Annotated in this window: 41 protein-coding genes (2 of these 41 cut by a window edge); 27 read left to right on the top strand and 14 right to left on the bottom strand. The window is 34.4% G+C overall.

All coding sequences use genetic code 11. The features are described from left to right. The 6 genes from DPN68_RS07090 to DPN68_RS07065 form a co-directional block, all read right to left on the bottom strand. Positions 1-999 carry the beginning of a glycoside hydrolase family 20 protein gene (locus tag DPN68_RS07090; protein ID WP_113988957.1) on the bottom strand. The gene continues 1,275 nt to the left of window position 1, outside the view, so 999 of the gene's 2,274 nt are visible here — the first part of the coding sequence; its start codon is at positions 997-999; the stop codon falls past the left edge of the window. Between the two features lie 78 nt (positions 1,000-1,077). Next, the gene (locus DPN68_RS07085) at positions 1,078-3,657 is read right to left on the bottom strand and encodes a sodium-translocating pyrophosphatase (RefSeq protein WP_113988956.1); all 2,580 of its coding nucleotides are present in this window, start codon (positions 3,655-3,657) and stop codon (positions 1,078-1,080) included. 110 nt (positions 3,658-3,767) lie between these two features. Next, positions 3,768-4,298 carry an inorganic diphosphatase gene (locus DPN68_RS07080; protein ID WP_113988955.1) on the bottom strand — a complete coding sequence of 177 codons (531 nt, stop codon included), beginning with the start codon at positions 4,296-4,298 and terminating at the stop codon, positions 3,768-3,770. Between the two features lie 83 nt (positions 4,299-4,381). Next, positions 4,382-6,862, bottom strand: a complete 2,481-nt coding sequence (locus DPN68_RS07075) for a DUF5686 and carboxypeptidase-like regulatory domain-containing protein (RefSeq protein ID WP_113989003.1) — start codon at positions 6,860-6,862, stop codon at positions 4,382-4,384. Positions 6,863-6,934: 72 nt separating this feature from the next. Continuing rightward, positions 6,935-7,912, bottom strand: a complete 978-nt coding sequence (locus DPN68_RS07070; RefSeq protein ID WP_113988954.1) for a pyruvate dehydrogenase complex E1 component subunit beta — start codon at positions 7,910-7,912, stop codon at positions 6,935-6,937. 196 nt (positions 7,913-8,108) lie between these two features. After that, on the bottom strand, positions 8,109-8,693 hold the full coding sequence (locus tag DPN68_RS07065) for a GldM family protein (protein WP_157958500.1): 585 nt from the start codon (positions 8,691-8,693) through the stop codon (positions 8,109-8,111). 332 nt (positions 8,694-9,025) lie between these two features. On the opposite strand from DPN68_RS07065, the gene DPN68_RS07060 reads away from it, so the two are divergent. The 7 genes from DPN68_RS07060 (at position 9,026) to DPN68_RS07030 (ending at position 15,383) form a co-directional block, all read left to right on the top strand. Then, the gene (locus DPN68_RS07060; RefSeq protein WP_113988952.1) at positions 9,026-9,772 is read left to right on the top strand and encodes an electron transfer flavoprotein subunit beta/FixA family protein; all 747 of its coding nucleotides are present in this window, start codon (positions 9,026-9,028) and stop codon (positions 9,770-9,772) included. Positions 9,773-9,861: 89 nt separating this feature from the next. Further along, entirely contained in the window at positions 9,862-10,830 is a 969-nt protein-coding gene (locus tag DPN68_RS07055; RefSeq protein ID WP_113988951.1) for an electron transfer flavoprotein subunit alpha/FixB family protein, read from the top strand. Positions 10,831-11,029: 199 nt separating this feature from the next. Further along, positions 11,030-11,656: a bifunctional nuclease family protein gene (locus tag DPN68_RS07050; RefSeq protein ID WP_113988950.1), complete on the top strand. Its 627-nt coding sequence runs from the start codon at positions 11,030-11,032 to the stop codon at positions 11,654-11,656. A gap of 29 nt (positions 11,657-11,685) precedes the next feature. Next, positions 11,686-13,350 (top strand): NupC/NupG family nucleoside CNT transporter, encoded by a 1,665-nt coding sequence (locus DPN68_RS07045; RefSeq protein ID WP_113988949.1) that lies wholly within the window; start codon positions 11,686-11,688, stop codon positions 13,348-13,350. Positions 13,351-13,390: 40 nt separating this feature from the next. Beyond that, the gene (locus DPN68_RS07040) at positions 13,391-14,215 is read left to right on the top strand and encodes a thymidylate synthase (RefSeq protein WP_113988948.1); all 825 of its coding nucleotides are present in this window, start codon (positions 13,391-13,393) and stop codon (positions 14,213-14,215) included. 9 nt (positions 14,216-14,224) lie between these two features. Continuing rightward, a complete protein-coding gene (locus DPN68_RS07035) occupies positions 14,225-14,677 on the top strand; it encodes an energy transducer TonB (RefSeq protein ID WP_113988947.1) in 453 nt (150 codons plus the stop codon). 58 nt (positions 14,678-14,735) lie between these two features. Continuing rightward, positions 14,736-15,383, top strand: coding sequence for a spermidine synthase (locus DPN68_RS07030; protein WP_113988946.1), 648 nt, complete (start codon positions 14,736-14,738; stop codon positions 15,381-15,383). Positions 15,384-15,511: 128 nt separating this feature from the next. Here DPN68_RS07030 and DPN68_RS07025 read toward each other — a convergent pair whose 3' ends face one another. From DPN68_RS07025 to DPN68_RS07015, 3 genes are all read right to left on the bottom strand, one after another. Then, complete coding sequence (locus DPN68_RS07025) at positions 15,512-20,722, bottom strand: GEVED domain-containing protein (protein WP_113988945.1); 5,211 nt, start codon at positions 20,720-20,722, stop codon at positions 15,512-15,514. Positions 20,723-20,900: 178 nt separating this feature from the next. Next, positions 20,901-25,943 carry a GEVED domain-containing protein gene (locus DPN68_RS07020; protein ID WP_113988944.1) on the bottom strand — a complete coding sequence of 1,681 codons (5,043 nt, stop codon included), beginning with the start codon at positions 25,941-25,943 and terminating at the stop codon, positions 20,901-20,903. Between the two features lie 477 nt (positions 25,944-26,420). Further along, complete coding sequence (locus DPN68_RS07015; RefSeq protein ID WP_113988943.1) at positions 26,421-28,484, bottom strand: hypothetical protein; 2,064 nt, start codon at positions 28,482-28,484, stop codon at positions 26,421-26,423. A 499-nt stretch (positions 28,485-28,983) separates the two neighbouring features. Between DPN68_RS07015 and DPN68_RS07010 the strand changes: the two genes are divergently transcribed. The 5 genes from DPN68_RS07010 (at position 28,984) to porT (ending at position 34,464) form a co-directional block, all read left to right on the top strand. Next, positions 28,984-30,810 (top strand): T9SS type A sorting domain-containing protein, encoded by a 1,827-nt coding sequence (locus tag DPN68_RS07010; RefSeq protein WP_113988942.1) that lies wholly within the window; start codon positions 28,984-28,986, stop codon positions 30,808-30,810. 375 nt (positions 30,811-31,185) lie between these two features. Continuing rightward, the gene (locus tag DPN68_RS07005) at positions 31,186-32,151 is read left to right on the top strand and encodes a T9SS type A sorting domain-containing protein (RefSeq protein WP_113988941.1); all 966 of its coding nucleotides are present in this window, start codon (positions 31,186-31,188) and stop codon (positions 32,149-32,151) included. 187 nt (positions 32,152-32,338) lie between these two features. Further along, positions 32,339-32,830 (top strand): dihydrofolate reductase, encoded by a 492-nt coding sequence (locus DPN68_RS07000; RefSeq protein WP_113988940.1) that lies wholly within the window; start codon positions 32,339-32,341, stop codon positions 32,828-32,830. Positions 32,831-33,038: 208 nt separating this feature from the next. After that, the gene (gene ubiE, locus DPN68_RS06995; RefSeq protein WP_113988939.1) at positions 33,039-33,770 is read left to right on the top strand and encodes a bifunctional demethylmenaquinone methyltransferase/2-methoxy-6-polyprenyl-1,4-benzoquinol methylase UbiE; all 732 of its coding nucleotides are present in this window, start codon (positions 33,039-33,041) and stop codon (positions 33,768-33,770) included. 1 nt (position 33,771) lies between these two features. Further along, positions 33,772-34,464: a type IX secretion/gliding motility protein PorT/SprT gene (gene porT, locus DPN68_RS06990; protein WP_113988938.1), complete on the top strand. Its 693-nt coding sequence runs from the start codon at positions 33,772-33,774 to the stop codon at positions 34,462-34,464. Here porT and DPN68_RS06985 read toward each other — a convergent pair. Continuing rightward, positions 34,461-35,189: a TrmH family RNA methyltransferase gene (locus tag DPN68_RS06985; protein WP_113988937.1), complete on the bottom strand. Its 729-nt coding sequence runs from the start codon at positions 35,187-35,189 to the stop codon at positions 34,461-34,463. The two genes, porT and DPN68_RS06985, sit on opposite strands and share 4 nt — an antisense overlap. A 35-nt stretch (positions 35,190-35,224) precedes the next feature. Between DPN68_RS06985 and tamL the strand changes: the two genes are divergently transcribed. From tamL to accD, 3 genes are all read left to right on the top strand, one after another. Beyond that, the gene (gene tamL, locus DPN68_RS06980) at positions 35,225-37,783 is read left to right on the top strand and encodes a translocation and assembly module lipoprotein TamL (protein WP_113988936.1); all 2,559 of its coding nucleotides are present in this window, start codon (positions 35,225-35,227) and stop codon (positions 37,781-37,783) included. 50 nt (positions 37,784-37,833) lie between these two features. Further along, the gene (fbaA, locus tag DPN68_RS06975) at positions 37,834-38,901 is read left to right on the top strand and encodes a class II fructose-bisphosphate aldolase (protein ID WP_113988935.1); all 1,068 of its coding nucleotides are present in this window, start codon (positions 37,834-37,836) and stop codon (positions 38,899-38,901) included. A gap of 80 nt (positions 38,902-38,981) precedes the next feature. Further along, positions 38,982-39,836, top strand: a complete 855-nt coding sequence (gene accD / locus DPN68_RS06970) for an acetyl-CoA carboxylase, carboxyltransferase subunit beta (protein WP_113988934.1) — start codon at positions 38,982-38,984, stop codon at positions 39,834-39,836. 39 nt (positions 39,837-39,875) lie between these two features. On the opposite strand, the gene DPN68_RS06965 is transcribed toward accD, so the two are convergent. Both DPN68_RS06965 and DPN68_RS06960 read right to left on the bottom strand, forming a co-directional pair. Further along, the gene (locus DPN68_RS06965; RefSeq protein ID WP_113988933.1) at positions 39,876-42,281 is read right to left on the bottom strand and encodes a TonB-dependent receptor; all 2,406 of its coding nucleotides are present in this window, start codon (positions 42,279-42,281) and stop codon (positions 39,876-39,878) included. 55 nt (positions 42,282-42,336) lie between these two features. Then, on the bottom strand, positions 42,337-43,587 hold the full coding sequence (locus DPN68_RS06960) for an ABC transporter permease (protein WP_113988932.1): 1,251 nt from the start codon (positions 43,585-43,587) through the stop codon (positions 42,337-42,339). A gap of 186 nt (positions 43,588-43,773) precedes the next feature. Here DPN68_RS06960 and purH point away from each other — a divergent pair, with 186 nt between their 5' ends. Genes purH through rodA form a run of 6 tightly spaced genes read left to right on the top strand, consistent with a single transcriptional unit; the run spans position 43,774 to position 50,887 of the window. After that, the gene (gene purH, locus DPN68_RS06955; protein WP_113989002.1) at positions 43,774-45,300 is read left to right on the top strand and encodes a bifunctional phosphoribosylaminoimidazolecarboxamide formyltransferase/IMP cyclohydrolase; all 1,527 of its coding nucleotides are present in this window, start codon (positions 43,774-43,776) and stop codon (positions 45,298-45,300) included. A 55-nt stretch (positions 45,301-45,355) separates the two neighbouring features. Further along, positions 45,356-46,384, top strand: a complete 1,029-nt coding sequence (locus tag DPN68_RS06950) for a rod shape-determining protein (RefSeq protein WP_113988931.1) — start codon at positions 45,356-45,358, stop codon at positions 46,382-46,384. A 10-nt stretch (positions 46,385-46,394) separates the two neighbouring features. Next, positions 46,395-47,216: a rod shape-determining protein MreC gene (mreC, locus tag DPN68_RS06945; protein ID WP_113988930.1), complete on the top strand. Its 822-nt coding sequence runs from the start codon at positions 46,395-46,397 to the stop codon at positions 47,214-47,216. A 1-nt stretch (position 47,217) separates the two neighbouring features. Continuing rightward, entirely contained in the window at positions 47,218-47,721 is a 504-nt protein-coding gene (locus DPN68_RS06940; RefSeq protein ID WP_113988929.1) for a rod shape-determining protein MreD, read from the top strand. Continuing rightward, positions 47,718-49,631, top strand: a complete 1,914-nt coding sequence (gene mrdA, locus DPN68_RS06935) for a penicillin-binding protein 2 (RefSeq protein WP_113988928.1) — start codon at positions 47,718-47,720, stop codon at positions 49,629-49,631. The genes DPN68_RS06940 and mrdA overlap by 4 nt, the downstream gene beginning before the upstream one ends. Beyond that, complete coding sequence (gene rodA, locus DPN68_RS06930) at positions 49,631-50,887, top strand: rod shape-determining protein RodA (RefSeq protein WP_113988927.1); 1,257 nt, start codon at positions 49,631-49,633, stop codon at positions 50,885-50,887. Before mrdA ends, rodA begins: the two co-directional genes overlap by 1 nt. Here rodA and DPN68_RS06925 read toward each other — a convergent pair whose 3' ends face one another. Continuing rightward, entirely contained in the window at positions 50,888-51,694 is an 807-nt protein-coding gene (locus tag DPN68_RS06925; protein WP_113988926.1) for a DNA/RNA non-specific endonuclease, read from the bottom strand. A 49-nt stretch (positions 51,695-51,743) separates the two neighbouring features. On the opposite strand from DPN68_RS06925, the gene DPN68_RS06920 reads away from it, so the two are divergent. Next, positions 51,744-52,277: a hypothetical protein gene (locus DPN68_RS06920; RefSeq protein ID WP_113988925.1), complete on the top strand. Its 534-nt coding sequence runs from the start codon at positions 51,744-51,746 to the stop codon at positions 52,275-52,277. Positions 52,278-52,319: 42 nt separating this feature from the next. Here DPN68_RS06920 and DPN68_RS06915 read toward each other — a convergent pair whose 3' ends face one another. Further along, complete coding sequence (locus DPN68_RS06915; RefSeq protein ID WP_113988924.1) at positions 52,320-54,476, bottom strand: carboxy terminal-processing peptidase; 2,157 nt, start codon at positions 54,474-54,476, stop codon at positions 52,320-52,322. 145 nt (positions 54,477-54,621) lie between these two features. Here DPN68_RS06915 and surE point away from each other — a divergent pair, with 145 nt between their 5' ends. The 5 genes in view from surE to DPN68_RS06890 are tightly spaced (at most 37 nt apart) and all read left to right on the top strand, a layout consistent with a single transcriptional unit that may run on beyond the window. Continuing rightward, complete coding sequence (surE, locus tag DPN68_RS06910) at positions 54,622-55,386, top strand: 5'/3'-nucleotidase SurE (protein WP_113988923.1); 765 nt, start codon at positions 54,622-54,624, stop codon at positions 55,384-55,386. A 1-nt stretch (position 55,387) separates the two neighbouring features. Further along, positions 55,388-55,660 carry a hypothetical protein gene (locus DPN68_RS06905; RefSeq protein WP_113988922.1) on the top strand — a complete coding sequence of 91 codons (273 nt, stop codon included), beginning with the start codon at positions 55,388-55,390 and terminating at the stop codon, positions 55,658-55,660. A gap of 2 nt (positions 55,661-55,662) precedes the next feature. Continuing rightward, on the top strand, positions 55,663-56,775 hold the full coding sequence (gene lpxB, locus DPN68_RS06900; RefSeq protein WP_113988921.1) for a lipid-A-disaccharide synthase: 1,113 nt from the start codon (positions 55,663-55,665) through the stop codon (positions 56,773-56,775). A gap of 29 nt (positions 56,776-56,804) precedes the next feature. Beyond that, on the top strand, positions 56,805-57,326 hold the full coding sequence (locus tag DPN68_RS06895) for a C40 family peptidase (protein WP_113988920.1): 522 nt from the start codon (positions 56,805-56,807) through the stop codon (positions 57,324-57,326). A 37-nt stretch (positions 57,327-57,363) separates the two neighbouring features. Next, a protein-coding gene (locus tag DPN68_RS06890; RefSeq protein ID WP_113988919.1) for a ComEC/Rec2 family competence protein crosses the window boundary here: on the top strand, positions 57,364-57,671 show its 5' end (the start). Its footprint extends 1,705 nt past the window's final position; 308 of the gene's 2,013 nt are visible here — the first part of the coding sequence; its start codon is at positions 57,364-57,366; its stop codon lies beyond the right edge, outside the window.

The following is a 57,671-nucleotide window of genomic DNA, read 5'->3' as shown; positions in this document are numbered from 1 at the left end:
ACTTTTCCAACGCACTTTTGGACATTCATCACCACCAATATGAATGTATTCGGAAGGAAATAAAGTGATAACTTCTGCCAAAATATTTTCTAAAAAAGTAAAAGTTTCATCTTTTGGGCAAAAGACATCATCAAAAACACCCCAAGATTTTCCCACTTCAAAAGGTCCGCCTGTACAAGAAAATTCGGGATACGAAGCTAAAGCTGCTAAAGCGTGACCTGGCATTTCAATTTCGGGAACAACGGTGATATGTCGTTCTTTGGCGTAGGCTACAATTTCTTTGATTTCTTCTTGGGTGTAAAATCCGCCATAGCGAATATCGTCAAAAGTTTGGTCGGTATAATGTCCAGTCATGGAGCCGTTTCGCCATGCGCCGACTTCCGTTAATTTGGGATATTTTTTGATTTCGATGCGCCAACCTTGGTCATCAGTTAAATGCCAATGAAAGGTATTCATTTTGTACATCGCTAAATAATCAATATATTTTTTAATAAAATCCTTTGGAAAGAAATGACGAGAGACGTCTAAATGCATACCGCGCCATTGGAATTTTGGAATATCATCCATCATCAGATTATCCAATTTAATTTCTGTGGCATTGGTAGTAAATGGGATTAATTGGAGTAAGGTTTGGATGCCATAAAACAATCCTTGATTGGTTGAAGCATAAATAGCTATTCTGTCGCCAAGAATATTTAATTGATAAGCTTCTTTATTCGGAAATTGAGACTCTGGTTCCAAAATCAAATGAATTCGTGAACCAATTCTGTGCGCGTTTTTAATTGTGAGTTCCAATCCTGTTTGTTGTTTAATACTTTCTTTTAAAAATTTTACTTCAAAAGAATTAGTATTATTCGCAACAATAACTGTTTTTGGATTTAGTGAAAACTTATTGTTAATAGCGCTTGTTTTAACTGGTTTTGGGATAACATTAATTGGATTTTGTCCGAATGTTAAACAAACTGAAAAAGCAAGAAGAAAAAATAGGTTACATTTCATTGCAATAGATTTGACAGTGTTAAATATACAAAAAAACCTCACGAATTGTGAGGTTTTTTAGATATGCTAATTTAAAGATTATTTTCCAAGCGCTGCTATTTTAGCATCAACTTCTAAATCATCTCCTTCAAAAACTCTTTCTTCAGTAACTTCTTTACCATCTACCATTTTAGTTAAAGTAACCGTTGCTTTTACTTTTCCGTTCGCATCTTTTACTTTTTGTACATCCATGTTGATGATTTCTTCATGATGATTGTGTTTGCAATCTGGTCCGTGAACGTGCTCTTCTTTTCCAATGAATTTTCCATTTTCATCATACATTGCCATGCATTTTGCTTTACATTCTTCAGAACAACCATTGTCTTCACACATTTTGGCACATTCTTCTTTAGTCATATCGGCACATTTAGACAAATCGCATTTTGCTGAATCACAACAAACCATTTCAGTTTTTGAACAGCAAGCACTATGTCCGGTTGTTGCACCATGTCCTCCTAAGATTGGAGCAATTACTAAACCAATCAAACACGTTAATTTGATTAATATATTCATTGAAGGTCCAGAAGTGTCTTTAAATGGATCTCCAACAGTATCACCAGTTACTGCTGCTTTGTGTGCATCAGAACCTTTGTATGTCATTTCACCATTAATCATAACTCCAGCTTCGAAAGATTTTTTAGCGTTATCCCAAGCACCACCAGCGTTGTTTTGGAACACTGCCCAAAGTACACCTGAAACGGTAACTCCAGCCATATAACCACCTAACATTTCAGCAATCAATTGGTTGTTATCAGCGTAAACTAATTTACCTAATAATACAATTGCAATTGGGAAACCAATGGTTAAAATTCCTGGTAACATCATTTCGCGTAAAGCGGCTTTTGTAGAAATTTCAACGCATTTTCCGTATTCTGGTTTGCCTGTTCCTTCCATAATTCCTGGAATTTCTTTGAACTGACGACGTACTTCATATACCATATCCATTGCAGCTTTACCTACTGAATTCATTGCTAAAGCAGAGAAAACTACCGGAATCATACCTCCAACGAATAACATTGCTAATACTGGTGCTTTGAAAATATTAATTCCATCAATTCCTGTAAAAGTAACATAAGCAGCAAATAATGCTAATGAAGTTAATGCTGCAGAAGCGATTGCGAAACCTTTTCCAGTTGCCGCTGTTGTGTTTCCTACAGAATCTAAAATATCTGTACGAGTACGAACTTCTTTTGGTAATTCACTCATTTCAGCGATTCCACCAGCGTTATCAGAAATTGGTCCGAATGCGTCGATTGCTAATTGCATTGCAGTTGTAGCCATCATTGCAGAAGCAGCAAGAGCAACACCATAGAAACCTGCAAAAGCATAAGAAGCCCAAATTGCAGCAGCAAACAATAAAACCGTTGGGAAAGTAGAAATCATTCCTGTTGCTAAACCAGCGATTACGTTAGTTCCAGCCCCAGTTGATGATTTTTGTACTATTGCCATCACTGGTTTTGTACCTAATCCTGTATAATATTCTGTTACAGATGAAATAGCTCCACCAACAAATAAACCAACAATAGTTGCATAGAAAACACGCATTGAAGAAATCTCTTTAGCTCCTTCGCCATAGAAATTCATTGTCATTACTTCAGGCAACATATATTGCACTAAGAAATAACATGAAATAAGTGTTAAAATAATAGAAACCCAGTTTCCTTTGTTTAATGCACTTTGAACTTGTGCTTCTTTAGCATCGTCACTTGAAATTTTCACTAACATAGTTCCAATAATAGAAAATAAAATTCCAAAACCAGCGATTGCCATTGGTAATAAAATTGGTCCAATTCCACCAAAAGCGTCATTGATTTGACCGCCCATATCTTTAATTACGTAATTTCCTAAAACCATCGCTGCTAAAACAGTTGCCACATACGAACCGAATAAATCGGCACCCATACCTGCAACGTCTCCAACGTTATCTCCTACATTATCTGCAATTGTAGCTGGATTTCTCGGATCATCTTCTGGAATACCAGCTTCAACTTTTCCAACTAAATCTGCACCTACGTCAGCTGCTTTGGTATAAATACCTCCACCTACACGAGCAAATAATGCAATAGATTCAGCTCCAAGAGAGAATCCTGCTAAAGTTTCAAGAACAATAGTCATGTCTTCTGTAGAAGTCCATTGACCGTGCATGAAAAATCTAAAAAATATGATGAAAAAACCTGTCAATCCTAAAACGGCTAAACCAGCAACTCCTAATCCCATAACGGTTCCACCGCCAAAAGAAACTTTTAATGCTTGAGGTAAACTCGTACGAGCCGCTTGTGTTGTACGAACATTAGTTTTCGTTGCGATTTTCATACCAATATTTCCCGCATAAGCTGAAAATATAGCTCCAAAAATAAACGCAATTACAATTAACCAGTGAGTGGTTGGTACAAAAAACGAAATAGCTGCTAACACTACACTCGCTCCAAGAACAAAGAATGTCAACAATTTGTATTCTGCTTTTAAGAAAGCTAAAGCGCCTTCATAGATGTAATCTGAAATCTCTTTCATTTTTCCATCTCCAGCATCTTGTTTAAGTACCCATGTTCGTTTGACTGCCATAAATACCAGTCCTAACAGTGCCATTGCGATTGGCACGTAGATCATCATTGATTCCATAAATTATTAGTTAGTTTTTATTTGTTAATTCAATTCTGTTACGAACAAAAATAAACAAAAAAGGCAATATTCATAGAAAATATTGCCTTTTTTATATAAAAACTTACAAATTATTTAATACTAAACAATCCTGCAGGTTTATTTTCAATTTCCTCAAAACGTCTGGTGCATTTTGCTAAGATTTCTTTTGCTTCGTTTACATCGCCCCAACCTTCTACGTCAACTTTTTTGTTTTCTAAATCTTTGTACACTTGGAAGAAATGCTCGATTTCTTTGATTAAGTGTGGATTTACATCACTCAAATCATTTAATTTATTCCAAATTGGATCAGAAACAGGAACACAAATTACTTTTTCATCCGGACCTTTATCGTCTGCCATATGGAAAACACCGATTGGTTTTACTTCCATTACACAACCTGGGAATGTTGGTTCATTAATTAAAACTAAAACATCTAATGGATCTCCATCTAATGCTAAAGTTTCAGGAATAAATCCGTAATCTGCTGGATACATCATTGACGAAAATAACATTCTGTCAAAACGCATTCTTTTTAATTCAAAATCGTATTCGTATTTATTTCTACTTCCTCTTGGAATCTCAATCAATACATCAAATGTAGTAATCTTATCTGCTGTCATTTCTTATTTGTTTTTAAAAGCGGGTGCAAAGTTACCACTATAAAACATGAGAAGCAAAAGAGTTTTGCAAAAAAAATATAGGTTTAGAAGTAAAATCCGAAGGAAGCTCTTACAGCAAATTTTCTTGCATCAGGCATATCCAAGTAACTTCCTCTCCAAGCGCAATCGATTCGTAATACTTTAAAAATATTCCCAATTCCAGCATGATATTCCCAATATACATCTTCCGGTGCGATGTAGTTTAATCCAGATGCATTTAGTAATTTGTTTCGGTCTGAAACTCTTCCGTAAACACCTTTTATCCCAACAATTTCACGTAAATTCAATTTTCTTAAATACGGAACTCTTGAGAATAATCTTCCGTTGAAATGATGTTCGAAATGTAACGAAGCATATTCATCGGCAACAAAATCATAATAATTTAATAAGTTGTACGTATTTTCAATTACGAACCAAGATTGGTTTCCTGGAATTACACCCATTAATCCCAATGGCACTTCACCAAATATTTTTCCTGTTTCAAAAGTGGTAAACAACCTTCCAAAACCTCCAACTAATGCAGGTTGACGATAATAAAATTGTAGCTTTTGGTAATTAAAATCACTATCTAATACCCCTTTAAATCCATTACTGTAACTTAAAAATACTCTAGCGTAATTGAAGTCTACATCCATTCGATCTACACCGTAGCCTAAAGTTTTTCGCTTTGGCGTGTATTCAGCTACTAGATTAATTTCGGATTGTTTGACTTCACTTTTTATTTCCGATTGTGTTATATCGGTATAATAATCCAAACTAAATTCACTAGATGCAGACTTTAGTGTTCTGTAAGTGAAATTGGTTTGAAAAGTAAAGTTTTTTAGTGGTTCAATTTCAAAACCCAAAGTAGTTAAGTTAACTGAAGTCAATTGGTTATTTACACCACTTGCAAAAAGTGCTGACGAAGCAAAACTTCTTCCCAAAACATCATTGGAAGTAGTTAAACTTACTCCCATTTGTTCTACATCGCGACGATTTCCTACAGACAAAATTAAACGATTGTTTGGGTTCACCATCCATCGTCCTGAAATACCATATTTGAATTGCTGGTCTCTAAAACCATAAGCTGTGTAACCTTGAATACGCCATTTATCATGTGGTCCAAAGTACGTCCTTCCGCCAATTCTGATGCGTTGCCCTTCTACATCATTATAACCAAAAGTGGAGAAAATGGGTCCAAAATCGACATTGCCTACTTGAATATATCCACTTCCTAATATGGTTGCTAAGTCGTAAATTCGCTTGAACTTGGGTACTGTTTGAAGTGTATCCAACATTTTGTAAATTCCAGCTTCATTTTCATTGAGTTTTTCAAAACGATTTTCTTGCCAAAATTCTTCCGGTTTATTGAAAACGCTGTTGTCGTAAAAATTAACTTCTTGGCGATAAAACTTATCTTCTTTGGGTTCGTTAAACACGTGATTTTTTACAACTGTAGTTCTTTTTCCATAAACGCCTTTAGATTCTTCTTTTTTGGAAAAACTAAAATCCGACATCATGTAATCTCTTTTCAAAAGAAAAACGGAATCGTTCAGGACTTCAAATTCTTGTTCGATATAAATTTCTTTTACCCAGTTGATATTGGCACTTTTACTGGCTTCTAAATTGATTTTTTTAATTGCAAACGTGGTGTCATTTACCCAAAAATCACCTTTGAAAGTCAATTCATTTTTTCGTCTTGGATAGTAAACAATGTTGTAGCACCATTTGTTATCGATAAACATACTATCATTCAACACATAGTTGTAAACATGAATTCCTGTACGTGAAAGCGGACTCACAAAATCTTTATCAAAAAACTTCAGGTAATTGTCGTAAATATTATAATCGGCATATAAATCTTTGATAAATGTATTAACGCCATCTCCATTTCCAAATCCAGAATTTTTATTGGCTTTTAGAATTTCTTTATGTTTCTTTTTAACATTATCACCATAGACTTCACTTACACTTTCATTGATAAAAATAGGTAAAAATGTTTTCCCTGTAATTCTTGAAGTGTCGATGTTGTCAAAAATAAACTCCATTCCTTTGAATACTTTGCTGCTCATAAAAGAACTGTCAATCGTATTCATGTCGAATTCTACTTTTTCATATTTGTCATATTTATATTGATCAAACATGTAAAGTCCGTTTTTTCGCTTTCTTTCCCAAATTTTTCTTAGAATATCTAGAGCCGGATTGTTCTTTTTAGAAGTTTTCCCAGTATAAACTACAACCTCTTTAAGTGTTGTTCCTTGAATTAAAACGATTTTTAAATTGGAATTTAAACCTTTTTTTAATGGAATTTCTTGTGTTTCAAATCCTACGAATGAAATCACAAGTGTACTGTAATCTTGATCGGATTCAAAATAAAAAATACCGTTCTCATTGGTAATTACACCTTCTTTTGAGTTTTTAAAAACTACGTTTGCAAAAGCTATGGGATCTCCAAACTCATCTAACACTTTACCACCAACTTTCGTTTGAGCTGAAGTTAAAAGAGTAATTAAAAAAAATAATATCGCGAATAAAACTTGTTTCATGTATAAAATGGAATCAATAAAAAGCCTCATCAATTCAGTTTTGATGAGGCTTCAAATATAGTGAGTTATATTTTATTTATACATAACTTTTTTTACTGCTTTTATCACATCTTGTGCATTTGGCAACCATTCTTTCAATAACGCTGGAGAATATGGTGCTGGTGTATCCGCAGTTGTGATTCTTTGTACTGGAGCATCTAAGTAATCGAATGCTTTTTCTTGAACCATATACGTAATTTCAGATGCCACACTACCAAAAGGCCAAGCTTCTTCTAAAACCACTAATCGATTCGTTTTCTTCACTGAATTTAATATCGTATCGTAATCTAATGGACGAACCGTTCTTAAATCGATGATTTCACAAGAAATTCCTTCTTTAGCTAATTCATCAGCTGCTAAAAAAGCTTCTTTTAATATTTTTCCGAAAGAAACGATAGTTACATCTGTTCCTTCTCTTTTTACATCGGCAACACCTAAAGGTAAAATGTATTCTCCTTCTGGAACTTCACTTTTATCGCCATACATTTGCTCTGATTCCATGAAAATAACAGGATCATTATCACGAATAGCCGCTTTTAGTAAACCTTTTGCGTCGTAAGCATTTGCAGGAACTACTACTTTAAGACCTGGACAGTTGGCATACCAACTTTCAAAAGCTTGTGAATGCGTCGCTGCTAATTGACCCGCAGAAGCTGTTGGCCCTCTGAAAACAATTGGAATATTGAATTGTCCGCCAGACATTTGACGCATTTTTGCTGCATTGTTGATAATTTGGTCAATTCCTACCAATGAAAAGTTGAAAGTCATGAATTCTACGATTGGACGATTGCCGTTCATAGCAGAACCAACAGCAATTCCAGCGAAACCTAACTCAGCAATTGGTGCATCAATTACACGTTTTGGACCAAATTCGTCTAACATTCCTTTAGAAGCTTTGTAGGCTCCATTATATTCAGCAACTTCTTCACCAATTAAATATATCGTATCATCATGGCGCATTTCTTCGCTCATCGCTTCGCAAATGGCTTCTCTAAACTGTATCGTTCTCATGAATTTTTATTTGAAATCATTAATTTGAAACGCAAAAATATAAAAAATAGCGGGAATAAAATATTTGGTTCTAAATTATTTGTATGATGATGATGTAATTATTCTAATCTACATGATTTGAAAAAAATTTTGAAGTTTAATAATAACTTCAACTTCATTAACAATTTACTATTAAACAGTAATTATTGAAAACAACCTAATTTAGATTATATTTTCTCTTTTCTGTTATGATTGGTTCAACAAAGTATTGTATGTTGTTAATGTAAATTGTAATATTTCTAAAAACAATTATGTCTTCATCTTCCAAGTTTTCAAAGTAATATTTTGCTTTTTCATTAAACCTTTTTCCTTTAAAATATTCGTTAATTAAAATTTTATCCTTTCTAATTATAATTAATTCATATTCCACTTTAGAATTGTCAAAATTTAAATCAACTATTTCAGATTCAACTGAAATCCCTGTTGCCCTTGATAACAACAAACTACCATCTTTATCAATGGGAGCCATTATTTTAGCATTTAAATCAACATCTTTAACATTTAGGTAAATTTTAGACACTCCCTTTTTTTTAGAAGTGAATATTTTGATTTCTAGTAAACCTTTGCTTTTTGGTATAATTGTAAAATTACAATTTTTATTTTCAATAACTTCTCCTTCAACTTCAATAAAGAAATCTTTACATTTTGTATTTTCTAAACTAATATCAACTGCATTTGCAATTCCCGCATACAATTGATTATTTAGTGGTGTAGAAACAACAATTTCTTGTGAAGTAGCCAAAAAAGGAAATATTAGAAAAATGTAAAATTTCATAAATTTATTGATAATACTAGTTAATCATTATGTATACTCCAAATTTACAATTTTAAATATACATTTTGTTTTTTGTTGTTTTAATTTTGACTCTTAATTTATTATTTGCAATTTATTAAACATGTTTAATGATTGTAATATTCACAATTTAAAGCAGCTTTAAAATCTTCAAATTACACATTCTATAAAAAAATCATAAAATTGGCTACTTTTTGATATTTATTATGCGTGCATAGTTTTTTATTTGATAATTTTTAGTAAATTCGTAGCGTTATTATTCACTTATTTAAACAGAAAAAATGAAAATATTAGTTTGCATTAGTCACGTACCTGATACTACATCAAAAATTAATTTCATCAATGGTGATACGGAATTTGATACCAATGGTGTTCAGTTTGTAATCAATCCAAATGATGAATTTGGTTTAACTAGAGCTATTTGGTTTAAAGAACAACAAGGCGCATCAGTTACTGTTGTGAATGTTGGTGGAACTGACGCAGAAGCAACTTTGAGAAAAGCTTTAGCCATTGGTGCTGATGAAGCTATTAGAATCAATGCCAACCCAAGTGACGGAATGTTCGTTGCTACTGAATTAGCAGCAGTTGTAAAAGCTGGAAATTATGACTTAGTAATTGCAGGTAAAGAATCTTTAGATTATAACGGCGGTATGGTTCCTGGAATGTTAGCAGGATTATTAGGTTTCAACTTTGTAAACTCATGCATTGGTTTAGATGTAAATGGAACTGAGGCAAAAGCAATAAGAGAAATCGACGGTGGAAAAGAAACAGTTTCAACTTCTTTGCCATTAGTAATTGGTGGACAAAAAGGTTTGGTAGAAGAAAAAGATTTACGTATTCCAAATATGCGTGGTATTATGATGGCTAGAACGAAAGCTTTGGATGTTAAAGAACCAACAACTACTGAAACAGCATCGAAAGCGGTTAAATTTGAAAAACCAGCTGCAAAATCTGCTGTAAAATTAATCAGTGCGGATAACATTGACGAGTTAATCGATTTATTACACAACGAAGCAAAAGTTATTTAGTTTTCAGTTTTCAGTCACAGTTTTCAGTAAAGAACTAGACTCAAACTATTAACTTTTAAACTTAATTAAACTTTTAAACTTAAAAAATCATGTCTATATTAATATATGCTGAATCAGCAGAAGGAAAATTTAAAAAAGTAGCATTCGAATTAGCTTCTTATGCAAAAAAGGTTGCAGATGCTATGGGAACATCAGTAACTGCAGTTACAATTAATGCAAGCAATGCATCAGAATTAGGAAAATATGGTGTTAGCAAAGTATTGCAAGTTACTAATGAGCAATTGGCTACTTTTAATGCCAAAGGGTATGCATCAGTAATTCAACAAGCAGCTGAAAAAGAAGGAACAAGTTTAGTGGTTCTTTCAAGCACAACTGATAGTTTGTATTTAGCACCACTAGTTGCTGTTAGTTTAAAAGCAGGTTATGCTTCAAATGTAGTTGCTTTACCAGTAAGCACATCACCATTTCAAGTAAAAAGAACGGCTTTCTCAAACAAAGCTTTCAATGTAACCGAACTAACAACAACAGTAAAAGTTATTGGATTAGCTAAAAACTCATATGGATTAAATGAAGACGCAGTTGCAACTTCAGAAGAAGCTTTTGCTCCAGCACTTGACAGCAGTGCTTTTGGTGTAAAAGTAGAAAATGTAGAGAAAGTTACAGGAAAAGTAACTATTGCTGATGCCGAAATCGTAGTTTCTGCAGGTCGTGGAATGAAAGGTCCAGAGAACTGGGGAATGATTGAAGAATTAGCAGCTGTTTTAGGAGCAGCAACTGCTTGTTCTAAACCAGTTTCTGACATTGGATGGAGACCTCACAGCGAGCACGTGGGACAAACAGGAAAACCTGTAGCATCAAACTTATATATTGCAGTAGGAATTTCTGGGGCAATCCAACATATTGCAGGAATTAACTCTTCAAAAGTAAAAGTGGTTATCAATACTGATCCTGAAGCACCTTTCTTTAAAGTGGCTGACTACGGAATTGTAGGCGACGCATTTGATGTGGTTCCAAAATTAATCGAAAAATTAAAAGCTTTTAAAGCTGCAAATGCTTAAAAATTTTAATTACAATAATCAACAAAGCACCTTTTACGAGGTGCTTTTTTTGTGTTTAAACGCAAAATTATTTTAGTGTTCCTTATTTTTAATCAAACTTATAATCAGTTTGTTTATATTTGTAAATTAGTTGAATAATGAACCTCATTTTTACGGAATAATACTATTTTTGTGCCGCTAAAATGACAGTAAAAAACCTATGAGCTTAGTAAAATTAACTATAAAAGGAATTTCCTATAGCCAAACACAAAATGGCGCTTACGCACTAATTTTGAATGAGGTGGATGGCGAACGCAATTTGCCTATCGTAATTGGTGCTTTTGAAGCCCAATCCATTGCTATTGCGTTAGAAAAGGAAATTAAACCACCAAGACCATTAACGCACGATTTGTTCAAAAGTTTTGCTGACCGATTTGATATTGTAGTTAAACAAGTTATTATTCATAAATTGGTAGATGGCGTATTTTTTTCCAGTATCATTTGTGAAAGAGATAAAATTGAGGAAATTGTTGACGCAAGAACTTCCGATGCTATTGCCTTAGCATTACGTTTCAATGCGCCTATTTTTACCTACAAAAACATCTTAGACAAAGCAGGTATTTACTTGAACATGTCAAACACAGAGGAAAACCCAACTGGCAATGACGACGGTGTACTTTCTGAACCAGAAACTTTTGGTAGCGAAAGTGATTCTCCTGTTTCAGGAACTGATTATTCTGGCTTCACATTACAACAGCTTTACGATAAATTAGACGAAGCGGTTCAAAATGAAGACTACGAAAAAGCCGCAAAAATAAGAGACGAAATATCTAAAAAAGAATCGTAACCACAGCTTTTACTTAATTCAAAATCAATATGTTAAAAAAAATTATATATTTTTCAATTGCTTTTCTTTTTGCAATGAACCTAGTGGGTCAAGAAGTGGAATTAGAGAAAAAATGGCAATTGCAATCGTCTCAAACTGACTTTTTAGAACTAAAAGAAGGCACTTACCAATTGAAATTATCATCGGATAGTTTATTCCAAAAAGGGGATTATTTGATTCAAGACAAATATTTATTTTTATTTGAAAACGGTTCAGATTCACCTACCAAACGCTTTTCTATTGAAACCCAAACCGACTCTACATTAACTATAAAAAAAGGAGAAAAGGCCTATTCATTTTTTGCTTCCAATAAAGTTAAAAACAAAGGGAATTCAATTGAGTTAAAACCTAATGAAGGCATAACCCCAATGGGAATTGGAAGAGGCGTTTTAGGAATGGTGTCTTTATTATTAGTTGCTTTTTTATTTAGTGCGAATCGCAAAGGAATCAACTGGAAAACAGTCGCAATTGGATTAGGAGCACAATTAATATTAGCCATTGGAGTTTTGAAAGTTGGTTTTATTAAATCAGCATTTGAACTAATTGGAAAATTGTTTGTTTTAGTTCTAGATTTTACTCGAGCTGGAAGTGAATTTCTATTAGGTGGCATGATGAACGTAGAAAGCTTTGGATTTATTTTCTTGTTCCAAGTTTTACCAACTATTATTTTCTTTTCAGCTTTAACTTCGTTATTATTTTACTTAGGGGTAATTCAAATTATCGTTAAAGGACTAGCCACTTTATTAACAAAAATTCTTCAAATTTCAGGCGCTGAAAGTTTATCAGTAGCTGGAAACATTTTCTTAGGTCAAACAGAAGCGCCATTGATGATTAAAGCGTATTTAGAGAAAATGAATAAAAGTGAAATTCTATTAGTTATGGTTGGTGGAATGGCAACTGTTGCTGGTGGCGTTTTAGCGGCTTACATTGGTTTTTTGGGAGGAAATGATCCTGTTTTACGTTTAGAATTTGCGAAACATTTATTAGCAGCTTCTGTAATGGCAGCACCGGGTGCAATTGTAATTTCAAAAATACTATATCCGCAAACAGAAAAAATTGACACTGCTGTTGAAGTTTCAAAAGAAAAAATTGGTTCAAATATTCTAGATGCCATTGCAACTGGAACCACAGAAGGTTTAAAATTAGCTGCTAACGTAGCTGCCATGTTGTTAGTTTTCATCGCTTTTATTGCTATGATAAACTGGGGACTTGGTATAATTGGTTATTACACTGGATTAAATGAATTAATATCATCTTATACTCCATATACAAAATTCTCCTTAGAAACGATTTTAGGAATTATTTTCTCACCTTTAATGTGGCTCATTGGTGTTGCCAAAGAAGACATGATGTTAATGGGACAATTGTTAGGAATTAAGCTAGCGGCTTCTGAATTTGTTGGTTATATTCAATTGGCAGAGTTGAAAAATATGGCAAATGATATTCATTTTACGTATCAAAAATCTGTAATTATGGCGACTTATATGTTGTGTGGTTTTGCCAATTTCGCTTCCATTGGAATTCAAATTGGAGGCATTGGCTCATTAGCACCCAACCAAAGAAAAACATTATCAGAATTTGGACTAAAAGCGGTAATTGGCGGTAGTTTAGCATCCCTTTTATCAGCGACAATAGCTGGGATGATAATTGGATAATCTAACTTCTAATCTCTAACTTCTAACCTCTCTCTAAAAAATGAAACAATACCACGACTTAGTAAAACACGTATTAGCAAACGGCAACCAAAAAGGCGACCGCACGGGAACTGGAACATTAAGTGTATTTGGGTATCAAATGCGATTTGATTTGAGTAAAGGTTTTCCAATGGTAACTACCAAAAAACTCCATTTAAAATCCATTATTTATGAATTGTTGTGGTTTTTGAATGGCGATACCAATATCAAGTATTTACAAGAAAACGGTGTTAAAATTTGGGACGAATGGGCGGATGAAAATGGCGATTTAGGTCCGGTTTACGGTCACCAATGGCGCAACTGGAATAGCGAAGAAATTGACCAAATTACCGAATTAATCGAAACACTGAAAACCAATCCAAACAGCAGAAGAATGTTAGTTTCCGCTTGGAATCCTAGCGTTTTGCCTGATACTTCAGTTTCATTTGCTGAAAATGTAGCCAATGGAAAAGCCGCTTTACCTCCGTGTCATGCCTTTTTTCAGTTTTATGTTGCCGATGGCAAATTAAGTTGCCAATTGTACCAAAGAAGCGCTGATATTTTCTTAGGCGTTCCTTTTAATATTGCTTCTTATGCTTTGTTTACCATGATGATTGCACAAGTTTGTGATTTACAAGTAGGCGAATTCATCCATACTTTTGGTGATGCTCACATCTATAACAACCACATCGAACAACTAGAATTACAATTAACCCGCGACTGTCGTCCGTTACCAAAAATGAAATTGAACCCAGAAATCAAGAATATTTTTGATTTCACATTTGACGATTTCACTTTGGAAGGTTACGATCCACATCCACATATTAAAGGAATTGTTGCAGTTTAAAAATTAGTTATGAAAAAAATTATCTTCTTTTTAGTTTTATTAATTCAATCAAACGCTTTTTGTCAGAATGAAAAAAGTGAAACTGAAGAACAAAAGAACACTTCGGAATTATCATTTACAGAAATCGAAACCATTCCAGCATTTAATGGTTGCGATAACAAAAATAAAAATGAAGCAATCAAAAGCTGTTTCAATCAAAAAATTGCTGAACATATAGCAAAACACTTTAAATATCCAAATAAAGCAATTAGAAAAGAAATTCAAGGCAAAGTTTTGGTTTCATTTGTTATATCAAAAACTGGAGAAATTACCAATGTAAAAGCAGCAAACAAAACGCATCCTATTTTAGAAGCTGAGGCCATTCGTATTATTAAATTATTACCAAGAATGACACCTGGAAAACAAAAAGGTGAACCTGTAAATGTTGCTTATACGATTCCGATAAACTTCAAACTTCAATAATTCTATTCCAAAAATTACTTCAAAACTTAAGTTTGTAATTTATCCAAAAGCCATTCTAATGAAAAAATTATTAAGTTACCTATTACCTATTACAGTTTCAGAAATTGAAACTGAGAAAAATGGAAAAGTTACAGTAACTTATGATTTTGGCAAGAAACTTTTACACAGCCAAAATGCCAATTACTCTTATGGTTCGTTACAAAAAATTCTAGAATTTGGCTTGAACCAAGTTCCTGTTTCATCTTGCAATTCTGTTTTAATTTTAGGATTTGGTGGCGGCAGTGTTGTTCCTTCTTTACGTGAACGTTTTGGATATAAAAAATCGATTGATGCCGTTGATTTTGATGCGAACATAATTGCATTAGCATTGGAAGAATTTGGTTTAAAAAACGACAACCAATTAACCACCATTCACCAAGAAGCATTTGCTTATTTACAAACGTGTACGAAAACATACGATTTAATTGTAGTAGATATTTTTGTAGACCAATTGGTACCAGCTACTTTTTATACAACCGAATTTTGGAACGCGCTTCAATCCCATTTAACTCCAAACGGGCATTTTATTTTCAACGCAAGCATTTTTGGACAAAACGAAGAAGAACTTACTGCATTACATCGTCATTTGAATACCAATTTTGAAGTGAAACGTTTTGATTTAGTAGAAGGAAGTAATACGCTTCTTTCAGGAAAAATAAAGGTATAAGAACAAATTATACTCATTCAAAAAGATCCTTTTATTTATTAACTTTTTCAATTCTTTAATCATAATCAAAACAAAAGACCTTTATTTTAATAAAATAAAGGTCTTTTTTGAGTATTTCAAAAACAGTTCTAGTAAACCACCTTCTTATTTACTTTGGTTCCATTAGTTAATGTGATTTGTACTACTAATGGTGCCTTGTTTTTTTGTACTTCATGAAGCGGCACTTCTAAACTATTTACGTTTTGCTTATTTACCAACAATCTTCCAAGCACATCGAATACAAGAACGGATTGAATTGTATTTTTAGTTGAAACTACGCTTAAATTGGTATTTGACACAACCAATACGGAATTGTCATTTAAGAAATCATTGTTTCCTAAAGTTTCGTTGGTATAACGTAAAACAAAACGATTTTCATTAGTTCCTGCTTCAATTGTAAAGTGATATGGCGCTGCTTTTAAGTCGTGAATTACATTAAGCAACTTATCTTCTAAATAAATATTTTGATCTGTATTCAAAAATCTACCATCAACTAAACTTAGAGCGATTGTGTACATTCCGTCATTTGGAGCTGTAACACCTAATGGAATTTGATCATTGTTATCAAACGGCAAAGTTCTTCCTTGAATTAAAAGCTCTTTGTTCTCAGCAATGGAATACAATTCAAAACTTGCTTTCACTCCTAAAGCAGGTGCATCAAAAGCATTGTCTAAATTGTTACTTGCTCCTGTTGCATAACCAATTAAAGTTTTGGTATTAGTCCCTGTTGGACTTACTAAATCTAACCAAATTCTATGTTTTTCAATTACAGAGTTGTTCTCTGTGTTTTCAGCTGTTCTGTAAAATTGGCTATTATCAAAAGTGTGACTTCTCATCGTATTGTTGAAAATTACACTTTCATTAGTAGCACCCAAATCATTCATTAGTACAAAGAAACCTTGTCCAGCTCCAATCATTCCGTTATAACCTGGAGGAGTACTTCCTAAAGAATTATATGTAATGTAATCAGCTACTGTATAATTCATTTGATAATCTTCGTAAAAAGGGTCAACAATCATGTTGCTTGGTAAAGTACCATGTGTCCATATTTTTACAAAACCTGAAATGTTTGCTGCATTAGCACTCAAGAAAGCGTCTGCATTTAATGCTGAAGGATATGGATTTCCTAATAGATTCCAGTTGTCATCGTTTAAAGTTACCATTGTAGTTGTAGGCCCTACATAAGGAGCTCCAGTATAAGTGCTTCGTTGAATAGGTGTATTGATAACTCCGTTATTTGGAGTTCCTACAAAAGTAGCCGTGTAATTTTGATGAGTGGCTGTATAAGCATCAGGTCCTCTAACGATATATCCTTTTCCTAAAGCCATAATTTCATTTCCACCAACCCATTTTCCAAAGTCACTTGCATAAGTTCCATTGGCTACAGTTGGCGCCCATTTGTAAATGTATCCAGCATTAGTTCCAGGTGAAATTGCGCTTGAAGAGAAACTTGCTACAGGAGAAGACCAATATACATAATCTAACTTACGAATACTAGCTGTTCTATCCATGTGCATGATTCCTTGATTGGCGTTGTTGTTAATTTGAATCAAACTAGCGCTATTATTTAGTTGTAAGTCACCACCAGCATTGATATTAATCCAATCGGTTATAGTTACAGCGTTATTAGATTCAACTGTTAACAAAGCATTGTTTTGTATAGTTAAATTCAATCCTAAACCGTTATAGTTACCACCACTAACAATAGGGTCATTAGTAACATCTGGGATTACAACACAATCAGAAGCTAGAGGAACACCTGTTGGAGTCCAGTTGTTAGCCACATCCCAATCCGTGTTTACAGAACCATTCCATACTTTTGCTCCGTTTACGGTAACTATAGTTTGGTCAATTTCAGTAATCGTTCTTCCATCACATAAAGTATATGTTATCTCAGCAGTATATGTTGTTGTAGCTGTTGGGCAAACGTTTAGTACTGGTGTATTTCCTACTACAGGTCCAGTTGTACCAGCACCTTCATACCATGTTAAAGTTGCAATGGATGGTCCAGCAGGAACAAAACGCCAAGCTTCATTAAAGGTTGTCCAGTCTGCATCAAGTGCATTTCGACCAGGGGCTACTACAGCAGCAGTTGCAGTTGCATTTTGAATTCCTACAATAGCATTACCACCATTCCATGTACCATCAACTCTTTTTTCTTGTATATAAACTTCAATTACATTTGAGTTTTCATAAAGAACCATCATGCCTGTATAAAGTAAAGAGTTGTTAGAATACATTGGCACTTCATTCCAAGATGCTACTAATGCTCTACATCCGGAAGGTAATGTAATTAATTCCCATCCTACTTGTCCGCCATATCTTGGGTCAATATCATGATAAACACCATAAATAGTATTAGCAAATAAAGCGCCCGTTGTACTTGGTAAATTATTACTAAATGAATAACCAGTTCCTCCACCAGGTGAGTTTGATGTTAAATCAAAAGTTAACATCCCGTTTGAACCAATTAAACATTGGTTATATGTATTACCAAAGAAGCAAAAATCAAAAGGCAAATTCACAACTGGAGACCAAATGTCATCAAGATTAACACTTACAGGGTTTGCTAACCCATTAAATGGTATAGGTGGATTATATTGTATTGCCTCTACAGTATAATTTGTAGTATCTCCTAAATCTAAAAATGTCGCTTCTAAATCAACACAAGTTGTTGTATCTGTACAATTGAATGGAGCTGGGTCAGCACCATTTAGATTTAATCCGCCTGAAATCACATTTGGACATCCTGTAACAACATCACTTACAGCCATTGTAACAAAAACACCAACATTTGATGTTGCTGATTGTCCGCTATTTGTACAAGTAACAACCAATTGCCAGTTCACATTCCCAGAAGCTGGAGCTACTGCATTATAATTTGCATATGTGCTTGTAGCTGCTCCTGCATTTGTCCATGTTGCACCACCATCGGTACTAAACTGCCATTGGTATAATAAATCTAAAGCCTGAGTATATCCAGTAGCTGAAACGACATAAGGATTTCCTGGCCAATCTGTGTTAGGTGATGTTGAAACTGTTCCGCCAACTGGTGTTCCTGAACATACAGGAAAACATACGCCACTGTAAGTAATAGAAAGCGCAAATCCAGAATATACAATAGAACTATCAGAATCAAAACGAATTGTTAATGTTTGACCTGGAGCACCGGTATAATTAATTGTTCCAGTTCCAGAATAGGTTCCTAATACAGTTCCTCCAGTTCCACTTCCTGAATATATTATGATGTCATCAACGCCTTCAGTTACATAACTTCCTGAAATAGTAATTGTAGCACCTAATCCTGCTTCTAACACTGTAAACCCATCAGCATTATTTGAATAATCTCCTGAAGGACCACCGTTATCATAAAGTGTAATGTTAGTTCCACAAGTTACAGAATTACTACCTGTAGTTGGAATATTTAAGGTGCTTACAACTGTAAACGTACTTGATGTTGAAGTTGCTGTTTGACTACTATTCGTACATGTAACTACAAGTTGCCAAGCAACAGTTGTACCTACAGTTCCTGGTGCAGTAGCATTGAAATTGGAATAAGTACTTGTTGAAGCACCCGCATTAACCCATCCAGCTCCGTTAGTATTGGATTGCCATTGGTAAGTCATTCCAGTGGCTAAGGTCATTCCAGTGGCAGATACGGTATAACTTGAACCTGGTCCGCCATTTACAGGAGAAACAGCTACTGTTCCGCCAGTAGGCGTACCTGAGCAAGCAGGAAAACAAGTTCCGCTATAGGTAACTGATAATGCAAAACCTGTATTAACTACTGAACCATCTGAGTAAAATTGAATTGTCAAAGTTTGCCCGGCTGTTCCTGTATAATTAATTGTTCCAGTTCCTGAGTAAGTGGCTAATATTGTACCTCCAGTTCCAGTTCCGTTATAAATTCTAATGTAGTCTATATTACTACCTTCTGTTGCATAAGACCCCGTAATTGATATTATTCCACCTAATCCTGCTTGTAATACGGTATGTCCGTTTGAATTATTTACATAATTACCTGATGGCCCACCATTATCATATAAAGTAATATTAGTTCCGCAAGTAACCGTGTTACTGCCTGTTTGCGGAACATTCAACGTGCTTGTGGAAGTAAAAGAACTTGTAGCTGAGTTAGCACTTTGTCCACTAGCGGTACAAGTTACTACAAGTCGCCAAGTAACAGTTGAGCCTAATGCTGGTGCTGTTGCGTTATAATTAGCATAAGTGCTAGTTGATGCGCCTTCATTAACCCATCCAGCGCTATTTGTATTAGATTGCCATTGAAAAGTTAAACCTGTTGCTACAGTAAAACCTGTTGCTGAGACTGTATAATTTGAACCCGGATTACCTGTTGTAGGGGAAGTTGTTGTTGTTCCTGCAGTTGGTGCGCCACTACAAGCAGCTGGCACTACAACTTGAATCGTGTAATCTTCAGCTTCTGTATAAGTTGTACTTCCACAAGAAGCAGGGTCTGTATTCGACCAATTAGCAACAACTCGCATTCTATAATTGCCTGGTGCAGCGCCTCCGGGAATAGTAATAGTTCCTGTTGCAGATGCCACATAACCGCCGGAAGCATATGCTTTTTCACCAGCATCTGCAAAATCACCGTCGTTGTTCCAGTCTATCCAGATATTAATTCCATGAGTCCCTGAACTAGTTGTTGCATTAAAGTTAAAACTGCTTCCCGCTACTTGACTTACCGATTGTGCAGTAAAATTACCATAACCACCAGTAGAGTAAGTTGTTGTGTTTGAGATATTTGTTAATCCACCAGTTGTTGAAAAATTATTGATCCAATAGCTGTTTGACGTTGTGCCAATTGTGCAATAGCTAATTGGTGTTGTAGTAACACAAATGCTATTCAGAGTCATGTTGTGATTTGTTGTATTTCCAACAGCTATGTAATAAGTCCCATTTGCAAGATTTGTTGCCGTAATGGTTTCTGTTTGAGCCCCATTTGTAGTGTTTACATCTACACATTGAAGATTAGAAAGAGTAGCGCATGTACCAGAAAACAAACCTAAAACTAAATTTCTAGCTCCTGAATTTGCAGTTATTGTAATGTTTTGTGGACCAGAACTAACAGTAAAGGAGTAGTATACTGCTCTTTGCCAACCTGAACATGTTGGGGGAAATTCCGTTGTTCCATTAACACTTCCCGAACCACAAGAACCATCAATCGTTAGAGGAGTTGCCGTTGCACAAGTTGCGCCTTGCCCAAAAGTTAGTGTTGAAAATAATAAAAAAAGGAAACTTAAAAATAAATGTGTTTTTGTAAAGGGATAAATTTTCATTACACTTAAAATTATGTATAGTTTGTAGTTAGATTGTATTTATCTAACAAATATATTTTTTTTTGTTTAAAAAACAGCATTTTAACTAACAAATGTTAACCTTAACTTAAAATGTTGATAACCTAAATATAAAAAGCCCAGTAAGTACTGGGCTTTTTAATTATTATGTTAATAAGTTTTAGAAAATCACTTTCTGAGTCGTTTGAACTCCGTTTTCTAATTCTACGATAACTACAAGAGCACTTTGTGTTTTAGCAATTCCGTTTAACGATACATCTGTATTGTTTACGTTGCTTACTGTTCCTAAAGTTCTTCCTAGTACATCATAAACCGTTACCGATTTGATGTTGCTAGATGCAGTTACATTTATCGTATTGTTTGTATATACTTTAACTCCATTGGTAGAGATAAAATCTTCGTTACCTAATGTTTCGTTGTTAAATTTAAGTACAAATCGGTTGTCAAATTTCCCAGTTGTAGTTGTAAAGCTATAAGGAGCTGCTCTTAAATCGTGAACTACACCTATTAATTTATCTTCTAAGTAAATCGTTTGATTTTGATCAGCGAATAAACCGTCTAAGTTTGAAATTGCAATTCTGTGAATTCCTTCTGTCGCAATTGTCATACCTAATGGCACTTCGTCATTTTGATCAAACGGTAATGCTCTACCTTGAATACATAATTTATCTGTATTACTTAAACTGTATAATTCGTAGTTTGCTTTCACATCCATTGCTGGTGCATCAAACAATCTGTCTAACTCATTAGTAGCTTCAGGAGCGTAACCAATTAAAGTCATACTACTTAAACTTGTTGGACTAATTAAGTTCAACCAAATTCTACTCTTATCTAATGTATTCGTAACATTTGAATTTCTATAGAACAAGTCATTTCTATACGCATTACTTCTCATTGTGTTGTTAAAAGTAACATTTTCACTAGTTGAAGCTGAAGTATGATTCATCAATGCAAAGAAACCTTGACCTGCTGCAATACTTCCGTCGAAACCAAATTGAGTTCCACCTAAAGCATTGTATGTAATATAATCGTTAACAGTATAGTTAATCATGAAATCTTCATAGAATGGATCAGCAATTGCTGCACTTGGCAATGTTCCGTGCGTCCATAACTTAATGAATCCAGCCAAATTCGCATTAGCACCTAGGAATGCATCTGCACTAATTGCTGATGGGTAAGGATTTCCTAATAAATTCCAGTTATCATCATTTGCTGTTGCTAATGTTGTTGATAATCCAGTGTTATAATTTGCGCCGTTATAAGTTCCTCTTAAAACTGGCATTGCAATAGTACCATTGTTTGGTGTTCCTACAAAGTTAGCGGTGTAGTTTTGTAATGTAGCTGTATAAGCATCAGGACCTCTAACGATGTATCCTTTACCTCTTACCATAGTTTCATTAGCTGCTACCCAGTTACCGTGATTGTTAATTGTACTAGCTAAAGTTGGTTCCCATTTCCATTTGTAACCAGTTGTAGCAGGAGATACACTATTTAAAGCAAATGCGCTCATTGGTGAAGACCAATATACATAATCTAATCTTCTAATGTTAACATTTCTTCTCATAGTAACAGTTCCTGTATTGGCTACATCTAAATTTTGAATTAAGCTTCCGCTACTTTCAATTGTAAAAGTACCGCCAGCATCAACCGTAACTGCCTCGTCAATAGTTAAATTATTATCAGGTTGTATTTGTAAGAAACCACTAGGTCTAACTGTTAATGTTTTTCCAAAAGCATCATTACCTGTATTGTTAATATTAGCATCAAATGTACCATCGTAGATAAAGATACACGTATTAATATCTGGCACCCCTACTGGCTCCCAGTTATTTGGATTAAACCAATCATCACTAATATTACCAATCCATAATTTGGTGCTATTTGTAATTGTAATAAATTCTGAAATTGGACAGCCGTTACCTAAAGTAGCAGTTGCTGTGAATGACCATGATGGTGAAGCTAACTGCAATGCTGTTGGTCTTACGTAAACCGTAGTAACTGCTTGAGCTACATAAGGTATAGTACAACCTGCATCAATAAACGCGTCAACAGTACCACCAGACCAAGTAAATGTTGTATTTAAAGGTCTTGTTCCGTAAACCTGAACATCATCTAATGCCCAGCCATCAGCCCAAGCAGAACCACCTGCCAAATGGAATCTGAAACGAACCATTACTTGAGGTTGCCCCGCATAAGCACTTAAATCGATTGTTACATTAGCAAATTCTCCTGCAAAACCTTGATTAGATGTGTACCTTGCAATATTCGTCCAAGCACCTCCGCCATTGGTAGAAACGTCTACATCGGCATATTGCTCAGGTTCACCTGGATAATAAGAGAAATAATGTCTGAAACTTAAAAACAAATCTGAAAATGCAGAAGCATCTAAATTAGCTGTTCTTAACTGAGTGTCTTTTGGGTTTGGAGCTGCAAAATCTGAATTGGCAACAGCAAACATATTACCAATTGCTTTTGATGTAATTGCAGGTTTCCAAACAAATCCAGCAGGAACGTATGGTCCTGTTCTGTTAGTCCATTGTGTATCTACACTTGCAGCAACATTTACTCTGTTCAACACTCCAAATCCTCCACCTTCAAAATCTTCGTCTACTAAGTAGTCGATGATAAAGTCACCACCAGCAGAGATTTGTACAATATTATTTTCTCCACAAACATCTGGCACAGAAGGCGTAACCACTACATTAGCTACAGGGTTGATTACTGCAATTATTTCTTGGCGGTACCAAGATTCACAAACGCCATTAAAGGCAGTTACATAATACGTTGTTGTTGCGGCTAAAGCTGGAGTTGTCCAGTTAGTTGTACCTACTGCTGCAGGAGCAGTTCCTATTAATGTTCCACCAAATAGTGAGTCATAAAATCTAAATTCAGTAACACCTACTGTTCCCTCAACACCTAACACTACAGTTCCGTTTCCACAACGTTCGCCATCGTACAAAGCATTTGGTTTAGCAGGACAATCCGCTACTACTGTTAAAGTATAATCTTCTGTTTCTCCTGTAGCTAATGCACCACAAGGGCCAAAAGTTTGAGAAGCCTCAAATGAACGTATTCTAATTCTGTAATTTCCTGGTAAAGTAGCCGGCGGTACTACAAATCCTCCAGCACCTGCAATAGTTTGAATACCACCAGTGGTATATACTAATTCTGGTGCAGCATCTGTAAAAGTACCATCGTTATTCCAGTCTACCCATATTTTAACGAATTGTCTTGAAATAGCTAAGCGGTAATCAATAGCAACACCACCACCTGGGATTTGTGTAACCGGTGTAGTAGCTGTATAATCAGCATAACCCGTACCAGCTCTTCCAGTAGCCAAGTTATTAATATTGGTAATATTACCAACAGTTAACACATCGTCAATGTAACGCGTACTCACACTAGATGAAACCGCACAATAACTAGCTACTAAAGTTGTAGCATTACCTGTTAATGGACTTGTTCCTACATATAAAGGACCTCCTGTACATAAACCGTTAAATGAATATATATAGAAATAATAAGTTGTTAATGTTAATAAGCCAGTCGCATTAAAATTAGTATTTGAATCGTTATCAACAACGGTATAACCTACTTGATACGTACTTCCAATAGCATATGTTGTACCATTTACTGGTGCAGCAGGCGGTACAGGGTTTGTACTCACAATTACTAAATAGCTATCTGCTGCAGGCGATGCCGCAGTAAAAGCTCCAGATATATTGTTCCCTGATGGCACTAAATTTAAAGCCGTTGGTTGCGCTGTTGGTGTTGCACAAACAGGGAAACAAACGCCAGTAAATGTTACATTAATTACGAAACCTGTATTAACGACTGAACCATCAGAGGTGAAACCTACCGTAAGTGTTTGCCCAGGGTTACCTACATAATTAATTGTTCCACCAACACCTGAAAATGTTGCTAAAACCGCACCACCAGTTCCAGCGCCATCATAAATTCTAATTACGTCGAAAGTTGCTTCTGTGCTATATGTTCCTGATAAGGTTATAGTTGCTCCTAAACCAGCATTAATAACCGAGTAATCATTTCTGTTGTTACCGTAGTTTGCATCGCCTGCGTGATCTTTTAATATTGCGTTCTCTCCACAAGGAACATTATTTATTCCTGCTCCTGACACTAAAACTTCGTTAGAGACTAAAACTTCTGCTACTGTTGAAGTAGCGCTTGAGCCGCTATTAGTACATGTAACTATACATTGATAATATGTATTTGCAGTAAGAGTTGCTGTTGTGTAGTTTGCGGTTGTTGCGCCTGTACCACCTGTTACATTTACAAAAGGCCCACTAGCAGATGCCGATTGTTGCCATTGGAAAGTGATACCAGCTTGATTACTAAAACCAGTTAAAGATATGTTAGCGGTATTGTTAAGAATAATAGTTTGAGTTGCAGGTGTAGCTGTACCTGCAGTAGGTGCTCCAGAACAATTTACGAAATAACTAATTCTTACCTGACCATTTGCTCCAACTCCTCCCCCTCTATTTGTACCCCCATCTCTTTCGCCGCCGCCGCCGCCGCCGCCAGGAATAATCCCTGGATTACCCAAAGAATTTACGACAGCCGCTCCTCCAGCGCCAAAAATAGTCAAAACTGTTCCAGAATTTCCTCCAGCTTGTCCTGAAGTATTTCCAACTGTCCCGTTAAGACCGTTTACATTTGTTGTTCCTCCAGAAGAAGTACCTCCTGTCCCTGCCGCTCCCATGTTTCCTGCTCCACCAGTACCTCCATTAGCAATCATATTGATACCAAGAGCTGCTCTAACAAAAGTTGTATTGGTTCCATTACCTCCAGCTCCCGCCGCAGCTGCACCTGCCGTTCCACCTGTTCCAACTGTGTAAGTGAAGATGTCTCCTGGGGTAACTGTAATAACTCTAGTTGTTGCGCCACCGCCACCGCCACCAGAACCACCAGTATTATTTGCACTTGAACCACCACCACCACCACCAGCTCCCCAAACGCCAACAGTAATTTCTGTTACGCCAGCTGGTACGGTAAAAGTTTCTGCACCGCCAGGGGTGTTGTCTGTGAAAATGACCTGCCCAAAAGCATTTGTCATTCCAAACAATCCAAAAAATGCCAATAAGCAAAGGGTTAGGTTGTTTGTCCAGAAATGGTTTGCATTTTTGCTAAAACCTGAGTTTGTTGTTGTAGCATTTGTAAGTTTTTTTAAGTAATTTTTTTGCATAACATTAAAATTTTAATATAAATATTTGGCTTTGTGGGGGAGGTAACATCTTTAATAAAGTGTTACTAACAAATATAATTTTTTAGTTTTTTTATTTTATTTTAACTTTTTATTTTTTTTTTAAACAATTGAAAGTCAATTATTTAACATTTTAATCATCGATGAAAAGTATAAAAAAATCGATGAAATACATATTTTGATTACCTTAAATTAAAGTAAATTCTTACTTAAATTTTCAAAAAACGTCATTTTTAAGGATAACTGTTAAAATTTTGGAACAACTGGGTCGATTTTGGAATAACTGATTTTTGAAAGATACAAATTATTTTTTTATTTATATAACTGCTTCAAATTTAAAATGTTGGGGTTCACTTTTTGGTAAGGAATTTTTGAGTCGTTTTGGTTTTGGTTTATAAACAAAAAACGCCAGTGCTTTACTGACGTTTTTTAAATTAAATTTAAAATGGGAATTATTTTTTAATAAACTGTTTTTTTAGAAATTACTACATTGTTTTCTAATTCTACGATAACTACAAGAGCACTTAGTGTTTTAGCAATTCCGTTTAACGATACATTTGTATTGTTTACGTTTCTTGCCGTTTCTAAAGTTCTTCCTAATACATCATAAACCGTTACCGACTTGATGTTGCTAGAAGCTGTTACATTTATCGTATTATTTGTGTATACTGTAACGCCATTGGTAGTAATAAAATCTTCGTTACCTAATGTTTCATTGTTAAATATAAGCGCAAAACGGTTGTGAAAACGACCCGATACAGAAGTAAACGTATAAGGGGCTTCTTTTAAATTGTGTACAATGCCAAGTTCTAAATCTTTCAAATAGATGGTTTGATTTCCTTCGAATAGACCATCAACAGCTGCTAATCCAAAAGTGTGAATTCCTTCTTGATTGGTAGTGTAGCCCAATGAAATTTCATCGTTATCTGTAAAAGGAAGTGCTTTTCCTTGAATATTATATGATTGAGAACCAATTAAGCTATACATTTCGAAATTGGCTTTATGCTTGCTTTCTGCGTCAAAAATTCTATCAACTCCGTCTGTGGCATCTGTTACATATCCAATAAGTGTGCTGCTAGCTAATTGGTTTGGAGCAACTAAATTTAACCAGATTCGGTGTTTTTCGTCTTCCGTTGTGCTAGTTACTTCATTAGTAGTTCTAAAAAATTGATTATTAGCTACTTGTTCTCCACGCATATCATTAGTAAAGGTAGCTGTGCTTGTTGCTGTTGGTGTAGTGTTAAGCATTTTAACAAAGAAACCTTGTGCTGCGCCAACAACTGATTTAAACGTGTTAATCGAAGAACCGGTTGCGTTAATTTTAATATAATCAGTTGAAGAGTAGTTATAGGTGAAGTTACCATAAAAAGGAGAACTGTTACTTGTACTAATAGGTGTACTGTGTGTCCAAACATGAACATAACCGTCTAACGCTGGGTTTGCTTTTAGAAATTTAACCACATCAATAGCCGAAGGGTATGGATTTCCAATTAAGTTCCAGTTATCATCGTCTTCCGTTACTTTTACATTTCCTGAAAAGTAATTTGGCCCTGTATAGTTTCCTCTTGTTATAGGAGTTGTGATAGTACCATTATTTGGTGTACCAATAAAAGTAGCTGTAAAAAGTTGTGAAGTTGCATTACTAAAATGATTTGGTCCTCTCACGATATATCCTTTTCCTTTGGTCATTATTTCATTAGAAGCATTTGCCCAATTTCCAAATCCATTCAAATTGGTGGCAACAGTTGGTAGCCATTTGTAAATCAATGAAGAGTTAGGAGATACTTGTGATACATTGAAGTTTTCTACTGGCGATGACCAATACACATAGTCCATTTTTGTGATATTAGTATTGCGTTTCATGGTAATGTTGCCAATGTTGGTACTATTATCAATTTGGATTAAACTTGCAGCATTTTCTAAAAGAAAAGAAGCAGAGGCACCAACAGTGACATTTTCTTTAACTTTAATACTATTGTCTTTTGTTACTGTTACTGAAGCGGTATTCGTTACTGAAATCGATTTCGCTACTGCATTAGTTACATCAATAACACAAGGAATGGTATTACTGATAAAAACATCGCAATTAATAGTTGGAACTCCAGTTGGTGTCCAGTTAGCACCATTATTCCAATTTGAGCCTTGAGATCCATTCCAAGTTTTTGTACATGGAGGAACTTGGCAATTGGTGTTTTGTGTCACGTTAAGTGTTGGGTTATTTTGAATAACTCCTCTTATACATAAGGTAGAGTTGTTTGTGCAACTACTAATAGTTCCGCTACCATTTAAATTACCCAAAACAATTAAGTTTACATTTCTTAATTCTAATGTTCTGCCGTTTAAGTTTAAATCACCGTTAATTGTAATAGTGGTAGTATTACCATTACCACAGTTTCCATTTCCAAAACCAACAGCACTTGGAAAAGAAGTATTGTTGTTTAATGAATAACTACCGGTAACGGTGTTTTGTGAAAAAATGTAAAGGGGGAAGAATAAAAGGACTAAAAATGTAATTTTTCTCATAGTATTTAATTCAATTGTTTTAACAAAGCAACAGTTATTCCAAAACAAGATACACTTATTACTTCGATACAAAAGTACTGCTACTCAGTAAAATAACTATGCATGCATAATAAATTTAACTTATGATTAAATAAGCAAATCCATGTATAAAAACATAAAAACTTGATTGTAAGTGACTTATGTTTTTTAACTAATTTACTGTTTATGTATTAACTGTATATGATTTAAGAATTTTTATGAAGTTAAAATTCTAATATACTGATGATAATTCAATAAAATCAACTCATATTATATGTTATTTGTAAAAACAGCATTCTTACAGGTGTTTTATTGGTTTATGTGCAATAAAAAAGGCTTTGTGGTAATTTACATCTTAAAATGCAATAAACTAAGGATAGTTAATTGCTGTTTGCTTTTATTTGTAATTTTTTAACAAAATTTATTTATTGTTAAGTATTTTTTAATATATTTGTTAAATAACCAATAAATCACTAGCACTATGAGTAAAAAATTACACTTTTCATTTCTGGCTATTGGTTGCTTCGTGTTCACACAGGCACAAATGTATGTAAGTCCAAATAGCTTTGTATTGGTAAACGATGAATTTGTTTATGTGTCGGAAGAAGTTAATTTAGATAACGAAAGTAATTTCTTTTTGCGTAACCAATCACAATTGTTACAAGCTACTCCTAGTACAAGTGCCAATGTTGGTTTAGGAAACCTTTCGGTTTACCAAGAAGGAACAGTTAATAATTTCCAATATAATTATTGGTGTTCTCCAGTAGGATTGCCAAATGCAGCAACAGGAAACACCACTTTTGGAATTTCTAGATTAAATAGACCTTCGGGTTTAACTTCAAGTGTTCCCGCAACTATTTTACCTTATGGAAATTTGGATGGAGCAGCTAATCCTTTAGCTATTGCACAACGTTGGATTCATACTTTTACTACTTCAACTGTTTATGCCCAATGGAACTTTGTTGGAGCAGCAAATACCATTGCACCAGGTTTGGGTTTTACCATGAAAGGAACTTCAGGAAGTGATGGCTTAATTGCTGATGCTGCAGACGGAGTTACCAATAACGCAGGAAGCCGTCAACGCTATGACTTTAGAGGAAAACCAAACGATGGAATTATTACCAATTTAGTTTCAACAGATAATTACACGTTAATCGGCAATCCGTATGCAAGTGCTATTGATTTGAATGCGTTTTTATTGGATCCTGAAAATGCAGCTGTGATCAATGGGCAAGCGTATTTTTGGGAGCAAGTGGTGGTGAATTCACATTATATTGATGCGTACAGTGGTGGTTACGGGGTTTACACACCTGGAGGCGGTTATACACCAGCTGCTTTTTGGAACTACGATAACAATGGAGGAAGTGAAACCGATTTAGGTATTTCAGGAACTGTTTTTGAAAGAAGATTCACACCAGTAGGTCAAGGTTTTATGGTGAGAGGAACAGCTAGTGGCAGTGTAGCGATGCGCAATTCTTTTAGAGTTTTCAGAAGAGAAGGTGCTGTAAATCAATCCGAATTTGCTAGAAATGCGAATGCGGAAGAATCATCGGAATATTTCGAAGCAATACCAAATGTAGCTGGAACGGATTACACGCAAGTTAAAAAAGGATTTGCGCCACAATTACGCATTCATGCGATGTACAACAATGGTGGCATTCGCCCAACAACATTAGGATTTGATTCAACAACAACTGATGGTTTTGATTATGGTTTTGACGGTCGTTTACCTTCAAATGAAGCTGCTGAGTTTTATTATATAGTAGAAGGTTCGCCTCATGAATATGTAATAAATATTACGAATTTTGATATAGAGAAAAGAATTCCTGTTGGATTCCGTAACCAAACACAAACCAATTTTAAAATTAAAGTAGTAGATGTATTGTACGGTTTTGATGCCAACCAAAAAGTGTACATTCACGACAAAGAAAATGACATTTATTATGATATTAAAGAGGGTATGTTTGACATGACTTTACCAGCTGGAGACAATAAAACACGTTTCGAAATCACATTCAAAAATTTCAATGATACACTAACTACTCCAGACGATGTTTTAGCTTCGTTACAAGTGTTTCAAAATAACACCAATAGTATGTTAACTATTGTAAATACTTTAAACAAAGACATTATCGCATTAGAAATGTATGATGTAACAGGTAAACGAGTGATTAACAAAACCAAATTAGGAACTGCATCACAAATTGAAGTCGCTACGGCTAGTTTAAGTGATGGCATTTACATCGTAACTTTAAAAACCAATGACGGGCTTTCGTTAGATAAAAAAGTTTCGGTATATAGAAAATAAAAGTTAGATTGGGTAGAGGTCTAATGTATAAAGCCATTCGTTTTTTGAGAGCGGATGGTTTTTTGTTTTGGGTTTGTAGCACAAAGTCTAACAAAGTTTTACACAGCGTTTTTTTGAAGTTACTTTTTAAATTTAAAACACATTGAACTACAAAAATAAAAATTTTACGGTAAAACCGTAAAATTTTTATTTTTTCTTTTTTTTAATTTGTAAAATCAAGGATTAAAACTTTATTAGCTGATTGCTTACTGAACTTTGATTTAAAGTGAGAATTAAACAAAAGTTACAAATTTAACCATTTGCTATCCGAGATGGGGAAAAGAAGCTGAACAGATACCCTATAATAATAGTAGGCGCAAATTTAATTTTTTAAAAATGAAACTAAATTTTTTAACTTTATTACTAATTAGCTTTTCAATTTTTAGTAATGCACAATGCAATACAAGTTGTATTTCAGGCAGTCTGAATATTCCGTTAGGTGCAACAGCAACATTTACATCTAATCAAATTGCGCAATGTTCAAATTGTTATGATTGGGATATAAACAACGACCCATTATCATCTGATAATCAAACAGTAGGAACAATAAAGATAGTAGGCTCTGACATGGGGCAAAGTGTTCAAATTCAAGGTGTTATTGTAGGTCCATTTACTTTAAATTTGACTTATTTTGATGAAAATGGTTGTCATACTTGCTGTTTTAATGGTTATGTTGTAAATGGACCTGTACCTTTACCAAAGGAAAATTGCTTTGGTTTTGACCCAGTATACCCAAGCGACATTAACAGTGAAGGAACCTTAAATTATGGTTACATAGGAGGACCTTACGGAACACCAATTTCCTCAGCAGGGTTAGATTTCACATGGTACTTTAAATTTAAAAATGGGGATTTATTAACGTTCTTTACTCAAAATCCAACTTTTAGAGAATTATGTCCCGATAACCCTGTTAAAAGTTTTGCTTTAAAAGTTTCAAATGGATCACAGACAAAATATTACAGATCAATTCAATCAGGTTATCCGATACCAGGTATTTCTGGATCAAATACTCCTACATGCTTTTTACATCCTGATTGCGAAATGGGTATGGGAGATATTTTCAAGAATATGAAAAACGAGATAAAACTATATCCAAACCCAACTTCAAAATCAATAAATTTTAATGGAGATAATTTGAATAACCCAAAAATTTCTATTTATGACAGTACTGGTAAAGAACTTATTAGTGAAAACAAAAAAAATAACAACATTAACCTTGAAAAGTTATCCCCTGGAATTTACTTTTATGAAATTACAGATGAAGATGGTTTTAAGCAAAACGGAAAAATAATTAAAGAATAAAAAGACAAAAACTCTTGATTACAATTTTAATCAAGAGTTTTTTTTAAAAAAATAATATAAAGTTTTCTAACAAAAACAATAAAGAACAACTAGGCAATTAAAAATTAGATTAACAGAATAAATTGTTATTACATACTCAGAATATTCTTCCAAAATCATTACCTTAGCGCTTCAATTTTATATTGCTATGTTAACGATTATCGCAGCCGCATCAGAAAATAACGCATTAGGAAAAAACAACGATTTAGTTTGGCATTTGCCTAATGATTTCAAGCGTTTTAAAGCTTTAACAACCGGACATCACATTATTATGGGAAGAAAAACTTTTGAAAGTTTCCCAAAACCTTTACCTAATCGCACACACATTATTATCACGCGTCAAAAAGATTATAGTGTCCCTGAAGGTTGTATTGTGGTTTCAAGCTTAGAAAAAGCCATTGCTGCTTGTCCTGAAAACGCAACTAACTTTATCATTGGCGGCGGCGAAATTTACAAACAAGCCTTACCCTTTGCCGATTCCATCGAACTCACTCGCGTACATGCTGTAGTGGATGCCGATACTTTTTTTCCTGCAATTGACGAAAACGAATGGCAACTCACGCACGATGAATTTCATCCAGCAGACGAAAAGCACGAATTCGCTTTTACCTTTTTAACTTATGTTAGAAAAAGACAATAGACTTTAGAGGAAAGATTTTCGGATGTTCGGATTTTTAGAATTACAGCTATTGGAATTTGAATTCAACCACTAAGCACACAAAGAAGGCACAAAGTTCACAAAGATTTTTTCAAATTCATTTTGGTTTTTTTGATTTTTGAAGTTGATTTTTGAACTTGTCCTTGAATTTGAATTTTTATCAGTACTTTTGTGTTCCAAAACTGTTGCCATGTCAAAAAACATCACACCATATAAAGATTCCGAATTGGGTAAAAAAGAACAAGTTGCCCAAATGTTTGATACCATTTCCGAAAATTACGACGGCTTAAACAGAGTAATTTCTTTTGGAACAGATGCCAAATGGAAAAAGAAGATCTTGAAAATGGCAGCAACTAAACAACCCAAATCCATCTTAGACATTGCAACTGGAACAGGAGATTTGGCTATTTTGTTTGCTCAAACTTCGGCTACAGAAATCATTGGTTTAGACATTTCTCAAGGCATGCTAGACATTGGGAAGAAAAAAATAGAAGCTCAAAAACTAGATTCAAAAATTCAAATGGTGTTAGGCGATGGCGAAAACATTCCTTATCCTGACAATTATTTTGATGTTATCACCGTAGCATATGGTGTAAGAAATTTCGAAGATCTTGAAAAAGGTTTACATGAAATCTTAAGAACTTTAAAACCAGGTGGCCAATTTATCATTTTGGAAACTTCTGTACCAACTAAATTTCCTTTCAAACAAGGCTATTATTTGTACACCAATTTTATCATGCCAACCATTGGTAAGTTGTTTTCAAAAGACAAAAAAGCCTATCAATATTTATCTACTTCGGCACAAAATTTTCCATTTGGAGAAGTGTTAAACAATATTTTGAGAAAAATTGGGTTTATAGAAGTACGAGATTTACCGCAAACTTTTGGCGCGGCAACCATTTATATCGCTTCTAAACACTAATATGAAAAAGTTATTTCTTTTATTATTAATTTCGAATTGGGCAACGGCTCAATTTGGTATTTTTGGTAAAGACCCATTAATCAATAAAGAGAATTTTGATAAACAGCGTGTGCATTGGGGTTATTATTTAGGCATGAACAGTGCCGATTTTAAGTTCGATTATTTAGAACCCACGCAAGATATTGAAGTAAGTTCTGGTTTAGGATTTAATGTTGGTCTAATTGGAAATTTACGTTTGACTGATCATATTGATTTTCGTTTTGAACCTGGTTTATTTATTACCCAAAGAAATCTGACCTATCCTTTAATTGAAGACTCAGTAGATCGTTTACGTGAAGTAAAATCAACTTATATTCATTTGCCTTTTTTATTGAAATTTTCTGCACAACGAACAGGAAATATCAAACCATATTTAATTGGTGGTTTATCTACATCGCTAAATTTAGGAAGTAATTCCGATATTCAAGAAGACAATGAAAACGGCCGTTTCAGAATGACAAAATGGACCAGTTTTTATGAAATTGGTTTTGGAATTGACATTTACTTTGAATATTTCAAGTTTTCCCCATCCATTCGTGGTGTTTTCAGTACCAAAGATGAGTTAATTCGCGATAATGACCCTAATAGTCCATGGACTGGAAACATTGGAAGCATGCAAACCCGAGGATTTTTCATCAATTTTGCTTTCCATTAAAAATTTCTTTTAAATTCACTTAGAATGATTGCAGTGGCAGTGGCTACATTTAAACTTTCAGTTTGTTGTAGTTGACCAAATCTTGGAATCGCTAATTTTGAAGTGATACATTGAGCTACCTCATTACTAATACCATTAGCTTCATTTCCCATTATAAGAATAGCGTTAGTCGGTAAATCTTGTTTGTAAATATTTTCCCCATCCATAAAAGTTCCAAAAACCGGTAATGATGTGGTTTTCAAAAACGGAACTAAATCGGTATACAAAACAGCAACTCTTCCAATAGAACCCATCGTAGCTTGTACTACTTTTGGATTATAAATATCCACTGTTTCTGGTGAGCAAACCAACTGCTCCACACCAAACCAATCACACAATCGAATAATTGTTCCTAAGTTTCCAGGGTCACGCACATCGTCAAGTCCTACTATTAAACCTTCTTTCAAAGAAAAATGTTCAGTTGGAATTTTAAAAACCGCTAAACAATTATTTGGCGTTGTTAATGCCGATATTTTTTTTAATTCTGCTGGAGAAATGGTATGAATTTTGTCAGTAGAAACTTTGAAATCAAGTGGTTCTGTAACAAAAAGAGATTGTAATTCGTATTTGGAACGCAACAATTCTTCAATTACTTTTATACCTTCGGCAAGAAATAATTGGTATTGCTTTCTATATTTTTTTTGTTGTAAACTCGTTATAAGCTTAATTTGGTTTTTACTAAGCATAAAAATTGTATTTTTGACTAACTATTAAAGAACCCTTGAAGAAACTTTTATCAAAAATAGCATTAATATTTGTAACTGGAAGTATTATTTACTCTTGTTCGTCAGTAAAAAAAGTTCCTGAAGGCACTCAATTACTTACGAAAAACACACTTTTAGTCAACGAAAAAACCATAAAAGACGAGCGAATTGAGAGTTTGCTTTCTCAAAAACCCAATAGCAAACTTCCGTTGATTGGGTTTCCTTTACGCTTGAGCATGTACAACATGGCAAAAGACAAGCCAGATTCCTTATATTACGCTTGGCTAGAGAGAAAGCCCAATCGCAGAGAAAATTTAGCGAAATTTCTTTCCAATAAACAAGTAGATCGTTTGAGTGAGTCGTTTGTGGTTTCTGGTTTTAGCAATTTTTTAAAACGAACAGGTGAAGCTCCTGTTATTATTGATGATAAAAGAATTCAAAGCTCAAGAAACCGTTTGAAAGCCTATTACACTTTTAATTTGGGGTATTTTGATGTACAAGTAAATACCAAAAGAGATACTGTTGGAAAGAAAAAAGGAAGTGTAACTTATGAAATCATTACTGGAACGCCATCTGTTTATGACACTATTTCGCATAGTATTGAATCAAGCGCTTTAGAACCTTTGTATAAAGCCATTGAACCGCAATCACTAATTAAAAAAGGCAACCGCTTTAACGCTGAGGAATTAAGTAACGAACGCGCTCGAATTACCAATCATTTTAGAAATAATGGAGTCTATCATTTTCAGGTAAATCATGTTAAATACGATATTGATACACTTAACAATGACCATCGTGTAAACGTAAATGTAAACATTGAAAACCGTTATATAAAAGATGGGGACACTTTGAGTAAAACGCCATTCCGAATTTACACCATTAACGAAGTCAACATTTTTACAGTAAACGCTTCCAAAAAAGACATCAACCGAATCCAAGACAGTGTTTCTTATCGGGATTATCAAATTTATAGTGATGGGAAGTTAAATTATAAACCAAAAGCGTTAACCAATGCCGTTTTTATTCAAAAAGGCGATTTATTCAGTGATAAAAACCGAACGTTGACTACGCGCTCTTTGGGAAACTTGACTGTTTTTAACGCTCCAAACATAGAATACACTGAAGACCCTGATGATGAAAATGGATTAATCACTAATATTTATTTAGTCCCAAGAAAAAAATTCAGTTGGACGCCTTCTATAGATTTTACCCATTCCAATATTCAAGATTTTGGTATTACTGGAAGCATGTCTGTAGCCTGGCGAAATGTGTTTAAAGGAGCTGAAATTTTGCAATTTGGAGCTCGAGGAAACATAGGTTCTTCACGAGACATGGCAAATCCAAACAACGTATTTTTTAATATTGCTGAATACGGAGGTGATATAAGATTGACTTTTCCTCGAATTGTATTTCCTCTAGATACTCGAAGAATTATTAAAAAAGAAATGTTACCAACCACACAAATGAGTTTTGGTTTAACCAACCAAAGAAACATTGGATTGGATAAAGAAAATTTTACAGGCGTTATTGCCTACAATTGGCAACCAAGAAGTGATTTAACTACCCGTTTTGACTTGGCCAACGTTCAGTTTGTAAGAAACTTAAACGTTGGTAATTATTTTAATGTATATGGATCTTCCTATTCCACATTGAATGATTTGGCTCAAATTTACAATATTGACCCATTAAATGTTGATTCAAATTCAAATTTAACTTTTGATGGAGCTGTAAACTTCATTGATCAAGTTGTTGCCGGACAACCCGGAGGATTAACTCCAGAAGACAGAGAATACCAAATCATTCGAAGTATTGGAGAAAGAAGAAAACGTTTAATTGAAAATAATTTAATTATTGCCTCTAGTTATTCCTTTACTAAAAACACAAGAGTAGGTTTTACCGATAACAATTTCTATATCTTAAGAGCAAAAATTGAAACTGCTGGAAATGTAGCTTCTTTAATTGCAAAACAAGTTGATGCACCGCTAAGTGAAAACGGAAATGAAACTTTATTAGGTGTAGAATATGCACAATATGTAAAACCAGAAGCCGATTTTATCAAGCACTGGGATTTTGGCAAGAAAAATGTTTTAGCCATTCGTACTTTTGCTGGAATTGCTATTCCATATGGTAATGCCAATTCCATTCCGTTTTCTAGAAGTTATTTTGGTGGTGGGGCCAATGATAATAGAGGTTGGCAAGCCTATAGTTTAGGTCCAGGAAGAAGTGGTGCTATTAATGATTTCAACGAAGCCAATTTAAAACTAGCCTTCAGTGCGGAATACCGTTTTAATTTCTTCGGACAATTAAATGGGGCGCTTTTTGCTGATGCGGGAAACATTTGGAACGTATTCGATAACGTAGACGATCCCGATTACACTTTTAACGGCATGAAATCTTTACAAGATATTGCCTTAGGAACTGGAATTGGCTTTAGATATGACTTTAATTTCTTCGTTTTCCGTATCGATTTGGGTTATAAAACCTATAATCCGGCTAAAGAAATGAGCGAGCGATGGTTCAGAGACATCAACTTGAGCCGAACTGTTTTAAATTTTGGTATTAATTATCCATTCTAATTTTAGAAATTATTATTTTTGCACAAACAATATAACTAAAAACAAAACTAATGAGCCACAATATTAAACCTGGAGTTGCTACAGGCGACCAAGTTCAAGAGATTTTTTCTTATGCCAAAGCCAAAGGATTTGCTTTACCTGCAGTAAATGTTGTAGGTTCCAGCACAATAAATGGTGTTTTGGAAACTGCGGCAAAATTAAATGCGCCTGTAATTATTCAGTTTTCTAACGGTGGTGCTCAATTCAATGCGGGTAAAGGATTATCTAACGAAAATCAAAAATCTGCGATTTTAGGAGCAGTTGCTGGTGCTAAACACATTCACACATTAGCAGAAGCTTATGGAGCAACCGTTATTTTACATACAGACCATTGTGCTAAAAACTTATTACCTTGGATTGATGGTTTATTAGACGCTTCTGAAAAATTTTATGCCGAAACAGGAAAACCTTTATATAGCTCACACATGATTGACTTATCGGAAGAACCGATTGAGGAAAACATAGAAATTTCTAAAAAATATTTAGAAAGAATGAGCAAAATGGGCATGACATTAGAAATTGAACTAGGAATTACTGGTGGTGAAGAAGACGGTGTTGACAATACCGATGTAGATAGTTCTAAATTATATACCCAACCAAGTGAAGTAGCTTACGCCTACGAAGAATTGATGAAAGTAAGTCCAAGATTTACCATTGCAGCATCTTTCGGAAATGTTCATGGTGTTTACAAACCAGGAAACGTAAAATTGACTCCAAAAATTCTGAAAAATTCACAAGAATACGTGCAAAATAAATTCAATACCGAAGCTAATCCAGTTGATTTTGTTTTTCATGGTGGTTCGGGTTCTACTTTGGAAGAAATTAGAGAAGCTATTTCTTACGGAGTAATCAAAATGAATATCGATACCGATTTACAATTTGCTTTCACAGAAGGAATTAGAGATTACATGCAAGATAAAATCGATTACTTAAGAACACAAATTGGTAATCCAGACGGACCTGATAGTCCAAATAAAAAACATTACGATCCAAGAGTTTGGGTACGTAAAGGCGAAGTGACTTTTAATCAACGATTAGAACAAGCTTTTGCCGATTTAAATAATGTGAACACGTTATAAGTTTTCCGTTTATAGTTTGTTGTTTTTTGTTAACTACAAACTATGAACCATTAACTAAACAATAAACAAGAAACTTAATTATGGCTTGGTTTAAAAGAACAGAAAAAGGAATTACAACTCCAACAGAAGACAAAAAAGATGTACCAAAAGGATTGTGGTACAAATCACCAACAGGGAAGATTGTTGACCAAGAAGAGTTGGCAAAAAACCTTTGGGTAAGTCCAGAAGATGATTTTCATGTGCGTATTGGTAGTAAAGAATACTTTGAAATCTTATTTGACAACAACGAATTCAAAGAATTAAACGCAAAAATCACTTCAAAAGATCCATTAAAATTTGAAGATACAAAAAAATATAGCGAGCGTTTAAAAGACGTAATGGCAAAAACCAAATTGAATGATGCGGTTCGTACTGCTGTTGGTAAATCAAAAGGAAAAGATTTAGTTGTGGCTTGTATGGATTTTGCTTTCATTGGTGGTTCAATGGGTGCGGTTGTGGGAGAAAAAATTGCGCGTGCTATTGATTATTCTATACAAAATCAAGTGCCATTTGTGATGATTTCAAAATCGGGTGGTGCTCGTATGATGGAAGCCGCGTATTCGTTAATGCAGTTAGCAAAAACTTCTGCTAAATTAGCGCAATTAGCCGATGCTAAAATTCCTTACATTTCCTTATGTACAGATCCAACAACTGGTGGAACTACAGCTTCATATGCCATGTTAGGTGATATCAATATTGGTGAACCTGGAGCCTTAATTGGTTTTGCTGGTCCACGTGTTGTAAAAGACACTACTGGAAAAGATTTACCAGAAGGTTTTCAAACTTCAGAATTCTTATTAGAGCATGGTTTCCTAGATTTTATCGTGCACAGAAAAGAACTGAAAAACAAAGTAAATTTATACGTTGATTTGATTTTAAATCAAGAGATTAGATAAAAACAATCCCGATAGCTTCAAAAACTATCGGGATTTTCTTTAAAACTTCGCCCGCAACGCCATAACAAAATTCTTTCCTGGCGCTACCATTCCAGAGCTGTAAGGACGATAACGTTGGTCAGTAATATTCTCTAATCCTGCGGTTAAGGTGAAATTATTGGTTAGCTTGTACATCGATTTCAAATTTATAGTATACCAACTTGGCGAATACGGATTTCCATTGGCATCAACGGCATAAATTTCTGGTTTGCCGCGTTCTTCTTCGGCCAGATGGCTGTATCGCACCTCATCACTATATTGCACATTGATTTGAAAATCCAATTTGGTAGTTGCATAACCCAAGCGTGTAATTCCAAAGAAAGGCGCTGCGTGTCGAGACGGACTTTTTTCACCGTTATCCAATTCTTCTTCGCCTTGTTGAAAATTCAAATCGGTTGAAAAATTAAATCCTGATGGTAGCTTTACTTCTACTCCAGCTTGGAATCCGTAAACATTTGCTTTTGCTGCATTTTGAATGGCTTGCACTTGACTTAATTCGTCATCGTACAAAATTTGATCTTCCCCATTTAAGGTAAAATCTCTTCGAACCAAAGCATTGTCCAATAACGTATAATAACCCGAAACATCCACTTTTATATTATTACCAATTAATTTAGCTACATTGATATCTACATTATAAGCATATTCTGCTTTTAAATTCGGATTTGGGACAACAACCGAGCCTGGTTCAGAATCAAAAACTTTTCCCATGTCATCTACATTAGGCGAACGAAAAGCTGTTGCCAAATTGGTACTTATCACCCATCTTTCATTGGGACGATGCACTACTCCAACGCTTCCTGTTAATGCACCATCATTCAATGTTGCTTCGGTAAAAGGAAAGGGATAAAATGTAGTATCAAAATCAGCATTCAGTAGGAATTGGTTGTATCGTAATCCAGATTGCAACAAGGTTTTTTCGGTAAATTTGTATTGATTGTTCAAGTAAATTCCAATAGATTGCCAAGTCGCTTGCGGATAACGCGCTGGACCAATCGCACTTTCATTGGTTACTATATTTTCATTGATTCCTTTCGAATTTACATCGTTCAAAACATATTCGAAACCGTAGAAAATTTTATTTTTTTCGCTTGTGGCTTTAGTGGCATCAATATTAACAGAATAGGCGTTTACTTCTTCTGTTCGAATTTGACGATTCGGATTGTTGATATTGCGACTGATGCGACTTTCCTCAAAAAACTGATGCGCCAATCTAACCGAAAGTTCATCAACCAATATCGATTTTGATTGGTGCAAAATAGACAAATTATTCATCATCCATTTTTGTGGTCCGTAGTCAAATTGTCCGTAACGTGGTAAACCAGCATTAGTATAACGAATATGTCGATCATAACGCGAATATGAAGAAGTTTCAGACCAATGAAATCCGTATTGAAAATCCCATTTTTCATTAGGAGCAAATCGGATTTTTTGCATCAAATTGATTTGAGAATAAGCGGTTGGTTTTTGTACCAAAGGATTTTCATTGGCAACTATAACATCTTCACCATTTTGACGAATCACATAAAACGGACGCAAATATTCACCAGGACCGCGACTTCCCATTCGCAAATCACCAAAATCATTGGAAGAAAAACTCGTTACCGATGCCCATTTTTTCCAACCCAAATTCACATCGAAATGTCCGGTTTTTTCGCTATTAGCTGAAGAATATCTTGTAATTGCATTTCCAGAAATAAAGGTCTTTTCGTTTTTAGAAAATTGTGGTGTCAAGGTTTGAAAACTCATTACACCACCAATGGCATCACTACCATAAATCACCGAACTAGGTCCAAATAAAACCTCGGCTTTTTCAGTAGCAAAGGGATCTAGCGAAATCACATTTTGGATATTTCCTCCTCTGAAAATGGCTGTATTCATTCGCACACCATCAATAGCATATAGCAATCGATTCGTAGCAAATCCTCTAATCATTGGACTTCCACCACCTTGCTGACTTTTTTGCATGAAAACTTTTCCAGAAATGGTTAACAAATCGGCAGCCGTTTGCGGATTTTGTAAGGCAATATCTTTGGTTTGTATAGAAGAAATCTTAGCTGGAATTTCGGCCGATTGTTGCTTCCAGCGGTTGGCCGAAACTACTACTTCATTTACCGACAACAAAGCGGGTTTTAAAAAAACGACAAAAGAAGCTGCTTGTAAATCGGCATAAGAAGTAACTACTCGTTCGTATCCAAATGACTGAATTACAATGTGTTTTAGGTTAACAAAAGCTTTGATATCGGCTTGACCTTTGGCATTCGTGGTGATATACGTTTTTCCGTCTTTGGAAACAATGGCAACTGCTTCTAAAGGCTCTTTAGATTCTTTGTCCTTTATCGTTAACGTTTGAGAAAAACCGACGGTAGTTGTTAATAATACAATCCAAAAATAAATTTTGAGCATGTCACTTTTTGTTTTCCAAATTGCATCAAAAACCGTACCTAAAGTCCTTATTTTACTACATTCCTGTTCGGATAGCTTCCACTGGGTCTAATTTTGAAGCGGTAATTGCAGGAATAATTCCAGAAATTAACCCGATGACTACAGCTAAACTAGTCCCTAAAAGCATGTTGTAAGCACTCAGAACAAATTCAAAATCAAGCGCATGCGTTAAAACTAATGCAATAATCCATACCAAAAACATTCCAATCAAACCACCAATTAGTGATAAGATTACAGCTTCAAATAAAAATTGGAATAAAATAAAACGATTTTTAGCTCCCAATGCTTTTTGGATTCCGATTAAATTCGTTCGCTCTTTTACAGAAACAAACATAATGTTGGCAATTCCAAATCCACCTACTAAAAGGGAAAATCCACTGATTAACCATCCAACCAAATTCATTTGACCCACAATATTATCAATAAAATCAGTAAATCCAGAAAGTACATTGATGAAGAAGTTATCTATTTCACTCGATTTTACGCCTCGAAAATTTCGTAATTTTTGGGTTAATTCTGCTTTAAACTCCTCCATATCAATTCCTTTTACCGGTTTGATTAAAATAGCTGGTGTTAAAGCTTTATTGGTATCGCCATACAATCGACGTAAGAAATTCACAGGAAAAAAAACGGCAATATCATTACTGTCTCCAAAAGTAGATTGTCCTTGTTTTTTTAAAACGCCTATTACAGTAAAACGTTGCCCGTACAACCTGATTTTCTTACCAATTGGCTCCACATTATTGAACAATCCAGCAGCAACTTCGCTTCCAATCACAATTACTGGCACTCCCGAATTGGACTCTGATTCATTAAAAAAACGTCCTTTCTCTACTTTAATGGGTTCAATATCTATGAATTCATTGGTAGAAGGTTTTACTCGAATAGAATTTACGGTTTTGTCTTCGTACTTAATACTTTCATTACGTGTAAAAAGATTAAATGACATTTTATCTACGCCATTCACCGAACGTTTAATAAACTCATATTCTTCGTAACTCACATCTGGAAATTGCTGTCTCTTCCATCTTGGAATATCAGAAGGTCCGAAAGAAAAACGCATCAGATATACGGTATTCACATCCATATCACTCAAATCACTTTTGATTTTTTTATCCATAGAATCTACCGCAGCCAAAACCGCAATAATGGAAAAAATACCAATGGTCACTCCTAACAACGATAATAATGTGCGTAGTTTATTGTTGCGAAGTGCATTTAAGGCAAACGCCAAACTTTCTGTGAGTAAGCGTAAATATAAAAGCATATTTATGAAGTTATGTTTATAAGTAGTTTAAAAAGGAAAAATGTTACAAATAATCTAAAAAAAGAATCCAAAAAAATAGTAAAACAGCTGAAATTAAGTTTGAAAGTTTTAATAAGTATACCTACTTTTGCACAACGAAAACAACAACCTTATCTGAGTCAACTTCAGAATAATACAACTCAACAAATGAACACAACAAAAAACATTCAAGCGGCTTTAATTTCGGTATTCGACAAAACAGGTTTAGAACCTATTGTTAAAGCGCTACACCAAAACCATGTAACCATTTATTCTACTGGCGGAACCGAAGCTTTTATCAAAGATTTAGGCATTCCAGTGGTTGCTGTGGAAGACATTACGGATTTTCCTGAAATTTTAGGCGGAAGAGTAAAAACATTACATCCAAAAATTTTCGGAGGTATTTTAAACCGTCAAGACAATCCTAGTGATGTGAAACAAATGGAAGAATTTAATATCCCACAATTGGATTTGGTGATTGTAGATTTGTATCCATTTGAAAAAACGGTGGCTTCAGGAGCGAGTGAAACTGATATTATTGAAAAAATTGACATTGGTGGTATTTCATTAATCCGTGCTGCTGCTAAAAACTTTAAAGATACTGTTATTGTTCCTTCAGTGGAAGAATACGCTACTTTCCTGAATTTTTATACTGAAGGAAACGGAAATACCACATTGGAACAAAGACGTTTATTAGCCACCAAAGCTTTCCATGTTTCGTCACATTATGATGCGGCAATTTTTGGTTACTTCAATACGGATGAAACCATTTACAAAGAAAGTATCGCAAAAGGACAAGTGTTGCGTTACGGCGAAAATCCACATCAAAAAGGATTTTTCTTTGGCGAATTTGACAAAATGTTTACCAAATTAAACGGTAAAGAATTATCATACAACAACTTACTTGATGTTGATGCGGCCGTAAACTTGATGAATGAGTTCAAAAATGACGAACCTACATTCGCTATTTTGAAACATAATAATGCTTGCGGAATTGCCACTCGTAAAACCATGAAAGCTGCTTATGTTAATGCTTTGGCTGGTGATCCAACTTCAGCTTTTGGCGGTGTATTAATTGCCAATGGCACCATCGATTTAGCAACAGCCGAAGAAATCCACAGTTTGTTTTGCGAAGTAATTATTGCTCCAGCATTTGAAAAAGAAGCACAAGATTTATTGGAAGAAAAGAAAAACAGAATTCTTTTGGTACAACATGACGTAGAACTTCCTACTAAAAATGTGAGAACTTGTTTAAATGGCATTTTAGTTCAAGATAAAGATAGCATTACAGACAATAAGTCGCATTTAAAAAACGTTACCAATACAACACCTTCTGAAGAAGAAATTGCAGATTTACTTTTTGCATCAAAAATTTGTAAGCATACCAAATCAAACACCATTGTATTGGCAAAAAACAAACAACTGTGTGCTTCAGGAACTGGGCAAACTTCACGTGTTGATGCATTACGCCAAGCAATTGAAAAAGCAACTTCTTTCGAATTTGATTTAACTGGTGCTGTAATGGCGAGTGATGCGTTTTTCCCATTTCCAGACTGTGTGGAAATTGCAAACAAAGCTGGAGTAACTGCAGTGATCCAACCTGGAGGTTCAATTAAAGACGAATTAAGCATCAATTATTGCAATGAAAATAATATGGCGATGGTATTTACAGGAACACGTCATTTCAAACATTAATTTTTATACATTTGTAATTAAAACCAATATTAATACAATAACCCAATAAAAGCGTATGGGATTTCTTGATTTCATGACTGAGGACATCGCAATTGACCTTGGTACAGCAAATACCTTAATCATTCACAATGACAAAGTTGTAATTGACAGTCCGTCTATTGTAGCAAGAGATAGGATTTCTGGAAAAATTATTGCCGTTGGTAAAGAAGCCAACATGATGCAAGGTAAAACTCATGAAAACATCAAGACCATTCGTCCGTTAAAAGATGGTGTTATTGCTGATTTTGATGCTTCGGAACAAATGATAAAAATGTTTATCAAAAGTATTCCTGCATTAAAAAAGAAATGGTTTACACCAGCTCTTCGTATGGTTATTTGTATTCCTTCGGGCATTACAGAAGTAGAAATGCGCGCGGTTAAAGAATCCGCAGAGCGTGTAAATGGAAAAGAAGTGTATTTGATTCACGAACCTATGGCTGCTGCAATTGGTATTGGTGTTGACATTATGCAACCAAAAGGAAATATGATTGTTGACATTGGTGGTGGAACAACTGAAATTGCTGTAATTGCTTTGGGCGGAATTGTTTGTGACAAATCGGTAAAAATTGCTGGTGATGTATTTACCAATGATATCATTTACTACATGAGAACACAACACAATTTATTCGTAGGAGAAACCACAGCTGAAAAAATAAAAATTCAAATTGGTGCCGCTACCGAAGATTTAGATAGCGCTCCTGAAGATATGTCGGTTCAAGGAAGGGATTTACTTTCTGGGAAACCAAAACAAGTAGACGTTTCTTTCCGTGAAATAGCAAAGGCATTGGATAAATCCATTCAACGTATCGAAGATGCTGTTATGGAAACCTTATCACAAACGCCTCCAGAATTAGCAGCCGATATTTATAACACAGGAATTTATTTAGCCGGTGGAGGTTCTATGCTAAGAGGTTTAGACAAACGTATTTCATTAAAAACCGATTTACCTGTTTACATTGCCGAAGATCCATTACGAGCAGTAGTTCGTGGAACTGGAATTGCGTTAAAAAACATCAACAAATACAAAAGTATTCTTATCAAATAAAGAAAAGTAAATGCAGCAAATAATTTATTTTATTATTAAAAACAGCTATAAATTGCTGTTTTTGCTGCTTTTGGGCATTGGGCTAACGCTTACTATAAAATCACACTCCTACCACCGCAGTGAGTATATCAATTCAGCTAATGCAGTTACTGGAGGATTTTATCAAAAAATTAATGACGCTAACGAATACTTAAGCTTGAAAGAGAGAAACAGTGAGCTAGCCGAAGAAAATGCCCGATTAAAACAATTACTTTTCAACCAAGCTGATACTCTTTTGAATTGGAATGATTTTGATGATTTTAATGCGGATTATATTGCCCGAAAAGCGAAAGTTATCAAAAATTCCTTCAATGTTAGAGAGAACTATTTAACAATAAATAGAGGGAAAAAAGATAGTATTTTTACTGATATGGGAGTTATCAATGACAAAGGAATTGTTGGTATAATTGAAAAAACTTCAAAAAATTACGCTACGATTTTAAGTGTTTTGAATACCAAATCGCGCATCAATGCTAAAATAAAAAATTCGGAACATTTTGGTTCTCTTATTTGGGATGGGAAAAATGCAGGTTATGTTCAATTGATTGACGTGCCACGATTAGCTTCTCTTAAAAAAGGAGATTCTATTGTAACTGGAGCCGAATCTGAAATTTTTCCAGAAAATATTCCTATTGGAAAAATTGACAAAGTGTTTATTGATCCAAAAACCAACTATTACACTATAAACGTGCGATTATTTAACGATATGACTGCTTTAGGTTATGTTTATATAATCGAAAACAAGAAAAAGGACGAAAAGAAAAATTTAGAAACCGAAACAACTAAAAAATAAATTGAACGATTCATTAGCTAACATATCACGTTTTATTCTTTTTTTAATGTTGCAATTGCTATTGTTCAACAATATTGACTTTATGGGTTATTTAAACCCTTTTCCATACGTTTTATACATTATTTTATTTCCCGTAAATGGAAACAAACCAACACTTTTAGTTACTAGTTTCTTATTGGGTTTATTTCTTGATATGTTTACAAATTCGGGTGGTGTTCATGCTACAGCATCTTTGTTTTTAGCCTATGTGAGACCTAGTTTATTTAAATTCTCGTTTGGTTTAAGTTACGAATACCAAACCGTTAAAATTGCTGACAAGATTACTCCAGAGCGAATATCTTTTCTAATTTTAGCAATATTTATTCATCATTTGGTTTTATTCTTATTAGAATTTTTCCGTTTGAGTTTAATTGTATCGGTAATTGGTCGCACTTTCTTAGCCACCATCTTTACCTTCTTCATGTGCTTACTAATTATTTACTTGATAAAGCCAAATAAGCGATGAGAAAAGGATTATTACCCGCAATAATTATCATAAGTGCTGTAATTATACTCGCACGAATTTTTTACTTGCAAGTAGTAGATGAAAATCTAAAACTGCAAGCAGAAAACAACGCCATTAAAAAGGTTTTTGATTTTCCTGAAAGAGGCTACATTTATGATAGAAACGGAAAGTTATTGGTAGCCAATCAACCTTCTTATGACATCATGGTAGTTCCTAGAGAAATCAAAAATATTGATACTTTAGGATTTTGTAATCTATTAGGTATAACAAAAGAATATTTCATCAAACAGATTGAGAAAGCTAAAGTATATAGTCCAAGATTACCTTCTGTATTTCTATCCCAATTAAACAAAAGAGAATATGCCGGTTTTCAGGAGAAAGAACGAAAATTTGAAGGTTTTTACGTCCAAAAAAGAGCTCTTCGTGATTACCAAGTAAATTATGGAGCCAATATTTTTGGATTTATCACTCAGGTAAACCAAGGTATTATTGAGAAAAATCCGTATTACAACAGTGGCGATTTAATTGGAAAACAAGGTGTAGAACAAGAATACGAAGAAACATTGAGAGGTATTAAAGGAGTAAAATATTTATTGCGAGACAAACACAACAAAATAATTGGACCTTATCAAGAAGGTAAGTTTGATACTATTGCCCAACAAGGAAATGACCTAACACTAACCATTGATGCGGAGCTTCAAAAATACGGCACCGAATTAATGATTAATAAACGTGGAGGGATTATCGCAATAGAACCTAAATCTGGCGAAATTTTAGCATTGATTTCTGCACCAACTTACGACCCAGCTTTACTGGTAGGTAGACAACGTTCTAAAAATTACACGGCTCTATATAAAGATTCCATTGCAAAACCTTTATACGACAGAGCTTTACAAGCAGAATATCCGCCAGGATCTCCATTTAAAATCGTAACAGGCCTAATTGCCCTGCATGAAGAAGTAATTGATGAAAACACCGGATTTGTTTGTAATCACGGTTTCTTTTATGCTAGAGGAGCTTTTATGAAATGTCACGATTCTGGTGTTTCTCGTTTAAATAACGGGTTTTACAATTCGTGTAACACTTATTTCGCTAGCATTTACAGAAAAACCATTGAAAAATATAAAAGTCCGGGTTATGCCGTTGATAATTGGTCCAAACATGTAAAAAGTTTTGGATTGGGCGACTTTTTAGGAACAGATATGCCCATTGGAAGAAAAGGTTTAGTTCCTGATACCAAATTTTATAAAAAACATAGAAATTACAATCCAGACCAGATACGAAGTTCTTATATCATTTCCAATGCTATTGGTCAAGGTGAAGTTTTAACCACTCCAATACAATTAGCTAATATGATGGCTGTTGTAGCAAACAAAGGATATTACTACACGCCTCATATTGTAAAAAAAATAAAGGACAAAGAAATCGACATTAAATACAGAACCAAACATGTTAGTACAATTGATCCAAAACACTTTGAACCAGTAATTCAAGGATTGGCAGATGTGTACAACGTTGGTACTGCTTCATCTTTAAAGGTAAAAGATTTAGAAATTTGCGGAAAAACAGGAACAGCTGAAAATAAAATTAGAGTGGCTGGTAAAACGTATCAATTAAAAGATCATTCTATTTTCGTCGCTTTTGCACCAAAGGAAAATCCAACTATTGCAATTGCTGTTTTCATTGAAAATGGTTATTGGGGCGCTAGATGGGCCGGACCTATAGCAACCTTGATGGTAGAAAAATACATTAAAGGCGAAATTACTAGAAAAGACTTAGAAGACCGAATGCTAAATGGAAGTATTCAAGACGAATATAAAAAAATTGAAGATATTATTTACCAAAGAACTCCATCACAAACAAAACCCGATTTAGTAGCCATTAAAGAAGATGAAAAACCCGAAAATTAATGAGAAATCAAAGTATAGGAAATAGCATCGATTGGTTGAGCCTCTTTTTATACTTCCTATTAGTAATAATGGGTTGGTTGACCATTTATTCTGCTTCATTGCCCATCGAAGAAACTTCCATATTTGATTTGGAACAAATTTATGGCCGTCAAATGCTGTTTATATTTTTTAGTATTCCATTAATTAGCATTCTACTTTTTCTAGATGCCAAAATGTTTGAACGTTTTTCCTTGATTTTTTATATTCTTGGAATCATACTCTTACTTGGTTTATTTGTTTTCGGAGTTACCAAAAAAGGACAAACCAACTGGTATCAATTTGGCGGTTTTGGATTTCAACCTTCTGAGTTTGTAAAAACAGGAACCGCTTTATTACTTGCCAAATATTTAACTTTCTCCCAAATTAATTTAAAAAACTTTAAACACCAATTAGTTGCATTTGCCATTATTGGACTTCCAGTTGCTTTAATTTTAATGCAACCCGATGCGGGAAGTGCCATGATTTTTCTTTCATTGGTATTTGTACTATACCGAGAAGGTTTGCCTGGCTGGTATTTAGGAGCAGGAGTTAGTGCAATTCTTTTATTCTTTTTAGCCTTATTATTTAACCCTATTTACATCGTTCTAGGAATATTTTTGATAATGGCAATTCATTACGTTAATAATAGAAAGATTACAAGAAACATCTTTGTTTATTTATTTGTTTTTCTTTTGTCAATTGGGTTTACTTATTCTGTAAATCATGTCTTTAACAATGTCTTAGAGCCACATCAAAAAGACCGAATTGATGTTTTGATAGGCGAAGAAGTAGACATGAAACGAGAAGGTTATAATCTAAACCAATCGATGATTGCTATTGGATCTGGAGGATTAACAGGAAAAGGCTATTTAGAAGGCACGCAAACCAAAGGTGGATTTGTTCCAGAACAACACACTGATTACATTTTCACAACGGTTGGTGAAGAATGGGGATTTGTAGGAAGCTTTATTGTAATCGTCATTTTTGTTTGTTTGTTTCTACGAATTCTTTATTTAGCCGAAAACCAAAAAACAAAGTTTAGTCGTGTTTATGGGTATTGCGTAGCAACTTATCTTTTTACGCACTTTTTTGTGAACATTGCGATGTTAATCAAATTATTTCCAACAATTGGAGTACCACTTCCCTTTTTCTCTTATGGTGGATCTAGTTTATGGGCGTTTACCATTATGCTTTTTATTTTCATCAAATTAGATGCAAACAAAGTCAATGAATGGTAGTTAGAAACTCCATTTCTTATAACTCACTTCAGCTTCCAATCTATTTTCTATAGTATCTTCTAATTCAGGAAAGAAATCAATTCCGGTCAGTTTTTCTATTTCATCTACTGTTACCACAAAAGAATACAAAGGTACTTTAGATGGCTCGTGAGGCACTAAAAAACCAATCATTTTGGAATGATCTTTGGTCATTAAGATTTTATAAAAATAATTGGGGACTGCAACTTTTTCTTTACCAATGGTTTTTAATTCTCCTTTTAAAACACCACCAGTAATTACATAAAGTCCATTGTATTTTGTAGCCCAATATCTAGTTTTTTGTTCCAATCTATTCCAAACACCATTATTAAAAGAAGGAATTTGTGGTGTAATATTAGAAGTAAAAAAAGTCTCATCATACAACTCTTTTGAAGATTTTCTATCTCCAGCCGGACACAAATGCCCTCTATCATAACCCGAGTTTTTGAAATTTCTCCAGTCAGCTGATGCGGTAGTAACTATTGGATCTTGATTGAAATATGGTCGGTTGTAATTTGTAGCTATCATGTCCTTATCGGTCAATTCGTAAGCAACCCACTCTGATTGTTCGTGAGTTTCAGAATAAGAAAAACTAAATCCTTTTCGGTGATAAATAACATTGGTCGTAGATGTTGGGTAAAAATTAAAATCTCCAGGAATTACAGCTTCTGTAGTGGTATTTTCGCCCAATTCATCGGGATTTGGAATAAAAATTTCAATTCCATACTCTTTACAAGAAAAAGTGAAACAAACTAACACAAAAAGTAATATCGCTCGAAAAAGGGTCATAATAGTCAGAATTATCGTAACTTTGTAAAAGTACTTAAAAATTGAAATTATGAGAACAAAAATTTTATTATTATTAGCCTTCGTTAGTATTCAAGTAGGATATTCTCAAGTAATTGAGAGTAAAATGGAAACAGTTATTATTGATTCTGTAAGAAATGTTAAGGCGCAAGAAAAAGCACAAAATGAATTAGCCAAACAAAATGCTGAAAAAATAAAAGAACAAAAAGCGCAAGAAAAAGCACTAAAAGAAGCTGAACAAGCGCAGAAAAAAGCACAGCAGGCTCAGAAAAAAGCTGAAAAAGCTCAAAAAAAGGCTGAAAAAGAATTACGCCAAAAAGAGAAAAAAGCTAATCAAAGAGCAAAAGCGCTTCGCAACGTAGAAAAAAATCAGAGTAGAATTGCCAAACAACAAAAAGCAATTGAGAAACACCAGAAAGCTCTTGAAAAAATGGAACGAAAAGGAAAAATTTCTCCTGAAGCTGAAATCAAATGGAAAAAGAAAGATCTTTCTTTACGCGAACGCTTACTGAAATTAGAAAAAGACCAAGAAAAAAATCAGAAAGATTTAATGAAATTACAATAAAAAGAAAACGCCAAATGAAATTCATTTGGCGTTTTTTTAAACTTATTTTTTCTTCTTTTTAACTTCAGCAACTTTATTTTCTTTGCCAGAAGTTTTTAAATCCGCTAAAACATTAAAAGCTTCATCAACATAAATATCTTTTTGCATTTCTTCATGCCAACGTTCTCGCTTTTCTTTGGACAAAGCGTCTTTCTCAAATAATTCATTTTCGTATGGCAACCAAGAAAATTGCAATTGGTTATTAAATTCGGAAATAGCTTTGAATTTCTTAGCTTTCTCATCAGAGTCTTTCATTTTAGCTTTGAAAGCTTCTAGATTCAAATCAAAATCGTTATCATCTTTTCTTTCAAAAATCCATTTGGCGTTTTCGTCAATCAGTTTGAAGTTATCATTTGTAGCAATTCGGGAATTACTTTTTGCAATTATAGTTTCAAAACCATTCGATACTGGTACATATTTCGCAGGATCAATTTTATCCCAAGGCATCGCATTTGTTGCATCTCTCTCGCCCATATCCAAATAACGGAATCTGTCTGGCAAAACAATATCGCTCAAAACTCCTTTTAATTGGGTTGAACCACCATCAATTCTGTAAAATTTCTGAGTAGTTGTTTTCAATGCTCCCAAATCACCTAAGGAATTCCCACGAACAAATTGGTTCAAATCAATTACATTTTGTACCGTTCCTTTTCCGTAAGTGTGTTTACTTCCAATAACAATTCCTCTTTTGTAATCTTGAATCGCAGCGGCAAAGATTTCAGATGCCGAAGCCGAGAAATTATCTACCATTACCACCAATGGTCCATCCCATTGTACACCTTTATCGGTATCGTAAAGCACTTCTTTTCTTCTTCCAGATGATTTGATTTGTACAACTGGACCTTCATCGATAAACAATCCTGTCATTTTAACAACCGTTTCTAGAGAACCGCCGCCGTTTCCACGTAAATCCACCACAATACCTTCTACATTTTGCTCTTTCAAATACGCAACTTCTTTAGCTACATCTTTATAAGCATCACGATTGTCTTTGTTTTCGAATTTGATATAGAATTTTGGTAAATAAATAATTCCAAATTTCTTTCCGTCTTTTTCAATTACTGCCGAACGCGCAAAAGTTTCTTCCGTTTCTACTTCATCACGAATAATGGAAACTACTTTGATTGTACCATCCACTTTTTTAACAGTCAAACGCACTTCTGTTCCTTTTGGACCTTTGATTTTTTTCACTACATCATCCAAACGCATTCCAGCAATATCCAAAGGTTCATCTGCGCCTTGTGCTACTTTCAAAATCATATCACCCGCTTCCAATTCTTTTCCTCTCCAAGCCGGTCCACCAGAAATTAATTCAGAAACCTCAACACCTTCTGTTTTCTTTTGTAATCTAGCGCCAATCCCTTCGAAAGTTCCGCTCATACTAATATCAAATTTCTCTTTATTATCAGGAGAAAAATAAAACGTATGCGGATCAAATCGTTCTACTAATGCATTAATATAAATTGAAAACCAATCACTTCTATCCAATTCATCTTCAATAAAGTCAAAATAATCATTTAACGATTTTAGAGTGTTTTCTCTTGACTCTTTTTCGATACTTTCAAAAGACTTCACTTGGTAAGAAGCATCATTTTTCTTTTTATCTTCTTCCAATTTTTGTTTATCCGTTATAGAAGATAAAACCGATAATTTTAATTGTTTTCTCCAACGATCTTTTAATTCACGTTCATTTTTTGCAAATGGTTGCTTTTCATAATCTACATTAAACTTTTCATTGGTAGCAAAGTTGAACGGCTTATCAAGAATGTCCTTGTAAATCTTTCTAGATTCTTTCATACGTTGCATCAAACGTGTATGCGTGATTTCGAAAAAAGTTAAATCTTTATTCAAAACCATATCATCAATTTGCTTTTCGTATTTGCTAAATTCATCCAAATCGGACTGAATAAAGAAACGTTTTGAAGGGTCTAAACTATTCAAATATTCTTTATAGGCAGCTACAGAAAAGGCATCATCAAACGCAATTGGGTCATAATGTCCTTTGTCTAAGACAAAAGTCAATAACTCCAGTAACAATTTATCTTTTTCAGGATCTTCCGCTTTTTTACTTGGAACAAAGCTCCAAAGTACTGCTGATAAAATAGTTACCAGTAAAATAATCTTATAATTTCTTTTCATAAAATCAACTATTCGTTTCATTCAAAATTTTTCATCTAAGGTACATAAAAAACCGTGCCACAAAAGTGCAATATACAATAAAATTTTGTTAAAATCAGTTAGAATAATTGGGTTTTAAACCCTTTTTTAGTCCGAAAATAATTAATTTAGCCAAAAATAATTCAAAATGAGTAAACCACTTATTTTAGTTACCAATGATGACAGCATTGTTGCGCCAGGCATTCGAACGTTAATTAGCGTGATGAAAGAAATTGGCGATGTAATTGTTGTGGCGCCTGATAGTCCGCAAAGTGCTATGGGACATGCTATTACTATTAACAACACCTTGCATATTGACAAAGTGAATCTAGATCCTGATTTAGAACACGAATACAGTTGTTCTGGAACACCAGTAGACTGTGTAAAAATGGCAGTACGAGAGATCTTGAAACGCAAGCCTGATTTGTGTGTTTCTGGAATCAATCACGGTTCTAATTCTTCTATCAATGTGATTTATTCGGGAACGATGAGTGCTGCTGTTGAAGCCGGAATCGAAGGTATTCCTGCAATCGGGTTTTCGCATGTAGATTATGGTTGGCATACCGATTTTGAACCTATCAAAAAATATGTAAAAAAAATTGCATTGGAAGTATTACACAATAAATTACCCGAAGGTGTTGTTTTAAATGTAAATTTTCCAAAAGCAGAAAAAACGATTCAAGGAATAAAAGTGTGCCGGCAAGCCAAAGCCATGTGGATGGAACAATTTGACAAAAGAACGAATCCGCAAGGAAAAGAATATTATTGGTTATCAGGCGAATTCGTGAATCAAGACAAAGGACAAGATACGGATGAATGGGCGTTGGAAAATGGATTTATTTCTGTTGTTCCTGTGCAATTTGACTTAACCGCTCATCATGCCATACAAATAGTAAATAATTGGGATTTATAACATGCAAAAGAAAGATTTTTTTATTGGAATTCTATTAGGATTAGTAGGTGGATTTATTGGTTGTTTTATAGCCTTAAAAATTTACACCGATTTGAATTTTATTGACGGTTTTAAAATGATGCAACAAGGCGGATTGATTGGAAAAGTCATTACGCTAGGTGCAATTTTAAACTTAATTTTATTTTTTATTTTATTGAAAATAAACAGAGATTTAATGGCACGCGGCGTTATTTTAGCCATGTTTGTACTTACTATTTTAACCTTGATTTTGTAACAATGAAATACTACATCATAGCGGGTGAAGCTTCAGGCGATTTGCATGGAGCCAACTTAATGAAAGCTTTGTACAAAGAAGATCCTAATGCTGAAATACGTTTTTGGGGTGGCGATTTGATGCAAGCAGTTGGCGGCACCATGGTAAAACATTATCGTGAATTGGCTTTTATGGGCTTTATTGAAGTAGTATTGAATTTAAAAACCATTTTAAACAACATCAAAATCTGTAAAAAGGATATTGCTGATTTTCAACCTGATGCTATTATTTTTATAGATTATCCGGGTTTTAACATGCGAATTGCGACTTGGGCAAAAGAACGTAAGATTCCAACACATTATTACATTTCACCTCAAATTTGGGCTTGGAAAGAAAACCGCATCAAAGCCATTAAACGCGATGTAGATTTTATGTATGTTATTTTGCCTTTTGAGAAAGATTTTTACGAAAACAAACACCAATTCCCAGTTCATTTTGTAGGTCATCCATTAATTGATGCTATTGAAAACCGAACAACGGTTGACGACGCAACATTCAGAAAAACGCATCAATTATCCGAAAAACCAATTATTGCTTTATTACCTGGTAGCCGTAAACAAGAAATTACCAAAATGCTCTCGTTGATGCTTTCGGTGGTTCAAGATTTTAAAGAATACCAATTTGTTATTGCTGGTGCTCCAAGTCAAGATTTGGAATTATACCAACCTTTTTTGAACGAAAATGTAGCCTTTATTTCCAATAAAACGTATGATTTATTGAGTGTTGCTCATGCAGCATTGGTTACTTCGGGAACCGCAACGTTAGAAACCGCTTTATTCAAAGTTCCAGAAGTGGTTTGTTATAAGGGGAGTTGGATTTCGTACCAAATTGCCAAAAGAGTCATTACGTTGAAATACATTTCATTGGTCAATTTAATCATGGACAAAGAAGTGGTAAAAGAACTGATTCAAGACGAATTAAACACAAAAAACATTCGTTTGGAATTGGCTAAAATTTTATCAGGACCACATCGCGAAAAAATGTTGAAAGACTACGAAACATTAAAAAACAAATTAGGCGGAAAAGGAGCAAGCGCGAAAACAGCGAAGTTAATTGTTTCGTCGTTTGAGAAATAATTTTTATTTTAGCGAAAAAAGTCAAAGCCTTGAAAAAATTCGCATTTCTATTTCTTCTCAGCATTTTCGTAATCAGCTGTAAAACGCAATCCAATATTGTAACATCCAAAGATGAAGCCATAAAAAAAGGGATTTACGACACCAAAAAAACTAAAAAATCCGCTGGTAAATTGAATTATGAAATTGTAGATTTTGCCACAGAAAACTTGGGCGTAAAATACCGATATGGCGGCACTACAAAAGCAGGAATGGATTGTTCGGGTTTGGTGTTTACTACTTTTAAAAACTTCAACATTGCGTTGCCAAGAACTTCTAATGCAATGGCAACACAAGGCGAAAAAATCGCGACAAAAAAAGCACAAGTTGGCGATTTAATTTTCTTCAAAACCAATGGTAGTCGGACGATCAATCACGTAGGAATCATAACAGAAATTTCGAATGATGAAATCAAATTTATTCATTCGTCTACGCAAAAAGGCGTGATTATCTCTTCCACAGCCGAACCGTATTACGATAAAAGTTTTGCGCAAATTAACCGTGTAATTAATTAAAACTTTTTCTTACTTTTAACCCAACTAATTTATTGGTTTGAAAGTATTTCCGTTTCCACTCATTCCATTTACATTAACTCTAGCAGTAGGTATTGTTGCTGGAAAATCGTTTCTACCCAATGGTTTTCAAATTTCAATTGGAATTACTATTAGTTTTTTGATTTTTCTATTGTATTTCTTGAAAGCGAGAAAACAATTGTTCCCTTCGATTAACTTTGGAATTGCCACTGCTTTTTTAGCTTTTTTCATTGGAACAGGACTTCACTTTTTGCATTTCCAACCCAATCGTGCTAATCATTATTCGAATGTATTGCAAACAGAAAACAATTATGTTTCTGGTGTAGT

The organism is Flavobacterium tibetense (assembly GCF_003293845.1).
GTDB classification, from domain to species: domain Bacteria; phylum Bacteroidota; class Bacteroidia; order Flavobacteriales; family Flavobacteriaceae; genus Flavobacterium; species Flavobacterium tibetense.
Note: the sequence above shows the minus strand (reverse complement) of the source record. Positions and strands in the feature narration are given on the sequence as shown.

What these genes read in the sequence shown, in the direction of transcription:
- DPN68_RS07085 (WP_113988956.1), bottom strand. Translation starts at nt 3,657, where the DNA reads ATGGAATCAATGATGATCTACGTGCCAATCGCAATGGCACTGTTAGGA.
- DPN68_RS07080 (WP_113988955.1), bottom strand. Translation starts at nt 4,298, where the DNA reads ATGACAGCAGATAAGATTACTACATTTGATGTATTGATTGAGATTCCA.
- DPN68_RS07075 (WP_113989003.1), bottom strand. Translation starts at nt 6,862, where the DNA reads ATGAAACAAGTTTTATTCGCGATATTATTTTTTTTAATTACTCTTTTA.
- DPN68_RS07070 (WP_113988954.1), bottom strand. Translation starts at nt 7,912, where the DNA reads ATGAGAACGATACAGTTTAGAGAAGCCATTTGCGAAGCGATGAGCGAA.
- DPN68_RS07060 (WP_113988952.1), top strand. Translation starts at nt 9,026, where the DNA reads ATGAAAATATTAGTTTGCATTAGTCACGTACCTGATACTACATCAAAA.
- DPN68_RS07055 (WP_113988951.1), top strand. Translation starts at nt 9,862, where the DNA reads ATGTCTATATTAATATATGCTGAATCAGCAGAAGGAAAATTTAAAAAA.
- DPN68_RS07050 (WP_113988950.1), top strand. Translation starts at nt 11,030, where the DNA reads ATGAGCTTAGTAAAATTAACTATAAAAGGAATTTCCTATAGCCAAACA.
- DPN68_RS07045 (WP_113988949.1), top strand. Translation starts at nt 11,686, where the DNA reads ATGTTAAAAAAAATTATATATTTTTCAATTGCTTTTCTTTTTGCAATG.
- DPN68_RS07040 (WP_113988948.1), top strand. Translation starts at nt 13,391, where the DNA reads ATGAAACAATACCACGACTTAGTAAAACACGTATTAGCAAACGGCAAC.
- DPN68_RS07035 (WP_113988947.1), top strand. Translation starts at nt 14,225, where the DNA reads ATGAAAAAAATTATCTTCTTTTTAGTTTTATTAATTCAATCAAACGCT.
- DPN68_RS07030 (WP_113988946.1), top strand. Translation starts at nt 14,736, where the DNA reads ATGAAAAAATTATTAAGTTACCTATTACCTATTACAGTTTCAGAAATT.
- DPN68_RS07025 (WP_113988945.1), bottom strand. Translation starts at nt 20,722, where the DNA reads ATGAAAATTTATCCCTTTACAAAAACACATTTATTTTTAAGTTTCCTT.
- DPN68_RS07020 (WP_113988944.1), bottom strand. Translation starts at nt 25,943, where the DNA reads ATGCAAAAAAATTACTTAAAAAAACTTACAAATGCTACAACAACAAAC.
- DPN68_RS07015 (WP_113988943.1), bottom strand. Translation starts at nt 28,484, where the DNA reads ATGAGAAAAATTACATTTTTAGTCCTTTTATTCTTCCCCCTTTACATT.
- DPN68_RS07010 (WP_113988942.1), top strand. Translation starts at nt 28,984, where the DNA reads ATGAGTAAAAAATTACACTTTTCATTTCTGGCTATTGGTTGCTTCGTG.
- DPN68_RS07005 (WP_113988941.1), top strand. Translation starts at nt 31,186, where the DNA reads ATGAAACTAAATTTTTTAACTTTATTACTAATTAGCTTTTCAATTTTT.
- DPN68_RS07000 (WP_113988940.1), top strand. Translation starts at nt 32,339, where the DNA reads ATGTTAACGATTATCGCAGCCGCATCAGAAAATAACGCATTAGGAAAA.
- ubiE (WP_113988939.1), top strand. Translation starts at nt 33,039, where the DNA reads ATGTCAAAAAACATCACACCATATAAAGATTCCGAATTGGGTAAAAAA.
- porT (WP_113988938.1), top strand. Translation starts at nt 33,772, where the DNA reads ATGAAAAAGTTATTTCTTTTATTATTAATTTCGAATTGGGCAACGGCT.
- DPN68_RS06985 (WP_113988937.1), bottom strand. Translation starts at nt 35,189, where the DNA reads ATGCTTAGTAAAAACCAAATTAAGCTTATAACGAGTTTACAACAAAAA.
- fbaA (WP_113988935.1), top strand. Translation starts at nt 37,834, where the DNA reads ATGAGCCACAATATTAAACCTGGAGTTGCTACAGGCGACCAAGTTCAA.
- accD (WP_113988934.1), top strand. Translation starts at nt 38,982, where the DNA reads ATGGCTTGGTTTAAAAGAACAGAAAAAGGAATTACAACTCCAACAGAA.
- DPN68_RS06965 (WP_113988933.1), bottom strand. Translation starts at nt 42,281, where the DNA reads ATGCTCAAAATTTATTTTTGGATTGTATTATTAACAACTACCGTCGGT.
- DPN68_RS06960 (WP_113988932.1), bottom strand. Translation starts at nt 43,587, where the DNA reads ATGCTTTTATATTTACGCTTACTCACAGAAAGTTTGGCGTTTGCCTTA.
- purH (WP_113989002.1), top strand. Translation starts at nt 43,774, where the DNA reads ATGAACACAACAAAAAACATTCAAGCGGCTTTAATTTCGGTATTCGAC.
- DPN68_RS06950 (WP_113988931.1), top strand. Translation starts at nt 45,356, where the DNA reads ATGGGATTTCTTGATTTCATGACTGAGGACATCGCAATTGACCTTGGT.
- mreC (WP_113988930.1), top strand. Translation starts at nt 46,395, where the DNA reads ATGCAGCAAATAATTTATTTTATTATTAAAAACAGCTATAAATTGCTG.
- mrdA (WP_113988928.1), top strand. Translation starts at nt 47,718, where the DNA reads ATGAGAAAAGGATTATTACCCGCAATAATTATCATAAGTGCTGTAATT.
- rodA (WP_113988927.1), top strand. Translation starts at nt 49,631, where the DNA reads ATGAGAAATCAAAGTATAGGAAATAGCATCGATTGGTTGAGCCTCTTT.
- DPN68_RS06925 (WP_113988926.1), bottom strand. Translation starts at nt 51,694, where the DNA reads ATGACCCTTTTTCGAGCGATATTACTTTTTGTGTTAGTTTGTTTCACT.
- DPN68_RS06920 (WP_113988925.1), top strand. Translation starts at nt 51,744, where the DNA reads ATGAGAACAAAAATTTTATTATTATTAGCCTTCGTTAGTATTCAAGTA.
- DPN68_RS06915 (WP_113988924.1), bottom strand. Translation starts at nt 54,476, where the DNA reads ATGAAACGAATAGTTGATTTTATGAAAAGAAATTATAAGATTATTTTA.
- surE (WP_113988923.1), top strand. Translation starts at nt 54,622, where the DNA reads ATGAGTAAACCACTTATTTTAGTTACCAATGATGACAGCATTGTTGCG.
- DPN68_RS06905 (WP_113988922.1), top strand. Translation starts at nt 55,388, where the DNA reads ATGCAAAAGAAAGATTTTTTTATTGGAATTCTATTAGGATTAGTAGGT.
- lpxB (WP_113988921.1), top strand. Translation starts at nt 55,663, where the DNA reads ATGAAATACTACATCATAGCGGGTGAAGCTTCAGGCGATTTGCATGGA.